The 57,671-nt window shown below is 45.8% G+C and carries 49 protein-coding genes, 4 tRNA genes, 3 pseudogenes and 1 other annotated feature (2 of these 57 only partly in view); of the genes and pseudogenes, 39 read left to right on the top strand and 17 right to left on the bottom strand.

All coding sequences use genetic code 11. The features are described 5' to 3' along the window. From A3844_RS04510 to A3844_RS04495, 4 genes are all read left to right on the top strand, one after another. Positions 1 to 177: the end of a YlmH family RNA-binding protein gene (locus A3844_RS04510; RefSeq protein ID WP_074085639.1), read on the top strand. Its footprint begins 606 nt before the window's first position; only the last 177 of its 783 coding nucleotides appear in the window; its start codon lies beyond the left edge, outside the window; its stop codon occupies positions 175 to 177. A 365-nt stretch (positions 178 to 542) separates the two neighbouring features. Beyond that, complete coding sequence (locus tag A3844_RS04505) at positions 543 to 1,028, top strand: DivIVA domain-containing protein (protein ID WP_074085638.1); 486 nt, start codon at positions 543 to 545, stop codon at positions 1,026 to 1,028. Positions 1,029 to 1,105: 77 nt separating this feature from the next. Continuing rightward, positions 1,106 to 1,383 (top strand) — a binding site (T-box leader). Positions 1,384 to 2,085: 702 nt separating this feature from the next. Then, positions 2,086 to 5,178, top strand: a complete 3,093-nt coding sequence (ileS, locus tag A3844_RS04500; protein ID WP_074106737.1) for an isoleucine--tRNA ligase — start codon at positions 2,086 to 2,088, stop codon at positions 5,176 to 5,178. 163 nt (positions 5,179 to 5,341) lie between these two features. Continuing rightward, entirely contained in the window at positions 5,342 to 5,755 is a 414-nt protein-coding gene (locus A3844_RS04495; protein WP_244169679.1) for a DUF5665 domain-containing protein, read from the top strand. Between the two features lie 40 nt (positions 5,756 to 5,795). On the opposite strand, the gene A3844_RS04490 is transcribed toward A3844_RS04495, so the two are convergent. Then, the gene (locus A3844_RS04490; RefSeq protein ID WP_074085636.1) at positions 5,796 to 6,524 is read right to left on the bottom strand and encodes a TraR/DksA C4-type zinc finger protein; all 729 of its coding nucleotides are present in this window, start codon (positions 6,522 to 6,524) and stop codon (positions 5,796 to 5,798) included. Between the two features lie 243 nt (positions 6,525 to 6,767). Between A3844_RS04490 and lspA the strand changes: the two genes are divergently transcribed. From lspA to A3844_RS04410, 15 genes are all read left to right on the top strand, one after another. Beyond that, positions 6,768 to 7,271 carry a signal peptidase II gene (gene lspA / locus A3844_RS04485; protein WP_074085635.1) on the top strand — a complete coding sequence of 168 codons (504 nt, stop codon included), beginning with the start codon at positions 6,768 to 6,770 and terminating at the stop codon, positions 7,269 to 7,271. After that, entirely contained in the window at positions 7,264 to 8,238 is a 975-nt protein-coding gene (locus A3844_RS04480) for an RluA family pseudouridine synthase (protein ID WP_074106736.1), read from the top strand. Before lspA ends, A3844_RS04480 begins: the two co-directional genes overlap by 8 nt. A gap of 147 nt (positions 8,239 to 8,385) precedes the next feature. Next, the gene (locus tag A3844_RS04475; RefSeq protein ID WP_074106735.1) at positions 8,386 to 9,639 is read left to right on the top strand and encodes an LL-diaminopimelate aminotransferase; all 1,254 of its coding nucleotides are present in this window, start codon (positions 8,386 to 8,388) and stop codon (positions 9,637 to 9,639) included. Between the two features lie 563 nt (positions 9,640 to 10,202). Continuing rightward, positions 10,203 to 10,613, top strand: coding sequence for a hypothetical protein (locus tag A3844_RS04465; RefSeq protein ID WP_074106733.1), 411 nt, complete (start codon positions 10,203 to 10,205; stop codon positions 10,611 to 10,613). An 840-nt stretch (positions 10,614 to 11,453) separates the two neighbouring features. Further along, complete coding sequence (pyrR, locus tag A3844_RS04455; protein ID WP_074085749.1) at positions 11,454 to 12,014, top strand: bifunctional pyr operon transcriptional regulator/uracil phosphoribosyltransferase PyrR; 561 nt, start codon at positions 11,454 to 11,456, stop codon at positions 12,012 to 12,014. 2 nt (positions 12,015 to 12,016) lie between these two features. Then, positions 12,017 to 12,925 (top strand): aspartate carbamoyltransferase catalytic subunit, encoded by a 909-nt coding sequence (locus tag A3844_RS04450; protein ID WP_074103270.1) that lies wholly within the window; start codon positions 12,017 to 12,019, stop codon positions 12,923 to 12,925. A gap of 103 nt (positions 12,926 to 13,028) precedes the next feature. Further along, complete coding sequence (locus tag A3844_RS04445) at positions 13,029 to 14,309, top strand: dihydroorotase (protein WP_074106731.1); 1,281 nt, start codon at positions 13,029 to 13,031, stop codon at positions 14,307 to 14,309. Between the two features lie 136 nt (positions 14,310 to 14,445). Beyond that, a complete protein-coding gene (gene carA, locus A3844_RS04440) occupies positions 14,446 to 15,624 on the top strand; it encodes a glutamine-hydrolyzing carbamoyl-phosphate synthase small subunit (RefSeq protein ID WP_074106730.1) in 1,179 nt (392 codons plus the stop codon). 1 nt (position 15,625) lies between these two features. Continuing rightward, entirely contained in the window at positions 15,626 to 18,847 is a 3,222-nt protein-coding gene (gene carB / locus A3844_RS04435; RefSeq protein WP_074106729.1) for a carbamoyl-phosphate synthase large subunit, read from the top strand. Positions 18,848 to 19,082: 235 nt separating this feature from the next. Further along, the gene (gene pyrF / locus A3844_RS04430) at positions 19,083 to 19,799 is read left to right on the top strand and encodes an orotidine-5'-phosphate decarboxylase (protein WP_074103317.1); all 717 of its coding nucleotides are present in this window, start codon (positions 19,083 to 19,085) and stop codon (positions 19,797 to 19,799) included. Continuing rightward, positions 19,796 to 20,437, top strand: a complete 642-nt coding sequence (gene pyrE, locus A3844_RS04425) for an orotate phosphoribosyltransferase (protein ID WP_074085628.1) — start codon at positions 19,796 to 19,798, stop codon at positions 20,435 to 20,437. The genes pyrF and pyrE overlap by 4 nt, the downstream gene beginning before the upstream one ends. A 296-nt stretch (positions 20,438 to 20,733) precedes the next feature. After that, a complete protein-coding gene (locus tag A3844_RS04420; RefSeq protein ID WP_074106728.1) occupies positions 20,734 to 22,230 on the top strand; it encodes an ABC transporter substrate-binding protein in 1,497 nt (498 codons plus the stop codon). Positions 22,231 to 22,350: 120 nt separating this feature from the next. Beyond that, complete coding sequence (locus tag A3844_RS32670) at positions 22,351 to 22,515, top strand: hypothetical protein (RefSeq protein ID WP_019909365.1); 165 nt, start codon at positions 22,351 to 22,353, stop codon at positions 22,513 to 22,515. An 83-nt stretch (positions 22,516 to 22,598) separates the two neighbouring features. Beyond that, positions 22,599 to 22,675, top strand: a tRNA-Met gene (locus A3844_RS04415). A gap of 46 nt (positions 22,676 to 22,721) precedes the next feature. Further along, positions 22,722 to 22,795, top strand: a tRNA-Ile gene (locus A3844_RS04410). Positions 22,796 to 22,799: 4 nt separating this feature from the next. Here A3844_RS04410 and A3844_RS04405 read toward each other — a convergent pair. Both A3844_RS04405 and A3844_RS33360 read right to left on the bottom strand, forming a co-directional pair. Then, positions 22,800 to 23,480, bottom strand: a complete 681-nt coding sequence (locus A3844_RS04405; RefSeq protein WP_482811632.1) for a site-specific integrase — start codon at positions 23,478 to 23,480, stop codon at positions 22,800 to 22,802. Positions 23,481 to 23,554: 74 nt separating this feature from the next. Next, positions 23,555 to 23,866, bottom strand: a complete 312-nt coding sequence (locus A3844_RS33360) for an Arm DNA-binding domain-containing protein (protein ID WP_244169691.1) — start codon at positions 23,864 to 23,866, stop codon at positions 23,555 to 23,557. Positions 23,867 to 25,019: 1,153 nt separating this feature from the next. Between A3844_RS33360 and A3844_RS04400 the strand changes: the two genes are divergently transcribed. Further along, positions 25,020 to 26,213 carry a RelA/SpoT domain-containing protein gene (locus tag A3844_RS04400; protein WP_074106727.1) on the top strand — a complete coding sequence of 398 codons (1,194 nt, stop codon included), beginning with the start codon at positions 25,020 to 25,022 and terminating at the stop codon, positions 26,211 to 26,213. 1,379 nt (positions 26,214 to 27,592) lie between these two features. Here A3844_RS04400 and A3844_RS04395 read toward each other — a convergent pair. The 8 genes from A3844_RS04395 to A3844_RS04360 all read right to left on the bottom strand — a co-directional run bounded on the left by A3844_RS04395 (position 27,593) and on the right by A3844_RS04360 (position 36,569). Beyond that, positions 27,593 to 28,915: a UDP-glucose dehydrogenase family protein gene (locus tag A3844_RS04395; RefSeq protein ID WP_074106726.1), complete on the bottom strand. Its 1,323-nt coding sequence runs from the start codon at positions 28,913 to 28,915 to the stop codon at positions 27,593 to 27,595. Between the two features lie 221 nt (positions 28,916 to 29,136). Further along, positions 29,137 to 29,607 (bottom strand): nucleoside 2-deoxyribosyltransferase, encoded by a 471-nt coding sequence (locus A3844_RS04390; RefSeq protein ID WP_074106725.1) that lies wholly within the window; start codon positions 29,605 to 29,607, stop codon positions 29,137 to 29,139. Between the two features lie 49 nt (positions 29,608 to 29,656). Then, positions 29,657 to 30,844, bottom strand: coding sequence for a DegT/DnrJ/EryC1/StrS family aminotransferase (locus A3844_RS04385; RefSeq protein ID WP_074106724.1), 1,188 nt, complete (start codon positions 30,842 to 30,844; stop codon positions 29,657 to 29,659). Between the two features lie 24 nt (positions 30,845 to 30,868). Beyond that, on the bottom strand, positions 30,869 to 31,933 hold the full coding sequence (locus tag A3844_RS04380; RefSeq protein ID WP_074106723.1) for a GNAT family N-acetyltransferase: 1,065 nt from the start codon (positions 31,931 to 31,933) through the stop codon (positions 30,869 to 30,871). Positions 31,934 to 31,951: 18 nt separating this feature from the next. Further along, the gene (locus A3844_RS04375) at positions 31,952 to 32,914 is read right to left on the bottom strand and encodes a radical SAM protein (RefSeq protein WP_074106722.1); all 963 of its coding nucleotides are present in this window, start codon (positions 32,912 to 32,914) and stop codon (positions 31,952 to 31,954) included. 34 nt (positions 32,915 to 32,948) lie between these two features. Continuing rightward, entirely contained in the window at positions 32,949 to 34,196 is a 1,248-nt protein-coding gene (locus A3844_RS04370; RefSeq protein ID WP_074106721.1) for an ATP-grasp domain-containing protein, read from the bottom strand. Positions 34,197 to 34,221: 25 nt separating this feature from the next. After that, complete coding sequence (locus A3844_RS04365; RefSeq protein ID WP_074106720.1) at positions 34,222 to 35,358, bottom strand: hypothetical protein; 1,137 nt, start codon at positions 35,356 to 35,358, stop codon at positions 34,222 to 34,224. After that, positions 35,355 to 36,569: an MFS transporter gene (locus A3844_RS04360; protein ID WP_074106719.1), complete on the bottom strand. Its 1,215-nt coding sequence runs from the start codon at positions 36,567 to 36,569 to the stop codon at positions 35,355 to 35,357. Before A3844_RS04360 ends, A3844_RS04365 begins: the two co-directional genes overlap by 4 nt. 1,573 nt (positions 36,570 to 38,142) lie before the next feature. Between A3844_RS04360 and A3844_RS32200 the strand changes: the two are divergent. The 4 genes and pseudogenes from A3844_RS32200 to A3844_RS04340 all read left to right on the top strand — a co-directional run. Next, positions 38,143 to 38,318 (top strand): annotated as a pseudogene (locus tag A3844_RS32200) (IS1595 family transposase); the annotation flags it as partial. 1,206 nt (positions 38,319 to 39,524) lie between these two features. Beyond that, positions 39,525 to 39,590: transfer RNA gene (locus tag A3844_RS04350), tRNA-Met, on the top strand. Positions 39,591 to 39,743: 153 nt separating this feature from the next. Then, positions 39,744 to 40,022, top strand: coding sequence for a hypothetical protein (locus tag A3844_RS04345; RefSeq protein WP_083606679.1), 279 nt, complete (start codon positions 39,744 to 39,746; stop codon positions 40,020 to 40,022). Positions 40,023 to 40,061: 39 nt separating this feature from the next. Beyond that, the gene (locus A3844_RS04340; RefSeq protein WP_244169678.1) at positions 40,062 to 40,826 is read left to right on the top strand and encodes a 2-phosphosulfolactate phosphatase; all 765 of its coding nucleotides are present in this window, start codon (positions 40,062 to 40,064) and stop codon (positions 40,824 to 40,826) included. A 99-nt stretch (positions 40,827 to 40,925) separates the two neighbouring features. On the opposite strand, the gene A3844_RS32665 is transcribed toward A3844_RS04340, so the two are convergent. The 3 genes from A3844_RS32665 to A3844_RS04330 all read right to left on the bottom strand — a co-directional run bounded on the left by A3844_RS32665 (position 40,926) and on the right by A3844_RS04330 (position 42,005). Beyond that, the gene (locus tag A3844_RS32665) at positions 40,926 to 41,087 is read right to left on the bottom strand and encodes a hypothetical protein (protein ID WP_167374626.1); all 162 of its coding nucleotides are present in this window, start codon (positions 41,085 to 41,087) and stop codon (positions 40,926 to 40,928) included. Positions 41,088 to 41,173: 86 nt separating this feature from the next. Continuing rightward, positions 41,174 to 41,716: an ImmA/IrrE family metallo-endopeptidase gene (locus A3844_RS04335; protein ID WP_074085625.1), complete on the bottom strand. Its 543-nt coding sequence runs from the start codon at positions 41,714 to 41,716 to the stop codon at positions 41,174 to 41,176. Positions 41,717 to 41,828: 112 nt separating this feature from the next. After that, entirely contained in the window at positions 41,829 to 42,005 is a 177-nt protein-coding gene (locus A3844_RS04330) for a YjfB family protein (RefSeq protein WP_074085624.1), read from the bottom strand. A gap of 561 nt (positions 42,006 to 42,566) precedes the next feature. On the opposite strand from A3844_RS04330, the gene A3844_RS04325 reads away from it, so the two are divergent. Beyond that, positions 42,567 to 42,779, top strand: a complete 213-nt coding sequence (locus A3844_RS04325; RefSeq protein WP_143186142.1) for a hypothetical protein — start codon at positions 42,567 to 42,569, stop codon at positions 42,777 to 42,779. 51 nt (positions 42,780 to 42,830) lie between these two features. Here A3844_RS04325 and A3844_RS04320 read toward each other — a convergent pair whose 3' ends face one another. Then, on the bottom strand, positions 42,831 to 43,271 hold the full coding sequence (locus tag A3844_RS04320; protein WP_074106717.1) for a NucA/NucB deoxyribonuclease domain-containing protein: 441 nt from the start codon (positions 43,269 to 43,271) through the stop codon (positions 42,831 to 42,833). A 167-nt stretch (positions 43,272 to 43,438) separates the two neighbouring features. Here A3844_RS04320 and A3844_RS04315 point away from each other — a divergent pair, with 167 nt between their 5' ends. Further along, the gene (locus tag A3844_RS04315; protein ID WP_074085622.1) at positions 43,439 to 43,822 is read left to right on the top strand and encodes a cytidine deaminase; all 384 of its coding nucleotides are present in this window, start codon (positions 43,439 to 43,441) and stop codon (positions 43,820 to 43,822) included. Positions 43,823 to 43,962: 140 nt separating this feature from the next. After that, positions 43,963 to 45,438, top strand: a complete 1,476-nt coding sequence (locus A3844_RS04310) for a glycosyl hydrolase (RefSeq protein ID WP_074100415.1) — start codon at positions 43,963 to 43,965, stop codon at positions 45,436 to 45,438. A 15-nt stretch (positions 45,439 to 45,453) separates the two neighbouring features. On the opposite strand, the gene A3844_RS04305 is transcribed toward A3844_RS04310, so the two are convergent. Then, positions 45,454 to 45,954, bottom strand: a complete 501-nt coding sequence (locus A3844_RS04305; protein ID WP_074106716.1) for a PH domain-containing protein — start codon at positions 45,952 to 45,954, stop codon at positions 45,454 to 45,456. 293 nt (positions 45,955 to 46,247) lie between these two features. Here A3844_RS04305 and A3844_RS04300 point away from each other — a divergent pair, with 293 nt between their 5' ends. Continuing rightward, a complete protein-coding gene (locus tag A3844_RS04300) occupies positions 46,248 to 46,883 on the top strand; it encodes a hypothetical protein (protein WP_074100413.1) in 636 nt (211 codons plus the stop codon). Between the two features lie 275 nt (positions 46,884 to 47,158). Beyond that, positions 47,159 to 47,494, top strand: coding sequence for a YolD-like family protein (locus tag A3844_RS04295; protein WP_074085618.1), 336 nt, complete (start codon positions 47,159 to 47,161; stop codon positions 47,492 to 47,494). Between the two features lie 29 nt (positions 47,495 to 47,523). On the opposite strand, the gene A3844_RS32660 is transcribed toward A3844_RS04295, so the two are convergent. Next, on the bottom strand, positions 47,524 to 47,691 hold the full coding sequence (locus tag A3844_RS32660) for a hypothetical protein (protein ID WP_167374625.1): 168 nt from the start codon (positions 47,689 to 47,691) through the stop codon (positions 47,524 to 47,526). A gap of 205 nt (positions 47,692 to 47,896) precedes the next feature. Between A3844_RS32660 and A3844_RS04290 the strand changes: the two genes are divergently transcribed. The 10 genes and pseudogenes from A3844_RS04290 to A3844_RS04245 all read left to right on the top strand — a co-directional run. Beyond that, complete coding sequence (locus A3844_RS04290) at positions 47,897 to 48,583, top strand: M15 family metallopeptidase (RefSeq protein ID WP_074106715.1); 687 nt, start codon at positions 47,897 to 47,899, stop codon at positions 48,581 to 48,583. Positions 48,584 to 48,655: 72 nt separating this feature from the next. Then, complete coding sequence (locus A3844_RS33355) at positions 48,656 to 49,051, top strand: WGxxGxxG family protein (protein WP_074085616.1); 396 nt, start codon at positions 48,656 to 48,658, stop codon at positions 49,049 to 49,051. Positions 49,052 to 49,190: 139 nt separating this feature from the next. Next, positions 49,191 to 49,276: transfer RNA gene (locus tag A3844_RS04280), tRNA-Leu, on the top strand. 268 nt (positions 49,277 to 49,544) lie between these two features. Beyond that, positions 49,545 to 49,898: pseudogene (locus A3844_RS04275) on the top strand (glycoside hydrolase family 130 protein); the annotation flags it as partial. 19 nt (positions 49,899 to 49,917) lie between these two features. Further along, a pseudogene (locus A3844_RS04270) lies at positions 49,918 to 52,107 on the top strand (alpha-mannosidase); the annotation flags it as partial. A 497-nt stretch (positions 52,108 to 52,604) separates the two neighbouring features. Further along, the gene (locus A3844_RS04265; protein ID WP_244169690.1) at positions 52,605 to 53,543 is read left to right on the top strand and encodes an ABC transporter permease; all 939 of its coding nucleotides are present in this window, start codon (positions 52,605 to 52,607) and stop codon (positions 53,541 to 53,543) included. A gap of 19 nt (positions 53,544 to 53,562) precedes the next feature. Further along, positions 53,563 to 54,471 (top strand): carbohydrate ABC transporter permease, encoded by a 909-nt coding sequence (locus A3844_RS04260; protein WP_074085614.1) that lies wholly within the window; start codon positions 53,563 to 53,565, stop codon positions 54,469 to 54,471. Between the two features lie 39 nt (positions 54,472 to 54,510). Continuing rightward, positions 54,511 to 56,133, top strand: coding sequence for an extracellular solute-binding protein (locus tag A3844_RS04255; protein WP_074085613.1), 1,623 nt, complete (start codon positions 54,511 to 54,513; stop codon positions 56,131 to 56,133). A gap of 122 nt (positions 56,134 to 56,255) precedes the next feature. Continuing rightward, positions 56,256 to 57,653 carry an alpha-L-fucosidase gene (locus A3844_RS04250; protein ID WP_074106714.1) on the top strand — a complete coding sequence of 466 codons (1,398 nt, stop codon included), beginning with the start codon at positions 56,256 to 56,258 and terminating at the stop codon, positions 57,651 to 57,653. 3 nt (positions 57,654 to 57,656) lie between these two features. After that, on the top strand, positions 57,657 to 57,671 hold the 5' portion of the coding sequence (locus A3844_RS04245) for an alpha-L-fucosidase (protein WP_074103160.1). The gene runs 1,272 nt beyond the window's last position; the window shows 15 of its 1,287 coding nt (coding positions 1–15); the start codon lies at positions 57,657 to 57,659; its stop codon lies beyond the right edge, outside the window.

The following is a 57,671-nucleotide window of genomic DNA, read 5'->3' as shown; positions in this document are numbered from 1 at the left end:
GCTCCCATCAAAGCAGGCCGCGTCCGTGTCAACTGGAAGGTAGAGGAAGATCCTTCCTGCGGGCTTAAGGACGGTGATATGGTCTCGATTCAGGGTTTTGGACGCTTCAAGGTTCTGGAAATCGGGAGTCTGACCAAAAAAGGCCGTTACCGGGTGCAGGTTGGCAAATTTGTCTGAATTTCATGCAGGAATCCGGCACGGCTTGTCGAAATTGAATATCTCTATAGGGAGACAAACATTTTGCAAGCTGGACGCCGATACTTGTAGAAGAGGCGGACTGTAACCGCGGGTACCGGATGAAATTCGGCGATCCGCGAATACTTGAACTATATAAGGACATATAGTAATATCCTATGCCCGAACATATAGTTCTCGCAGATACGGATACCTGAAAGCGATACATCGTATCGCTGCTTCGGGAGCATAAGCTTTTTAAAGGCCAGCGAAACCGTTCCCACTTGAATACAGTCTTTCCTCTTTGTCTTCGGACAAATTAAGGTTCAGGGGCACAAGAGGTCCGAAATTTCTAGGAGGTGCACAGCATGCCATTAACACCGCTCGATATACATAACAAGGAATTCTCCCGGAGAATCCGCGGTTATGATGAGGACGAGGTCAACGAATTTCTGGATCAGGTGATCAAGGATTATGAGAGCGTCATCCGTGAGAACAAAGAGCTGCACAATCAGCTGTTGTCCATTCAGGAGCGGCTTGATCATTTTGTGAATATTGAAGAGAGTTTGTCCAAAACCATTCTCGTTGCTCAGGAAGCTGCAGATGATGTGAAGAACAACTCCAAGAAGGAATCACAGCTGATTATCAAGGAAGCAGAGAAAAACGCCGACCGGATTATCAACGAAGCACTGTCCAAATCCCGCAAGGTAGCGATCGAGACTGAAGAACTGCGCAAGCAGGCCTCGATCTACCGTACCCGGTTCCGGACACTGCTCGAAGCTCAGCTGGAGCTGCTGTCCACAGATGACTGGAATGCCCTGGAAAGTCGTGAAGTGAGTGAGAATACGCTCTGAATAACAGACGGTTCTCTTCAAGATTGACATTTTCACTTAAAACGTCTATAACTAGAACATATCTGTAATCTGTTCATATCTATTCGATGACGGGACAAGTACGATAAGGTAACGTTCTCCAGAGAGTCGGCGATTGCTGTAAGCCGATGTTCATGCCTTGCTCGGAAGATCTTCCCCTAGAAGCTAAGCTGAAGCGTTAACCACGTGTGTAAGCTTAAGCCGTCTGCCGGACGTTATCCCGGACCTGCGTGGCTATCTTTACGCAGAACTGAGATTGTGATGAATACACTCCCCTTAAGGATGTGCATGAGGCGCAGAATTAGGGTGGTATCGCGAGCGTCGTCTCGCCCCTTTGGGGCGAGTCGACGCTTTATTTATGTTTACATCCCCCTAAATCCCCCTTCCAAGGGGGACCCCAAGGGCTGGCCGCCCTCTGGACACCCGCAACAAGGGATTATCGAGTAAAGATGGACGTCCGCGGAAGGGAAAGGATTTGTTCGGCGGGGGAACGGCCCTTCTTAGGCTCCCCATGCGGGGACGCCTGCAGGGCCTTACATGCGACCAGGGCGAAGAGCCAAACAAGCGCGGCGGGCTTCGCCCCACGCCGCCAAGGCTCCCGGCCCAGAGCTGCCCTACGGGTTCGCAGGCCGGAACGCCAAGAACTCCCGGCCCAGAGCTGCCCTGCGGGTTCGCGGGCCGGAACGCCAAGAACTCCCGGCCCAGCGCTGCCCTACGGGTTCGCGGGCCGGAACGCCAAGAACTCCCGGCCCAGAGCTGCCCTGCGGGTTCGCAGGCCGGAACGCCAAGAACTCCCGGCCCAGAGCTGCCCTGCGGGTTCGCAGGCCGGAACGCCTCAGGTAGAGCGTGCCGCTTGCGGCGACAAGCGGGCACTACAGCCACATTAGATCAAAACCCGCCTCTCCCCTGGAAATAGACAATATTCCAGGTGTCCAGAGGGCGGAGCCCTTGGAGCCCTCCCTTGGCTAAGGGAGGGTTTGGGAGGGATCGAAAAGATTCGAAAAGGTTTAAGACCAAACCACGGAAGGATTGACCGATCATGCAAAAAGTAGATGTCAGAGAAAAAGCACGGGCCAGAGACGTCCGTATCTTGAAGAAATGGAGCGACGAAAATACGTTCCGCAGATCTATGGAGAACCGTGAAGGCCACCCGAATTATGTATTCTATGAAGGTCCGCCAACGGCAAACGGTGTGCCGCATATCGGGCACGTGCTGGGCCGGGTTATCAAAGACTTTGTCGGCCGCTACCAGACAATGAAAGGCTACCGGGTGGTGCGCAAGGCGGGCTGGGATACTCATGGCCTGCCGGTAGAACTCGGCGTACAGAAGAAGCTGGGTATCTCTGGTAAGCAGGATATTGAAGAATATGGTGTGGAGAAGTTTATCAAGGAGTGCAAGGAAAGTGTCTTCGGATACGAGAAGCAGTGGCGCGAATTCACGGAAGCCATCGGTTACTGGACCGATCTCGACAATCCTTATGTAACCTTGGACAATACGTACATTGAAAGTGTATGGAACATCCTCGCTACGGTTCATGAGAAAGGGCTGCTGTACCGCGGACACCGCGTAAGCCCGTATTGCCCAAGCTGTCAGACGACACTAAGCTCGCATGAAGTGGCACAGGGCTACAAGACAGTCAAAGATCTCAGTGCAACGGCTAAGTTCAAGCTGGAGGGCAGCGGAGACTATGTATTAGCATGGACGACTACACCTTGGACCCTTCCGGCACATATGGCGCTGGCGATGAATCCGGATATGGAATATGTACGTGCCCAGCAGGAAGACGGCGTATATATCCTGGCGAAGAATCTTGTGGATGAAGTACTGAAAGGTGATTACACGGTCCTGTCCACACACAAGGGAACAGATTTCATCGGACAGAGCTATACACCGCCATTCGGATACATCAAGGCGGAGAAACACAATGTAATCGTAGGCGCATCTTTCGTTACAGATTCCAGTGGTACCGGGATCGTACACATGGCTCCGGCGCATGGGGAAGATGACTATAAGAGCTGCCGCGATAATGGTATCAGCTTCGTGAATGTGGTGGATACATCCGGGAAATATACCGATGTGGTTTCTGATTTTGCCGGACGGTTTGTGAAGGATTGCGATCTGGATATCGTGAAGGTGCTCTCTGAGAGAGGGCTGCTGTACAGCAAAGAGAAATACGAGCACAGCTATCCGTTCTGCTGGCGTTGCGATACTCCGCTGCTGTACTATGCAACAGATAGCTGGTTTATCCAAACCACTGCAATCAAGGACCAGCTCATCGCGAACAATAACAGTGTGGATTGGTACCCGGAACATGTGCGTGATGGCCGCTTCGGCAAATTCCTGGAGGAACTGGTGGATTGGAACATCAGCCGTAACCGCTATTGGGGAACTCCGCTGAATATCTGGGTCTGCCAGGATACAGGCAAGGAATTTGCGCCGCACAGCATCGCTGAGCTGAGATCAATGGCGATAGGCGAGGTGCCTGAAGATATCGAGCTGCACAAGCCTTACGTAGACAACATCAAGCTGCGCAGTCCGTTCAGCGAAGGCGGAGAGATGGTGCGGACCCCCGAGGTCATCGACGTATGGTTTGACAGCGGCTCGATGCCGTTCGCCCAAAGCCACTATCCTTTTGAGAATGAAGATAGGTTCGAGGATCAGTATCCGGCAGACATGATCTGCGAAGGGATTGACCAGACACGCGGCTGGTTCTACAGCTTGCTCGCCGTGTCGACGTTGTTCAAGGGCAAAGCACCGTATAAGGCAGTTATTGCCCACGGCCACATCTTCGATGAGAATGGTCAAAAAATGTCCAAATCCAAAGGCAACGTTATTGACCCTTGGGAAATCATGAACGAATACGGCACGGATGCATTCCGCTGGGCGATCCTCTCTGACAGCGCGCCATGGAATAATAAACGCTTCTCGCGCGGCTTGGTGGGTGAGACCAAATCCAAAATTGTGGATACGCTGGTCAATACCCATGCATTCCTTACGCTGTATGCCGGCATTGACGGTTACGATCCGGCAGATCACCCGTTCAAAGTATCAGAGCATAAGCTGGACCGCTGGATTCTCTCCCGCTTGAACAGCCTGATTCTCGTGGTGGACAAAGGCCTGGCTATTAACGATTTTGTCAATACGTCCAGGGCTGTTGAGAATTTTGTGGATGAGCTGAGCAATTGGTATATCCGCCGTTCCCGTGACCGTTTCTGGGGCAGCGGCCTGGGTGAAGAGAAGCTTGATGCCTACCGCACATTGACGCATGTCCTACTGACTACAGCTACACTGATGGCACCTTTTACACCAATGCTGTCCGAGGATATCTTTACGAACCTGGGTGGCGGCGAAAGCGTGCATTTGGCTGACTATCCGGTGGCGGATGAGAGTCTGATTGATCTTGAACTGGAGCAGGATATGGAGAGTGCAAGACAAATCGTTGAACTGGCCCGCAATGTCCGTAATGAGTCGGGCATCAAGACACGTCAGCCGTTATCCGAGCTGATTGTATCCATCGACCGCAGTTTCCACGTAGCCGATTATGAAGACATCATCAAAGAAGAGATCAACGTGAAAGAGATTGTGGTCGAGAGCAGCGACAGCGGATTCGTTGATTTTACATTGAAGCTTAACCTCAAGGTAGCCGGTAAAAAATACGGTAAAAATGTCGGCTTCCTCCAGGGCTTCCTGAAGGCACTGGACAGTGAAGCTACCCGCAAAACGGTACAGGAGGGTGTAATTGCCATCGTCTCTCCGGAAGGGGAGGAACTACAGATCACCGCTGAGGAGCTGCTTGTAGAGAAACAGGCCAAATCTGGCTTTGCCTCGGCTTCCGGGTACGGTCTCACTGTAGCGTTGAATACAGAGATCACGCCTGAACTGGTGCAGGAAGGCTGGGTGCGTGAGATTGTGCGGGCGGTTCAGGATTACCGTAAACGTCTGGATCTGCCAATCGATAAACGGATCGCATTGACACTCAAGTTAGACGACGAGCTCAAAGCTGCGGCCTTGGCATTTGAACATGTGCTTCGTGAGAATGTACTTGTAACTACGGTTGATTTTGATGGAGAGCAACCCTTTGAGACTGTAGATGCCGGCGGCAAATCGATCGGAATGCACATCGAAGCCTAAAGCCCTGCATGACCTGTCCCCAACTGGCATATACTAGCGGCAAAGGAAAAGGTTCTAGGGGTTAGCAGCAAAATGACGAGCCCGGTACTTAAGGAGAGTCTGCTCTCTTTTGACCGGGCTCGTTTGTGTGGACCCTGGAGGACGCTAGGGAGGAGTCAATGCCATGGAGGGACGGGAAGGGGACAAGCACCGGTTCGGGAGATCCGGAAGAATCTCCATCAGAACATCAGGGGCTGGCAGAAGTTCGAACGGCATCAAGGAGAATCCATATGACATTCCGCAGGAAGAAAAGCTGAATGCCATCTACCGGCTGACATCGGGATTGGTCCAGCAAATGGAGAAAGCGAGGATTGCCGAGTACACGCAGCTCCTGAATTCACCCTGGCGTCTGATTTGGCTGAATGTATTGTCGGGAACAGCGCGGGGACTGGGGATCGCGCTGGGTTTTACCTTTTTTGCAGCGACCATTATTTACGTGCTTCAGGTTCTTGGAGCACTTAATCTGCCGATCATCGGTGATTACATTGCAGATATCGTGCGGATCGTCCAGCATCAGCTGGAGCTGAAGACTTTCTAAGGAAGATCATATCTGAAAATAGTAAAGAGTAGCCCGCGGGCTACTCCCTTTGCTTTTTGGCCTGAGGATCAAGCAGGTAGCTTCCTTCTTCACTGTCCATATAATGGCGGTAGCTTGATCCCTTAATAACCATCGTATGGTTTCCGGCAATGTCGGTGGCGATAAAGTTTTCCCAAGGCTCTACGAAGCCCTCAGTTTCGTCAGCTTCAATCTCCATATCATTATAAGAGGAAATATCATTGCCTTCGGCCATGGCGGGTGAATTGGAACTGCCCCAGCTCTCCACGATCTGCCAGGCATCTTCACCGTCGAATCCGTTCTGCTCATGTTCATCCAGACTGGTGCGCCCGAACGGCGGGAATAGAAATTCCTCTTCTGCAGGCCTAGTAAAGGGCGAGCTTTGGCGGGGATTATGTTCTTTACAGAAGCGGGTAAGCGGTACGGCATCTAAACGTTCAAGAGGAATCGCTTCGCCGCAGACTGCACAGATTCCATATGTTCCTTTATCCATGGCAGCCAGGGCGGCAGCGATGTCATCAAGTTCATGCTCATCACGCTCCAGCAGTGAAATATCCATGGACCGGTGATACAGCTCCGTAGCGGCATCGCCTGGGTGGTTGTCGATCTCGGTCAGGTCTCCCGTCATGTCACGCATGGAGTCCTGCAGCCCGTAATGCGCATTGTTTTTTAGTCTATGCTGGATATCTTCCCGCTGCTGAATGACCGCAGCCCGCAGCTTTGAGAGCTGCTCTGCTGACAGATGGCTCATGGGTGTTAGCTCCTTTCGTGTCGCTTCCTTAGCATCGTACATTTCCAAACGGTTTCGGATGCTTCTTGGATAGGTTGACCGGAGAGCCGGCTTTTTAGCGATGGCAAATCCTCCCCGGTTTGGAGAGAGTGGCTATGTCCTTGCAATAGACGGCTTCTTGAGGCCTGTGCTACAATATACAAGTCTTTATACAGTATTCGTACCGCTTTCAGCGGGGAAAATAAGAACGGAGTGACAACTTCTGTGGTGTACTATCTGATAGCGCTAATCGTATTTTTGGTGGACCAGGGTACCAAGTATTTAATTGCTACCCGGATGGAGCTCGCGGAGCAGATCCCGGTAATCAAGGATTTTTTCATCATTACCTCCCACCGCAATCAAGGAGCGGCTTTTGGTATTCTTCAGGGACAGCAATGGTTCTTTTTTCTAATTACCGTTATAGTGGTTGCCGGAATCGTCTGGTATTTGAACAAGGCCAGAGCGACCCGGAAGCTGCTGCCCACTGCACTGGCACTGGTGCTTGGCGGAGCCGTAGGCAATTTTTTGGACCGGCTGTTGAACGGAGAGGTTGTTGACTTCCTGATGTTTAATTTCGGCAGCTACACCTTTCCAATCTTTAACGTAGCCGACTCGTGCATTGTTGTCGGTGTGGCGCTGATTATTCTGGATACTCTGCGTGATATGAAGAGCGGAGATGAAATCACCGAAGTGAAGGAAACCAAGGAAGTTAAGGAAGGGAATGAATGATTTGAATAAGGACGTCAATGAGCAGGCGGCAACCGGCGCCTTCGAAGAAGATAAGGACGTCACCGAATGGATTGTTGCCGGAGCAAATGCCCGGGAACGGATTGATAAATATATTACGGAGTCCTGGGAAGAAGAGGTTTCCCGCTCACAGGTGCAGCTGTGGATCAGCGGCGGACATGTAACCGTTAACGGTGCCCCGGTCAAAGCGAATTACAAGCTGACCGAAGGGGATGTGGTTGGCGTTACTGTACCCGAAGCAGAGGTTACGGATCTGATTGCTGAAGATATTCCGCTTGAAGTAGCGTATGAAGACAGCGATGTTATCGTAGTGAACAAACCGCGCGGAATGGTGGTCCATCCGGCAGCGGGTCATCCTTCCGGGACCCTGGTCAATGCGCTGATGTACCACTGCAAGGATCTGTCGGGCATTAACGGCGAGATTCGTCCGGGTATTGTGCATCGTATCGACAAGGACACCTCAGGACTGATTATGGCTGCCAAAAATGATGCCAGTCACGCCTCGCTCGCAGCCCAGCTTAAGGAGCATAGTGTAACCCGCCGCTACATAGCTGTAGTGCACGGAAATCTGTCTCATGACAAGGGTACGGTTGATGCCCCCATTGGCCGTGATCCGCATGACCGCAAGCTCTATATTGTAACGGAGAAGAACAGCAAACGTTCCGTGACTCATTTTACCGTTCTGGAGCGTTTTGGTGATTATACTCTGCTGGAGCTGCAGCTGGAGACTGGCCGTACGCATCAGATTCGGGTGCATATGAAGTTTATCGGTCATCCTCTGGTCGGAGATCCAATCTATGGACGCAGCAAAGGAACAACCATGAACGGACAAGCCCTGCATGCCGCTGTTCTGGGATTTGTGCATCCTTCTACTGGTGAATATATGGAATACAGTGCGCCGATTCCGGCGGATATGGAAGAAGTGCTATTTACTCTGCGCAGCAGATAAGTACAAATCAAGTGATTATAAATCCATGGTTTTGAAGGCGGATTTACGTCATATTTAAGTCATGGGAACAAGCAGACACGGTTTTACTGTCCTTACAGAGAGCCAATGCTTTTATTTTAAAATTAGCCAGGAGATGAAACGTAAATTATGAGTATTGAACAATATCAGGAGACCTTCATTCAGACTAATTTTGCAGACCGTATCGGCGGCGCGAACTATGGCAAAGATACAGCCATCTACAAATTCGAGAAAATCAAACGCGCCAAAGCATCGGCGAAACAGGATTTTCCAAATATTGAGCTGATTGATATGGGTGTCGGTGAACCGGATGAAATGGCGGATGAAGGCATTGTTGCTAAACTCGCTGAAGAAGCAGCCAAAGAAGAAAACCGCGGGTATTCAGACAACGGGATTCCTGAGTTCAAGGCCGCAGCAGCAGCTTATCTTAAGGAAGTTTTCCGTGTGGACGGCATTGATCCTGTAACCGAGGTTGTCCATTCCATTGGTTCGAAGCCGGCGCTGGCGATGCTGCCGTCCTGCTTCATTAACCCGGGTGACATTACCATTATGACGGTTCCGGGCTATCCGGTCCTGGGTACCCATACCAAATATCTGGGTGGGCAAGTATTCACGGTGGAGCTCAAAAAGGAGAATCATTTCCTGCCGGACCTGAACTCCATTCCGGAGGATGTCGCCCGTAAGGCAAAGCTGTTATACCTGAACTATCCTAATAATCCAACGGGCGCTAGTGCGACTCCTGAATTCTTCAGCGAGGTTGTAGCCTGGGCGAAGAAATATGATGTAGTTGTAATCCACGATGCTCCGTATTCTGCTTTGACCTATGACGGGAAGAAGCCGCTCAGCTTCTTGTCTGTACCTGGCGCTAAGGATGTCGGTGTAGAACTTCACTCCCTGTCCAAGTCCTACAACATGACAGGCTGGAGAATCGGGTTCGTTGCCGGTAATCCGCTGGTAGTCAAAGCGTTCAGTGATGTGAAGGACAACAATGACTCCGGTCAATTCATCGCTATTCAAAAGGCAGCAGCCTATGGTCTGGCTCATCCAGAGATTACTGAAGCGATTGCCGCCAAGTATTCCCGCCGCCATAATATGCTGGTAGACGCGCTGAATAGCCTTGGCTTCTCCGCAGAGAAGCCCAAAGGATCTTTCTTCCTTTATGTGGCCGCTCCAAAAGGGATCAAAGGCGGACGCCGTTTTGAATCCGGCGAAGATTTCTCGCAGTTCCTGATCCGTGAGAAACTGATCTCCACTGTGCCTTGGGATGATGCCGGCCCATTTGTACGCTTTTCTGTAACCTTCGTCGCCAAAGGCGAAGAAGAAGAGAAACGTGTCATTTCCGAAATTCAAAGACGCCTTAGCGACGTTGAATTCGAATTTTAATAGATTTGGTTCCTGAAAAGCTGCCGCGGAGAGAAATCTGCGGCGGCTTTTTTTTATGGATAAACTAAACTAACAAGTGGAGAGTCATCCCACATAAAAAGGAGAACGTCACCACATCCGGATTAATGAGGCATATGATGAACATTTCTGGACGACGATCTTTAAATTTGGCTGGCTTTGACTATATGGGTATGGCCGTTTTTAGCTTCCTTAGAACAATAAAAAAAACAGTGTTTTAGTCGTTGGACCAAACACTGTTTTTTTATTTCATGTTGTATGTTTTCCAATTATGGGGAACTGAACTCGTAAATAGGTTGTGGAAAATATGTTAAAATGGATAATTATTGAATGATTAATCATACTGTTGTCCCGGGGAATGGTCCAACTTCAGGCCGGACAGACCTGCATTTGGTAGGCTTTCCAATAGAGGCCGATGGTTTGACGCGCGCGACTGAGCAGATCACCGATCTCTTCAAACGTATGTCCTTCAAAAGGAAACCAACTTTAAACTTCGACTCACGCTTTATTGATTCTAGGCTAACAAAAAAAGGGAGGGTTATTACATGAAAAAACTTTTTTTCGTTACGTTAATTAGCTTATTATTTCTGATCGCTTGTTCTTCTCAACAAAAGTATTCTTCCGCAAATGAAGCCATAAAGTCCCTAGAAAAGAACATTACACAAATTAAATCACCTGGAGACAAGAATCTTGATGGTATTCAACCTGTTAGCTATAAACTGAATAACGAGGAAATCATAAGGGTTTACGATTTTGGGTCGGAGGAAAAACGAGAAATTGGAAAAAAGTTCTTTGAAGAGAGCATTCAGCTTCTCAGTTCCCACGCACCAATTGTTTATCAATCTGGAAAGTATTTAGTTCTTTATTACAGCCATGTTGATTCAAAAACTCGAACACCCAAGCTAAACGAAACAAAGTACGGAGAGAAAATAGAAAAAGCGCTCAAAAGTATATAGCAATCTGTAGACCCTAATTGTTTCACCAGGATCGTGTCTTCCTTGATAAGGTGGTGATGGATAATGAGATTTCGCAACAACATTAAGATGTTTCGAATAATAATTACACTTCTTTATCCTTTTACAATATTTTGGTTACTATGCTTAAGAGACATACTAGATTCCTGGTTAATTCCTATGATTGTAACGATTCTTTTTTGTTTGCTCTGGGATAACTTGCGCCAATTAATTACATCAACAATTTTAATGTGGGTTATAGCAGTACCTCTGTGGTGGTTACTTATAGAGCGCACAAAAGAAGGACAGGCAGCTATAATGTTCAGTAATTCATTGCCGTTTATAATACTAGCATTTATATTTATTGTTCTGATACCCGAGATTTTATTAGTTAGTATTAAAAATTCCTTTTTAAATAAATTTCTGTAGGAGCGGAGCGTCCGCCTTTAGGTTTGGATTTTAACCGCAGACAGCGGAACAAAATCAAAAAATCCAAACCTAACAGCGGCCGGAAGTCCAAACATTCCCCGCAGTTGCGGCCGTCACCATAACAAACTGTCTTTTTTGTTCCTCCTCCTATTTGACACCCACCGCAACATCTGTCATAATTCCTGTAGTTGAATATGCGCCTTTAATTCAGTCCCGTGAGGCTGGCAAGGTAACGTGAATCGAGGTTCGCGACATGTAGAGAGGAATCCGTATGTGTACGGAGGGTCTTTATATACGCGCGGACACGCCATCTTTTTGAATCTGCGGATTTCACTCCTTGCCTGCTTCGGGCAAGGAGTTTTTTGTTATCCGCGGAACTTGAACAGGCGATCAAGCAGGAGGATGGCAGGGATGATGGTTACTGAGAAAAATGTGATTATGGACGAAACGGCAATCCGCCGGGCGTTGTCACGCATTGCTCATGAGATTTTGGAGAAGAACAAGGGTATTGAGAATTGCCTGCTGGTGGGAATCCGTACTCGCGGAGTGTATCTGGCGCAGCGGATTGCGGAGCGCATTAAGGAGATTGAAGGGATCGAGATTCCTTATGGCGAGCTGGACATCACGCATTACCGCGATGACCGGGAAGCCATGGACCGTACGGTGGTGAACAGCAATCTGACTTTCCCCGCCGGGTCCAACGGCATCCATGACAAGAAAGTGATATTGTTCGATGATGTTCTGTACACAGGCCGCACAATACGTGCTGCTATGGACGCACTGATGGATTGCGGACGGCCCCGGATGATCCAACTGGCGGTACTTGCAGACCGTGGACACCGTGAGCTTCCGATCCGGCCGGACTATATCGGCAAAAACGTACCTACCTCCAAACATGAGCAGATCGAAGTGGCGCTGACCGAGTTCGATGGCAAGGATGAGGTTTACATTATTTCCAACCGGGAGGAACGATAACAATGATGACCGCAACCAAGGTGAAGGAACGCAGTTTGCTGGGGATTAAGGAGCTGGACCGTACGGAGATTATGCAGCTTTTGAACAGAACAGCGTACTGGGACAATCAAGCCGAGAAGCTGACACCGGTGCTGAGGTCACATTTTGTAGCCAATATGTTTTTTGAGAACAGCACGCGAACCCGGTTTTCCTTCGAAATGGCTGAGAAGCGCCTGGGCGTTCAGGTGCTCAACTTCACGGCTGCGGCTTCCAGTGTTGAAAAAGGCGAATCCATCTATGACACCGTACGCACGCTGGAGTCGATGGGGATTGATGCGGGAGTTGTACGCTTGAAGCCCGCAGGGGTGCTGCAGCAGCTGGCAGAAAAAGTGTCGGTCCCGCTGATCAATGCGGGGGATGGCAATAACGAGCATCCGACACAGGCACTGCTGGATATGTACACCATGAGCAAGAATTTTGGAGAGTTAAAGGGCCTTAAAGTTTCAATTATCGGGGATATTATGCATAGCCGGGTGGCCCGCTCAAATCTATGGGGACTGACGAAGATGGGCGCCAAGGTGCAGTTCTGTGCACCGGATAACATGAAGGCTCCCGAGCTTGCGGAGTTCGCGCCTTATGTAACCATGGAAGAAGCACTGAAAGCAGATGTGGTCATGATGCTGCGTGTACAGCTGGAACGCCATGCTTCGGGTATCCTGCTATCGGCGGAGGAATACCGGAAACAGTTCGGACTTACGGAAGAGCGCGCTGCGAAGCTGGACAAGAGTAGCATCATCATGCACCCTGCACCGGTGAACCGGAACGTTGAAATTGACGATGCCGTCGTGGAGAGCGACAAGTCGCGTATTTTCCCTCAGATGGCAAATGGTGTGCCTGTACGCATGGCAGTGATGGAAAGAGCAATGCTCTAAAAAACCTAACATAATCTCATTAATAAATATACACAAAGATGAATTTTTATTATATAATAATCACAGAGCTCGAGGCCGATCGCCTGCGGGTAGAAGGAGAATCATAACCGTGATCATCAAGAACGCCAGTGTACTGAATGAGGAAGGCGTGCTAGAGCGCAAACATATCGTAGTGCAGGATGGAATCATCTCAGCGATCAAGAACGACAACGAAGCCGTGGACGAAGCCGGGGAAATCATAGAAGCGGAAGGCAAGCTGCTGATTCCAGGGCTGATCGATATGCATGTGCATCTGCGGGAGCCGGGTTTTGAGCATAAGGAAACTATTGAGTCGGGGGCACGTTCGGCTGCCAAGGGCGGTTTTACCACCATTGCTTGTATGCCGAATACCCGGCCTGTAACGGATAGTCCTGAAGTTGTGAAGTTCGTGAAGGATAAAGCGGATGAAGCCGGACTGGTGAAGGTGCTGCCTTATGCAGCGATTACGAAAAATGAGCTTGGGCGCGAACTGACTGATTTTGCCGCCTTGAAAGAGGCTGGGGCGATTGGGTTCACGGATGACGGTGTAGGCGTTCAGAACGCCCAGATGATGAAGGATGCGATGAAAATGGCGGCAGGGCTGGATATGCCGGTTATTGCCCACTGTGAGGATAATTCGCTGGTGGAAGGCTGTGCGGTAGCTGAAGGCACTTTTGCCGATAAGCACGGTTTGAAAGGAATTCCGAATGAATCGGAGGCCATTCACGTCGGACGTGATATCCTGCTCGCTGAAGCAACAGGAGTACACTACCATGTCTGCCATGTCAGTACAGAACAATCTGTCCGGCTCATCCGCCAGGCCAAAGAAATTGGCATTAAGGTAACTGCAGAGGTATGTCCGCATCATCTGCTGCTCTCAGAAGAAGATATTCCGGGCATGGATGCCAATTGGAAAATGAACCCGCCGCTGCGCTCCCGCCGTGATGTGGAAGCCTGCATCGCCGGTCTGCTGGACGGTACGCTGGATATCATCGTCACCGACCATGCGCCACACAGCGAAGAAGAAAAGGCTAAAGGCATGCAGCTTGCGCCTTTCGGCATCGTCGGGTTTGAGACAGCGTTCCCGCTGCTCTATACGGCTTTTGTAGCCACCGGCAAATGGGACCTGTCGCTTCTGGTACGGCGTATGACGGCTGATCCGGCCCGGGTATTCCGGCTGAATACAGGCAGCCTGACGGTGGGTTTACCGGCAGATTTGACACTGATTGATCTTACGGAAGAAAAAGAAGTGAATCCCGCTTCGTTTGCCAGCAAAGGGCGCAATACTCCTTTTGCCGGATGGAAGCTTAAAGGCTGGCCGGTTAAGACATGGGTAAACGGCACAGCCGTATGGACTGAAGAATAACGGACGGACTGGTAGAGCGAAGCTGCCGGCTGTATGGGGGCGGATTTAACATACGGCGGCATTTTCGCGCGCTTGCTCCGGAAATCCAGGCAAGATACAAGAACCAGACTACAGAAACAAGAAGGAGTGGAAGGAAATGCAGGCGAGATTGCTGCTTCAGGACGGAACGCTGTTCACAGGTACCGCATTTGGTGCGGAAGGTGAAAAGACGGGCGAGGTTGTTTTTAACACAGGGATTACAGGTTATCAGGAGGTTCTGTCAGACCCTTCCTACTGCGGCCAGATCGTGACTATGACTTATCCGCTGATCGGAAACTACGGCATTACCCGCGATGATTTTGAATCTGTGCGTCCATTCGTACACGGCTTTGTTGTGTGCCGCCATGAGACAGTTCCCAGCAACTGGCGCGCTGAGTATAGTGTAGACGACTTGCTGAAGGAATATGACATTCCGGGAATCAGCGAAATCGATACACGGATGCTCACCCGCATTATCCGCCACTACGGCACCATGAAAGCGATTCTCACCACCTCTAATAAGCGCGTGGAAGAGCTGATGGAAATGATGGGCGACACCACTATTGAAGAACTGCGTAACCAGGTGGCACGCACTTCTACCACTAAGACCTACAGCAGCCCTGGCAACAAGGAGCGGATCGTGCTTGTTGACTACGGTGCGAAGACCGGTATTCTGCGCGAACTGAACAGCCGCGGCTGTGATGTGGTTGTAGTACCGCATGATGTGACTGCCGATGAGATCCGCAGATTGAATCCGGACGGGATTCAGCTGTCCAACGGACCTGGGGACCCCAAAGATGTGCCTTACGCAGTCCAGACGATCTCCGAACTGCTCGGTGAATATCCAATCTTCGGGATCTGCCTGGGGCATCAATTGTTCGCACTGGCTTGCGGCGCGGATACAGAGAAGCTTAAATTCGGCCACCGCGGCGGTAACCATCCGGTCAAAGAGCTCGAAAGCGGACGCTGTTTCATCACCTCCCAGAACCATGGCTACACGGTAAATGAGGAATCCGTGCTGAAAACCGAGCTTGAAGTGACTCATATTAACAATAATGATAAGACCGTCGAGGGAGTCAAACATACCCGCTACCCCGCTTTTTCGGTGCAGTATCATCCGGAAGCGGCGCCGGGACCGCATGACAGCAGCTATTTGTTCGACCGTTTCCTGCAGATGATTGCCGATCACAAGGCACAGAGACCGGTAGGCTCGCGCCAGGCGCAGCTTGCAGCCAATGCCAGAATCACGGCACCGAACATTACACCGCAGCTTGAAGCCGTGAAAGGAGCTCTATAACATGCCAAAGAACGATAAGCTTAAAAAAATCCTCGTGATTGGCTCCGGCCCAATCGTCATCGGCCAGGCCGCTGAGTTCGACTATGCCGGAACCCAGGCCTGTCAGGCCCTTAAAGAAGAAGGCGTAGAGGTTGTACTGATCAACAGCAACCCGGCCACGATCATGACAGACACCAATATGGCTGACAAAGTATATATCGAGCCGATTACCCTTGAATTCGTTACCGCAATTATCCGGCAGGAGCGTCCGGATGGACTGCTGCCTACGCTTGGCGGACAGACCGGCCTGAATATGGCTGTAGAACTGGCACGCGCTGGCGTGCTGGAAACGGAGAACGTGAAGCTGCTGGGCACACAGCTCGAATCCATCGAGAAGGCGGAAGACCGCGACTTGTTCCGTGAACTGATGCGCGAGCTGGAGCAGCCGGTACCGGAAAGCTCTATTATTACCACTGTGGAAGAAGCCATGGACTTCGCAGCCGGCATCGGCTATCCGTTGATTGTTCGTCCAGCTTATACGCTGGGAGGAACTGGCGGCGGGATTTGTGACAACGAAGAAGAACTGCGCGAGACCGTAAAGGCAGGGATCCGCTATAGCCCGATCGGCCAATGCCTGGTGGAGAAGAGCATCGCCGGTATGAAGGAAGTAGAGTATGAAGTGATGCGTGACGCGAACGACAACTGTATCGTGGTGTGCAACATGGAGAACTTTGATCCGGTTGGCGTGCATACAGGCGACAGTATCGTCGTAGCGCCAAGCCAGACCTTGTCCGACCGTGAGTACCAGATGCTGCGCAGCGCTTCTCTGAAGATCATCCGTGCGCTGAACATCGAAGGCGGCTGCAACGTGCAGTTCGCACTCGATCCGCAGAGCTACCAGTATTACGTGATTGAAGTGAACCCGCGTGTCAGCCGTTCCTCGGCACTGGCGTCCAAAGCGACCGGTTACCCGATTGCCAAAATGGCAGCCAAAATCGCCCTAGGCTACACGCTCGATGAAATTGTCAATCCGGTTACCGGCCAGACCTATGCCTGCTTCGAGCCTACACTCGACTATATCGTGAGCAAAATTCCGCGCTGGCCGTTTGACAAGTTCATCTATGCCAACCGCAAACTGGGTACACAGATGAAGGCAACCGGCGAGGTGATGGCAATCGGCCGCACCTTTGAAGAGTCGATTCACAAGGCAATCCGTTCCCTGGAAATCGGTGTGCACCGTTTCCGCCTGCCGGGTGCTGAGCTGCTGGAGGATAGCGTGCTTCGCACAAGGCTCGCCAAACCGGATGATGAGCGTCTGTTCCTGATTGCTGAGGCCTTCCGCCGCGGTTATGGTTTGCAGGAGATTCAGGACATCACAAGTGTGGACTGGTGGTTCCTCTCCAAGATCGAGGGTCTCGTGAACTTTGAAGATGAGATCCGCAGCGAAGAAACACTGTCGCCGGAAATACTGTATCAGGCCAAGCGTAAAGGCTTCACGGACCGGGCCATTGCTGAGATCCGGGCGGAAGGACGTTCCGGTCTTGAACAGACCAAAGAGTCCGAAGTCCGTGTGATGCGTATTCAGCAAGGACTGGTTCCGGTATTCAAAATGGTCGATACCTGCGCTGCCGAATTTGAAGCCTCAACGCCATATTACTACTCGACTTACGAAACAGAAAATGAGGTTATTCATTCCGATAAGCAGAAGGTCATTGTGCTTGGTTCCGGTCCTATCCGGATCGGCCAGGGTATCGAATTCGATTACTCAACGGTACATGCGGTATGGGCGATTCAAAAAGCCGGCTACGAAGCTGTAATTATTAATAACAATCCAGAAACGGTATCTACGGATTTCAATACCTCGGACCGGCTGTATTTTGAGCCGCTGTTCTTTGAGGATGTTATGAACGTGATTGCACAGGAAAATCCAATCGGCGTTATTGTCCAGTTCGGAGGACAGACAGCGATCAACCTGGCAGCACCGCTGGCTGCGGCGGGTGTAAATATTCTGGGCACCAGCCTTGCGAGCATCGATGAAGCCGAGAACCGCAAAAAATTCGAAGCACTGCTGGCGCGTCTGGATATTGCACAACCGAAGGGCAAGACCGTTATCAACATTGATGAGGCTGTCGAAACTGCTCAATCGCTCGGTTATCCGGTCCTGGTTCGTCCTTCCTATGTACTGGGCGGCCGTGCAATGGAGATTGTCTACAACGATACAGAGCTGCTGAGCTATATGGTTGAAGCGGTGAAGGTCAACCCGGAGCATCCGGTGCTGATCGACCGTTACATGCTCGGCAAAGAGGTTGAGGTAGATGCCATCTGCGACGGTGAGACAGTAGTCATACCGGGCATTATGGAGCATGTAGAGCGCGCAGGTATTCACTCCGGCGACTCCATCGCCGTCTATCCGCCGCAGTATCTGGATGAAGGCCTGAAGCAGAAGATTGCAGAAATTACCATCAAGATCGCCAAAGAGCTGAAGACCATCGGGCTGGTAAACATCCAGTTCGTGATCTATCAAAATGAAGTGTATGTCATCGAGGTTAACCCGCGCTCCTCGCGTACGGTTCCTTTCCTCAGCAAGGTGACCGGCATTCCGATGGCCCATCTGGCTACCAAAATCATCCTCGGCTTCAAGCTGAAAGAGGACGGTTATACAGAAGGCCTGTGGCCGGAGAGCGATTATGTTTCGGTAAAAGTACCAGTGTTCTCTTTTGCCAAACTGCGCAGAGTAGAGCCTACGCTCGGACCTGAAATGAAATCGACCGGAGAGGTTATGGGCCGCGACAAGTTATATGCCAAAGCTCTTTATAAAGGGCTGATCGGAGCGGGCATGAAGATTCCGGCAACCGGAGCCATCATCGTTACCGTAGCGGACAAAGACAAGGCAGAAGCGGTGGAATTGATGAAGGGCTTCCACGCCATGGGCTACAAAATCATTGCCACCGGCGGCACTGCGCTTGCGCTTGAACAAGCGGGCCTGAACGTGATGAATGTCAACAAGCTGGATGAAGGTGAACCGACTATCCTCGATCTGATCCGCGGCGGTCAAGCCAACTTCGTCTTCAATACCCTGACCAAGGGCAAAACGCCGGAGCGCGACGGCTTCCGCATCCGCCGTGAAGCAGTAGAGAACGGTGTTGTATGTATGACATCGCTCGATACGGTAACGGCGCTCCTGAGAATGCTCCAGACAATCAACTTCTCATCGCAGTCGATGCCTGCTTTTGTCGGACAATAATCTATGAATGAACAAGGCAGCCTTTCGGGGCGGGCTACAGGGACGGTTTGCGTTAGCGCAGACCGTTCCGCTGCGCCCGGGGATAAATCCTAGTAAAGTGGAGGCTGCTGCTGAGATTAATTAGCTCAAGGGCAAGGAGCGATAGACGATGACCAAAGGAGAGGATCGACAAGTGGATCAGACGGTTACACAGCACGGGCATGAGAATATCGGACAAGTGGAGAAGCGGGAGGAAATGGCGGGCCGCCTCATGGTTGCCCTCGATTATCCGGATGTCGCGCAAGCGAAGCTTTTGATCGAGAAGCTGGAAGGCATTCCGTGTTATATGAAGGTGGGCATGCAGCTGTTTTATGCGGCGGGGCCGGACTTCATCAGAGAGCTGAAGGCACACGGCTATTCCGTATTCCTGGATGTCAAAATGCATGATATCCCGAATACAGTCCGTGGTGGAGCAGAGAGCCTGACCATGCTGGGGGTAGATATGTTCAACGTGCATGCAGCCGGGGGGACGGCAATGATGGCTGCTGCGCTCGAAGGCGCGGCGAAGGCGGCCAGCCTGCATCCATCGCTGCATATTCCACTTATTATCGCAGTAACACAGCTTACGAGTACCAGCCAGGAGATCATGAACACTGAGATCGGCATCTCAGGTACGGTAACCGATACCGTTGTACGATATGCCAAGCTTGCAGCAGAAGCGGGCTTGCACGGCGTGGTGGCCTCACCGCAGGAAGCAGCGGTAATCTCCGCTGCCTGCGGACCGGAGTTCCGCACAGTAACGCCGGGAATTCGTCCTGCAGGGTCATCTATGGATGACCAGTCCCGTGTGATGACACCTGGGCAAGCCATCCTTCAGGGAAGCCATTTCCTGGTAGTCGGACGCCCGATTACGGCTTCGGCAGACCCGCGTCAGGCCGCACTTAACATTATTGAGGAGATGAGCCAAGCATGAGCCCATTATTGAATAAAAGTGAACAAGTTGCCCGTTACCTGCTGAAGATCGGCGCGGTGGCGCTGCGTCCGCAGGACCCTTTTACCTGGACCTCCGGGATTAAATCACCGATCTATTGTGACAATCGTCTGACGCTGTCTTTCCCTGAAGTCCGGGGCTACATCGCCGATGCCTTTGTAGAGACGATTGCCAGCACTTACCCGGATGCCGAAGTGATTGCAGGTACGGCTACCGCTGGGATTCCACATGCTGCCTGGGTAGCAGACAAGCTTAACTTGCCGATGGCTTATATCCGTGACAAGGCCAAAGGGCACGGCAAGCAGAACCAGATCGAAGGGCTGATCACCCCGGGTCAAAAAGTCATCGTGATCGAGGACCTGATCTCCACTGGCGGCAGCTCCATCAAGGCTGCTCAAGCCGTTCAGGAAGCGGGAGGCATTCCGCTGGTTGTACTGGCTATTTTTAGCTATGAGCTGGATCGTGCTACCGAAGCGTTTGCTGCAGCGGGTGTGCCACTACAGACCCTGTCCAACTACACCACCCTGATTGATGTGGCCCTGGCACAGGGAACCATTGCTGATACGGATGTGGAGCTGCTGCAATCGTGGCGCAAGGATCCGGCGTCTTTTGGCGTGTAAGATCTGAAATCATAAAGAGCTCTCTTCAAGTCCTCACCTGACGGTGGGGATTTTTTTGGAAATATAAGAATTTATATGTTTCACGCTATAAATTATCCTTATATTTTTGGAGAAACGAATGCCGCCTCTTTCAGAGGACGGCGAAGCCGTTTCTTTTTACATTCTATGAAGAAATCGTAGTGCATCTTTAAACTGCCTGTAACTTCCCCGCACGCATAACTCTATATAATGCTATATAGGAAAGGTTCATTTCCGTTAAGGGAGAGAACGAATTTCGCCCAGGAGGGGATTTGCACATGAATAGTAAGGGAATCAGTACGGCAGCCAAACGCGGGCTGTTACTTGGCATCTGTACGGCACTCGCGCTGCCGCTGACATCAGCAGGAGGGATTGCCGCCGCCGAGGGTTCTAAGGTCTCTGAAGGGCAGCGGGTGCTGCGTATCGGAAACTTATGGAGCGGGGAGGACGACAATTATTTCCGCCAGCAGTTTACCGATCTCTATGAGCTGACGCATCCTGAGGTTAAGCTGGAAATTGTCCCGGCCATTGATACAGAGAAGCTCCGCTTCAGTACCTCAAATCCTCTGACAAGTCCGGATAATCTGGACGATATGCGGGCTATCATGGGCGGTGCTAAGCCGGTGGATGTGGTTATCGGCGATAATACGCTGCTTAAGAGACTGGCCGACTACAATTTGGTGGACCCGCTGCAGCCGCTGATTGATCGTGACCATTACGACCTCAGCAATATGGCCCCCACTGTTCTGGACGGCATACGGGAGCTCGGCAAAGGGGAACTGTATGCATTGACGCCTACCTTTTCTTCAAGTGCACTTTATTACAACAAAAAGATATTCGATGCTGCCGGAGTGGCCTACCCTGAGAACGGGATGACCTGGGAAAAACTGATCTCGGTCGCGGCAAAAGTTACCAAAGTATCCAAACAGGACAAAGGTCGTGTCTACGGGTTGGCCTTTAACCGTTATTTAAGTGATCCTTTCTGGGATATGCAGAATTACCTTTCTCCGCTTCAGCTCGCGATGTACGATAATAAAGGCGGGAAAATGACCGTGAACACTCCTGCCTGGAGCAAGGCTTGGACCGACTACAGCAGTCTGATAAAGAAACAGATTATTCCGGGAGCGAATGTGATTAATTACTTGGAAGAGGATGTTCCTTTAGCTGGTGACCTGTTTCTGACAGGCAAAACTGCGATGGCAGTTGGGGAATACAATTATATCAACGAGCTTATGGTAGCCAACAGGAATGCATCCCTCATTAAAAATTTCAAGCCTGTAGACTGGGGTATCGTTTCAGTACCTACTTTTGCAGAAAAGCCAGGAGTAGCGATGGGAACCACACTTGGCAGCTTGATGGCGATCAATACCCTCGCACAGAATAAAGAGGATGCCTGGGATCTGATCCAATTCGTCAACAGCAATGAGGTTGCCAAAATTAAAGCCCATAACCGTTACGAGCTGACCGCACGCAAAGATTATAATGGATTCCCGGAAAAGGCGCTGGATCTTACCCCATTCTTCATCCAGAAGCCTCTACCGGCGAGTGACCCGGTCATGGACAGTCTGAAGGCGCGTCTTCCTGGAATAACCCAGATTAATGATGCCGGGCAGATACTATTCACCGAGGTGTATCAAGGCAAACGAACGGTTGCCAGTGCGCTTCTAGCTTGGGAGAAACAGGGTAATTTCATGTTGAAGGCACTGCAGAAAGACCCTGATCAATATTTTGATCTTCAGAATGGCTGGCCTGATAAAAGTGTAACGAAAAAATAAACGTATCCAAAAATTACGCAACCGCCGCCGGAAACCGGCGGCTTATTTTTTGGGAAATGGGCATGATATCTTTAGAAACAAGAGAGACCTTAATTTTGCGGAGAAGGAGAAGAAGGCATCATGAATTGGATATACTTCGCGAAGCTGTTCAGGACAAGATTTCAAGCCGGATGTCTGGCCAAAAGGCTGGAACAGGACGGATGGATTTACGGCTATCATGACCCGCGTTTTGTGGAAATATACCGTTCACGCAAGGGCCGTTATGGGGTTCGTTTTCTTCCTTGAGCTTATTAACCAAAATCATCCTTGACTTTTGACCCGGATATGATGTATATTATCTATTGTCGCTGTTTGAATATGTTTACTGACGCGGGGTGGAGCAGCCCGGTAGCTCGTCGGGCTCATAACCCGAAGGCCGCAGGTTCAAATCCTGCCCCCGCAACCAATTTTATTTTCTCAGACAGCCATTGTATATACGGAATCCTAGATCCGGGCCCTTAGCTCAGTTGGTTAGAGCGGTCGGCTCATAACCGATTGGTCACAGGTTCGAGTCCTGTAGGGCCCACTTCTCAAACCCCCTTGCCTAGCAAGGGGGTTTTGCTATATGTAGGCTCGTTGGAGCGAATATGCGGGAGTGGGGAATTCGCTAGTAAAAATGAAGCATGGGTATGACGCTGATCATGGAACCGAATCTTCTTGACCCCGGCTTTGCGGACTAGAACATCCATCCCCTCTGTGATTTGTTTCGGCTTAATATAACCTCCCCCAGGATAACAGCACACCAGGTCATTTTCCTCGTAGGCTTCACTATATTCCTTCCTGTAAGCTTCGATTTGTAAATAGCGCTCCTGGAGATCATCAATAATATTCTGAAAGAGCTTGACCCGCCGGATCGAATCATTTGTCTTGGGCCGCTGGATCACCAATCCATCCCGCGTCCAGTTCGCTGTTTGAATAACCTTTAACTCTTTCTTCTCGAAGTCGATATCTTTCCACCGCAGCCCCAGAATTTCACCACGCCGCATTCCCGTGTATACTGCTAATGAAAAGGCAATGTAATGAACATGATGCTTCGACGATTGTAGAAATTGAGTGAATTCTTCAATGGTCCAGAACTGCATTTCTTTCTGTTCGTTTGCATTTACCTTGCTCCGCATGGACACCTTACTCATGATATCTTCAGCCAGTAACCCCGATTCGGTATATGCAAGCCTAAGTGCGCGTTTCAGCACTCCGTGAATGTTCTTCACGTAATCCTTTGAATACTTCTTCCTGAGTTCAGCATAAAAGCCTTTGATGGCACGGGGGGGAAGTGCCTGCAATTTCACTTTACCGAGTACCGGTATAATTCGGGCTTCAATAATGGTTTTTTCGGTGTCGTAGATGTTGGCTTGAAGTTAGGCTTTGCGTGAGTCTCCAGATATTCGTAAAGATACTTTTCCAGGGTGATGTTTGTAGTCTTAACATCTAATCCTTTCTCGGCATCTGTCATTGCCTTTCTGCAGGCTGACCAAGCTAAAGCTTCAGTTTTGAATCCTCCCTTTGTTTTTTGTTTCTGTTCACCGGTTAATGCATCCGGGGGGAGGTCGAAAACATATGTGTACGATTTCCCTCTTGGATAAACATGGCCTTTCATAATTTCCAATTAATTTCTGGATTATAATAATCTGAAATATCAAATATTCTTAAGTTTAACTTGGGTATTGCCTTCGACTGCATCAGTGCTTGAAAATCAGAGTACAATCAACATTTGACAATTCGATGTAACGTTCTATTGAACTTAGATTTTAAGAAACCTGTATCCTTAGAAAAAGATAAAGTACCCTTTGATTCTATGGGCATTGTGGAGGGGGGCACGCCGGAATCAATACGATAGCCGGTGTCCGATCTGCCGGGAACATTCAGAGCATACATAAAATAAACCCGTCAAGAGTTACTGGATAATGATAGATTGAGAGCAATACAAAATTTTAAAAGGAAAAACTGGTTCGAAAGTAAATCATGAAAAATATAGTATCGGTACAATTCATAGTGTAATGAATGATGCATCATTAAAAGTGAAATTCGAAGACGGAAGATCACGCATAATAAAATATCCTACACTGAATTGCATTCCTTCAATAATCCAATACACTAGTTTTAGTAGCCTCTTTAAATTCTTATGTGAGGGATTTTTTCCATTGCTTAAAGCTCTATCTCGGTTATAACACTAACAAGGGTTCCTATTTTGAAGGCGATCACATGAAAATGAGCATTGGCCAAACGATAGAAATGATATACATGGACAGCGGAAGATTGAAATACGTGGGATTCGCGACGGCCGTATCCGGGTGAGCTGTTTGACTATTGGAGCAGCCTGAGTGTTCCGGATCAATAACATTCTGACCCGGCAGTTGCGCAGGTGAAACGATATGCTTAGGGACACAGCACGCAAGTTGCTGACGATAATTAAACACTCGGTTGTAAATCATCGGCATATGGCCAACGATACATGAGCTGGAGATGAAGAGTGGACTGACAACAGTTAGTGTTGGGCTGCAGGAACTCGTTAAGCATAATTATATTGAGTGGAAACTAGGACCAACGGGGAGCGCTTTAATCTTAAAATGCTGGGAAAGAGATTATCCCGCCAGCAATGTGCCATAGGGAGGTACTCAGAAGTCCCGAAATAAACTTACGCTTGGTAATACTGATAACCTGTAATATTACTAGAAAAAGATTTCGAGGTTGCATTTATTTTACAGCGGAAGTACTCTTTAAGAAAATGATACTTAACGGGAGACTTTAGAATGCATATTAATAAAGAAGATTTTTTAAAAAAGTATGGCATTGATCCTAAAGAATATGATGAATCGTTGCCTTGGGAACACTTAACTCTTATTTATGAAGATTATTTGAAAAAGATTAACTCACTTGAAAGACAAGCGGAGTTTGTTGCAAATACATTAAGAATGAATAAAACAATACATACGGTTAGATCTAGAGTTAAGGATCCTGAACATTTAATTGAAAAATTGATTAGAAAACTACCAGAAAGAAAAGACAAGTATGGGCCAGAATTCGTTTTTTCAATAGACAATTATTTAACTGAAATAACTGATTTAGTTGGCGTGAGAGCCATCCATATATTTAAAGAAGACTGGAAAGGAATTCATGACTTTATCCATGAGAATTGGACAGTTACAGAAACCACTGCAAATGTTAGAGTTGGTGATGACTCTAAACTATTTAAGGAAAGTCAAATTGAAACTTATGAACGCCCTACAGGATATAGATCTGTGCATTATCGAATAGAATTGCTGGCCACCAAGGTAAGAACCTTTGTTGAAATTCAAGTCAGAACTATTTTTGAAGAAGGCTATGGAGAAATTGATCATCTATTAAGATATCCGCATAATAATGTCCCTGATGTCCTAACTGCAAACTTACTTCTGCTTAATCGAATGGCAGGAAGTGCTGATGAAATGGCTTCCTTCATAAATATGTTAAGAACCAATTGGAGTCTATTAGAAAAAGATATTGAAATAAAGAACGAAGAAATATCATTGTTAAAAGAGAAAATTAATAAACTTGAAATAAAGCCTGAAGAGAAGAGTTCTATTGTAAAGGATTTGGATAGAATCACGAGCAATACGGTTAATCATAAAATAAATCTAGACTCATCGCCCCTATTGAGTGCAGTGAGCAATGCATCGAAAATTGATACAACCTCCCTATTGAGTGCAGTGAGCAATGCATCGAAAATTGATACAACCTCCCTATTGAGTGCAGTGAGCAATGCATCGAAAATTGATACAACCTCCCTATTGAGTGCGGTGAGCAATGCATCAAAAATTGATACAACCTCCCTATTGAGTGCGGTGAGCAATGCATCGAAAATTGATACAACCTCCCTATTGAGTGCAGTGAGTAGTGCAGCGAAAGTAGATACAACTTCTCTGTTGAGCAATGCTGGGAAGATTGTTAAAAAGAAAAATGAATAGTTTAAAATATAGCAGATGCTTGTTTCGTTCGAGAACGTTTTGAATTCATCATAAAATAACCCATTAAGCAATTGGCCTGCCGGGTTAATGTTTATGTAAAGACTATAAAAGCAGTTTTATGTAAAAAAGCGCAGGTCACAGATTTAATATATCTGACTGACCTGCGCTTTTTTGTTATTTACATAAATTGTTGTGATATTATTATGTCTATAATAAACATGTAAACCCAAGGACACCCATGTACAAGGAGATTTAGGAAGACGTGATATGCTGGCCAAATACTCAGTATTACTCAACGGGAAGGCGGTGCTAAGGGTAGCATTTCGTTCTGACAAAACTTCTAACCAATCTTCTAACAACAACCAAATATCAACAAAACTTTAGGAGTAACTATACGTTTAAAACACACGATTTATTGCCCAACAGACCCCAGGAAAACCTTATAAATCTATGCTGGGTCGCACTCGTAATGCGTGGACCTGAGCTTTTTTCATATTAATATTCCTAAATAAAACAGGGCACCCTCTGTTAGGTGCCCTGAGTTTTTTGCTTTAGTGAGATTTAGTTCTCCTTCAGTAATTATTTGACCATATTCTGACCATATTTAGAACAGAACCTATCCCAAGTGATCGGAACTAAAATAGTAACTTCCTTTATATAGCGTGAAAATCGGGACTAATCCGAACAAAACATTTAGGAACTAAATAAATACAAGCAACTTGAGTTTGGATTCAAAGGGGTATTACTGGAGAAAAGAAAAAATCATATGGTTTAATTATTCTGCGAAACAAAGAAAATAATGAAACGGATATTCATGATATTAGTGAGTTTCTAATTAAAACATATAGAAACAATAACTTTGGCACTGTTAAAGAAGAGGGATATCACCTTGTAGATTTTTTGGATTATTTAATTCATGAAAAAAATATATAACAACCGGCACTCAATACTTGAATTATCTTGGTGATGTTAAGAATGTATCGTAACAGACTGTAAAAAGCGCGGAAAGAGTTCATATTGATCTTTACAAATTTCGAATCAACAATGATTGTTTATCCAAAGTTGGCTTAGATAATTTCGAACAATATAGGATGAAGATTAAGAACCCGTTTTATGTCACATATCCGCGTAAGAAGCATAAAGATATACCACACCATTATATACCGGTAATAATAGCTATAGCTGAAGAAGTTGCCGAACCAATAGCTTTTGGCGTATTTCTTCAGATTCAAGGTGGTATAAGGAGTTCTGAAGTTTCGTTAACGTTGACAGATAATCAGTTAGTAGGCATTGGAGGGCGCTCGGCGAAGAGAGTAATTCGTCCGAACACCATTGATAGTCAAAAAATCTAGGCAAAGTGATTTACATACTCTAAAAAGTCAACTTAGAACTGGATCCTGTATGACACTCTTCCTTCCAATCGAGTGATATTCAATATTTGCTGCATCTGCTTGTTCTAATGAAAAACAGTTACGACCATCAAATAGTATACCCTCATTCATATGTTCATTTAAAATCCTCAGGTCAAGGGATTTGAACTCATCCCACTCAGTGAGAATTAACGCAGCATCTGCACCAGTTAATGCTTCTATAACTGAATCGGAGTAATTCACAAGTCTAGAAATAACGCCCTCTGCATTTTCTTTAGCTACGGGATCATAAGCTGTTACGACAGCTCCTTCGGCTACTAGTATTTCAGCTATCATAATGGATGGAGCTTCTCGCATATCATCCGTGTTAGGTTTAAAAGCCAACCCTAGCAAAGCGATTTTTTTTTTGTTCAAATTCCCAATGCGCCTCTTGACTTTATTAAGTAAAATCTGTTGCCGTGAACAATTCACATTCATGACCGATTCTAGTAATTCAAACTGGTAGTTCAAGCTATTTGTCATATGTACAAGAGCCTTAATGTCTTTAGGAAAGCAAGAGCCTCCATAGCCAATGCCAGCCTTAAGAAACTGCGAGTTAATCCGTTGATCCAAACCCATCCCTACAGATACATCTTCCACATTTGCGCCTATCAGTTCACATATATTAGAGATTTCATTGATATAACTAATCTTGGTTGCCAAGAATGCATTGCTTGCGTATTTAATAAGCTCAGAACTGAGTAAATCTGTTTTGAAAATAGTAGTCTTAAATGGCTTGTTGATATTCTCCACTATTTCTGCAGCAGCCTCACTCTCAGCACCTATTATTATCCGGTCCGCGTGGAATGCATCGTATAAGGCAGAGCCTTCACGTAAAAACTCAGGATTGGAGACGACTTCAATTGTGCATCGGTTAACTAAATGCTCATTGATTAGGGCTTTGATACGTGCATTAGTACCAATCGGCACAGTGCTTTTAGTTACAATGATTGTATCTCGAGAAATATTAGCGCCTATATCTCGCGCTGCTTGCTCTACGTACTGTAAATTAGCTGAACCGTCATTGTTCTCAGGCGTACCGACTGCAATGTAAACAATCTCATTATCTGCAAGACCTTCCCGAATGTCACAAGTGAAATACAGCCGTCCTTGATTCATATTTTTTATGAGCAGTTCAGGCACACCTGGTTCATAGATTGTTGAAATGCCTCTATTAAGTTGATTGATTTTTTCTAAGTCACAGTCGATACATGTCACTGTATGCCCAACCTCGGATAGAGCAACACCAGTAACAAGGCCAACATAGCCAATTCCAAGAATTGAAATTTTCACATGATCCCCTACTTTCTAACCCAATGATGATGCAATCTGCTTTACTGAGAAGATGTAGTATTTTGAAGAACAATAAAAATTTCAGCTTAAGGGTTATTGAAAAATCCCCGCCGTTTTACAGTAAAAGATCATTACATCATGAATTCTTTTACTACAAAAAAGAGGGGATAGTGCTATCAGCATAGGAAAAAACTTCCAATATTTATCTGATTAGCACTTATCTACAATTTTTCTAATATCTTGTTATGCACACTAATCTCGTCAACAACTTTTTGGGTCAATTCTTCTTGAGTTTCACTACCAAAACGAACATATTTCACGTTTGTCAGAGTATGTAATCCTTCTACCATCGGGGAATAACTTTCATCTTTATGTAAAAAGATAATGAACTGCTTACCCAATGCAGATCCCCAGCCCAATTCTACATGTACTCCACCTGAAATTGGGAACTGACCAGGAAATGCAACCACTAAGTCTGTACCTTCCATTTCTTTAAAGTCTTCATAAGTAGCTGGTGCGGCCTCCATAAGTTTTGCTCCAAAGTGCTCACGGAATTGGGCGGAAAACACAGTATGGCCCATTTCTTTAATTTGGTCTATCATTCCCAATAACAAGTTAGTGTTCTTTTCATCAATCAAACCAGTTTCTTGATTCAATAATTGGGTAAATGGATAGGCTAGAAAAATGCGCATATTTAAACGCTCCTTTTATTGTATGTTTTTATTTTTGTTAAAAAGAAGATTAATAGCATTTTTTAAACGTTTCAGAAATGTGTGTAATATTTTCTTCACCAAATAGTGGAGATATTGCAATCCAAACTGTTTGCCTGGAAAGTCTTTCTGCATTTGAACAGAGTCCGTTCTTGTATGAAATTTCATTGTTCGGGAAACTTAATTTTTCGAACAAACGGTTTTCATAGACTGCAGAGTTATAATAACCATACGCATTAATACCAAATAAACGCAAATCTTCAATTAATTTGTTACGTCGTTTAGTGTCGTTAATAAAAATACACTCGGCAATACCACAATCTCCTTCGTCATCCCATGACATCCGGTAGTTCAACTCCAATTCTCTCAAGTTCTCTCGCAGTAGTTTCTTGAGAGTTTTCACCTTATAAAGCATATCTGGTATCTTTTTCAACTGAGCAATGCCGATTGCAGCTGTTAATTCACTCATGCGAAAGTTTTCACCTAAAATCGCATCTTCATGGTCCCAATGGGGGAAACTAGCACCAACTCTTACACCTCCTTGGTCATGGTAAACTTTAGCTCGCGCATAAAGCTTTTCATCATGAGTTACAATTGCTCCGCCTTCACCAGTTGATAGGATCTTATTTGCCTGAAAACTGAAACAACCGATATCACCAATCGTTCCTAATTTCTCACCTAGATAACTGCCTCCAAATGACTGGGCCGAGTCTTCCACAATTGGGATACTATACTTTTTCCCTATCTGCATGATCATTTTCATGTTAGCAGCTATCCCCATTATGTGTACGGGAATAATCGCTTTAGTTCGGCTGGTGATACATTTTTCCAGTTCGGCTGGATTCATGTTCATTGACTCATCAACGTCACAGAACACAGGTACTGCATTACAGGATATAACTGCTCCCGCAGTCGCAATGAATCCATAAGCAGGTATGATTACTTCGTCACCAGCTTCAATCCCAAGAGCTTTCAGTGCACATTTCAATGCAGCTGTTCCTGATGAAACGCCGAGTGAGAATGGTATATCATGAAAATTATTCAAATCCTTCTCAAATTGATCTGCTTTACCTAGCACATTAGGCCCATAATAACGAAAAATTGATTGAGATTGTAATACTTGTACAACCTGTTCGATCTCATCTTCTCCTATCAAATAACTACCAAAAAAATTACCAGGTATCTCTTTTCTTCCTGTGTCTTTTGACAACTCACTCATTAGCAATACCTCCTGTTACATGAGTTAGACGTGTGATAAGAGAATCAGCTCGTCCTCAACGGTGATTGAAGTTTTATTTATATGTACTGTATATCGCTCAACCACTTGGTTACACCAGATCATCTTAAAACGATCTTTATTTGACCACGTATCAAATGTACGGAATCCATTATTTCGCATGTATTTAAATATTTCATCTCTCAGAATTACTCCTGGCGAATATTTGCTATATACATCTTTATAACTATGTTTAGCACCAAGTAATTTGTCTTTGTAAGCAATTAGGTATTCAAACGCTATTGGTTCATTAGTTTTATCCAATTCCAATACTGTAAGTATAATATTGCCCCGTTTTGCTAACTCGTGTGCCATTGTTTCGTAAAAAACGAGTTGCCCTGAACGAGATCCCATGTCGGATTGCTCACTAAATTTCCAACTTAAACAGTCTATTTCAAAGATTCGGTCCAGTCCCAACTGAATCTCAGCAGGGTCCGTATAAACTCGCATACGATAATTACTGATTTCTCGAAGTAGATTAGCTTTATTGCCCAAGGCTTTCTTAACCCTCCTGCTACATTCTAAGAAGTATTCCTCAGATGCATTGTTTATCTGAATGATTGGGGTGTTAAACGTTTTTTCTACTATTACCTCTAATCCTGCTCTCTTACCACTTTCTATTAACATTTGCGTTTCTGGGAATGAACAGTCGAATTCTTCAAACTCTATAACATTCCAGTTAGGTAATTTGTTATCAAGGTAATATAAGAGACAATCGATAATTTTATCATGATCACTTTCAGCATAAAATGGAGTAAGTGATGTAGGTATAGTAATAAGTAGCTCCGGTTTGTTCTGATAATCGGTTTCAAAAACCATATGCATAACTGAGATTAAGCGTCCTGCTCTGCGAATAGCAATAGCACGCACATTCTTAAAACCGGTCTTACTCTTCCACAATGAATAAAACCATTCATATGTGTGCGTCAGATTATAAATGCTGGGGTTAACAAGTTGCTCCCATTCTGGTTTGATTTTTCGAAAATCTACAATATTTAATAATTCCTCAATAGTATAATCCCTGAATTCCATGCCTGTTAGCCCTCCAGTCTAATAATTCCACACTTCTTCATTTGGGATAAATCCGGCTGCAGTTGACGAACAACCTGTACAGATATTTGGCCCCTTTTTACTGAAAAATGAAGAACTCTCCATCATAGTATCACTTATCATTGAAAAATTATTTTCGTCCATCTTCACGCTAGTAATATGTCTGTCTATTCGATGCGGTAACAGACTACAAGGAAAAAGATAACCATTTTTCGGATCATAAAATCGCATATGATGTACTAGTGTGCAACAGTTATCAGGTGTTGGAGTAATGCCCGATTCAAAGAAACGCTCTCTCTCATCATTACCTTCTCCACACCATTGCTTACCCAGAGGCTTCAATTGACCCTGTTCAGGACCATGTTTGTAGAGAATATTTAGATCGGATATGATACGTTCAATGACTTCTGCTGAATATTTAAGTGGATGGTCAAGTTTAAGGGCGGACAACTCCCATTGTTCCACCCCAAGATCGGATAAAAGTTTTTGTACTGAAATCAATTCTCCAAAGTTGTGAACTCCCGCTACTGTATTCACACGTGTATGTATTCCGAATTCTTGGCACAATTTCAACCCTTTAACAGCGGAATCAAAAAGCCCTGGTGTATTACGAAAGCGGTTGTGACTTTCGGATGAAGATCCATCAATCGATACAATAATCTGAGATAATCCAGCATTTCCCAACAGTTCTGCCTTTTCTGCTAAATAGTAGCCATTGGTAATGATTGATGATTGAATGCCTGCATCTTTAGCTATCTTAATGAAGTCGATTATATTCTCATGGAGCAGCGGTTCTCCTCCAGTGAATCGAATATATTCTAATCCCTCTTTTTTTGCTTTGTGCAAAATTTTTATATATTGTTGCACACCTAGTCGGTATTCGTCTTGTGATGATCGGAAATTACACATAAAACATCCTGCATTGCAGGCCTCCAAAATGCGGATAAATAAGTATTTCGGCATATAATTAAAGCCTCCTGATTATGATTAAAATAATTTATTTCGAATCAGTTTCTAATATGAATTTAAAGTTCAAGAGGATATTCAACATTCGCTGGTGAACCTGATCAACTGACTGGCCTTCAACTAGCAGGTAGCCAGAACCGGACATTGATGCTCTCTCAGGCTGCACCGTTTGGCCTTCTGTTACTATTAATACACCATCGATGACACCTTCCATTTGTATCAATTCGTTCAGTGTTGAAATCTCTTTCACTTTCCCTTGTTTAACTGGTAGCAGAAGTTCCCCGACAAAACGATTTTCAATGTAATCTAGTACTGGATATTCGCCGATATGGATTTTTATTAGTGTATCAAATAAGTTAATACCATACGAAAGCCCATGAATTACCGGAATTTGACTACCAGACAGACGCAGACCAACTTCGCCAAGTACGATTTGTTTGTGTGCTGGATCAGCAAAATACTCAATATGAACGTATCCATGGGTGATGTTCATGCCTTGAATATATTTATTAATGATATATTCGGCTTTATCTTTAATTGCTGTTGAGTAATGTCGCATCGTAATACTCGCGTTGATCTCACCATCTAATGTTTTAATGAGTTGAGCAGGATACATTAAAGGATAGTAGGCAATCGCTTTACTGTCGAAAATAAGTACATCCAATGCAAATTCCATCATATTGATGTATTCCTCTGCCAACCATTGATACTTAGAATGCATATAAATCTTCTTTGCTTCTTCAGGTGACTTCAAGACAAATGTATCACGGCAGGAACTGTCGTCTACCGGTTTTAGCACAATTGGCCATCCCATTTCATGACCTGCTTCAATTAATTCTTCAACGTTACATATTTCTCGATAATTAGCAGTTTTAAAACCAATCTCTCTCAGTTTGTCTTTCATCCTTGCCTTGTTCCGACTACATATAGTCTGTTCTTCTGTCAGGCAGGGTAACTCTAAATAACGCGCAAAGCTTTGAGAGAAATATTGAGCTACTTCAGAGGGGTTAAGAAAGTATTCCACTCTAACACCTTTGCTAATCTGCCACCTTTGGAATCGTTGTGCCTCACTCTCAATTGGATTCATAATATTAACCCAGAATACAAGGTTCTCATGTTCTGTTTTTTTTAGATATTCCTCACTGAATGCATCGCGGCAATGTTGGAAGCGCAAAAGAACAGGAACTATATATTCCGAATTGAGCAGCCATTGAGTCAATAGCATTGGCCGATCTTCTACGTAGAGAATGTGCTTCATTTCTGTATTACGAATCCCCATTTGTTTATTCACTCCTAAATAGTTATTACGCATTATAGGAAAAAACATCTTGTATGATTTCCACAACTTCCGCCGTACCGTCAGTTAATTCTTCTCCAAGTACAGTACGTTGTCTCTCTGAGGATGGTGGCTCTACATTGAGTATTTCAGATAAGCGGACTTTGGCAAACATTTGTGCACCTTGATCTACAGAAAAACACTCTATTGTGCGTCCTACTAGTGCTACCCCCTCTGCTTCAGGTAGATTTGCGGGTATAATGTATTCGGTATATATATCGGACCAATTCAATGACATATCAGTAAACCCTTCTTGTTCGTACCTGTTCAACATTAATGCTTGGCTATAATTCTGTGGGGGCAGATAACGTATTGGAGTTTTATATACGAGTGCTTCATATGTAGTAGTTAGCCCAGGAGAAGCAATTAGCATTTTACATATCGCCAATGATTGCAAAAACTTGTCATGTGAGAGATGTATGAACTCTCCTCGAAACTGTTTACCATATTTTTGCTTAAAGAATTCAATGACTGAAGAGTTACCAGTTATCATTATTTTTTCATAGGATGAATTATTTAACGGCTCAATTAAGTTTGACAAAACCGCTTCCGGGTAAAAGAGTCCTTTCCCAAATTTATTAAAGGGGCTTTCTAATCCAGCAAAACTTACCAATAAAAAGTTTTCCCGTTCACCTACGTTTATAAATGAGGTATCAACTATAGGACCACAGAAACGGAAATTAGCCGAATTTGCATTAAACTCACTAATCTTTGTATAAACACCCGGAAATTTTTGAATAATATATTCTACATCTTGTAGATCATCAGGCAATTTGTCCCACATCCAGAAAAGGCTGTCCACGTATACAGTCTTAACCCCAAAATGATTAGCGAATTTGACTGCATCCGGTTCGAGTACGTTTAGCATGAGATCAGCTTCTTTAAAAGCATTTGTCAACTTGTTATGTTCGATCAATACACTATTTATAAAGTCAAACTCTATAATATCTGTAAAATAGTCAGTTAAATTTGCCAATTGCAGAACCAATCCATCAGCGACCAATTTCAATTCAAAACCTTGAGATTTGAGACTCTTACAGATTGACAGTAACTTTCCTGAAGGGCCGTACCCAAAGGATGCAGCAGTACATAAAATTGTTTTCATTTTGTAACCTCCCTAGGAACTATTGCTCGAACTCCGACATTATACTTCTTGTAAAATCTAAATAAGTAGGCGAACATTGGGAAAGTCATGACTGCTGTAATTAAAATTATGCCTTGATAGCCAGAAGAGTTACCTACCAGGCCGTAAAAAGGATACATAATAAGTGTAACTAAACTATAAGAAGCACCAAATGAAGAAAGAATGGTTGCACGTACATCATCGTTAACTTCTTGATTAATAAAATAGAAGACAGATGGTTCCATAAGATCGAGCTTGATGTAGATTAAAAAGAATCCCAAGATAACAAGAGGAATATTATGCGTGAAGAGTAGAACTATACCGGAAAAATACATAATAGTTGATAGTATTAGTATCGTTTTTAACGACAACTTAATCAGGTGATGCGAATTAATTGCTGCCACCGTACTAAACAATGTGCAAACTCCATATATGATACCGACCATTCCACTGCTTATTTTCAACTCAGCAAAATATCCTTGCATGAACATTGTAATTGCATTAGTACTACAAGAAATAATAGTTATAAATAGAATTAGAAACTGCACCAGCGGAATAGTTTTGATGACTGAAAAACCCTCCGCTGCTATCTTAAATGGTGATGTATGCTTAGCTTTAGAATTTTTTGAGCCCATCGCATTCTCAGGAAAAAACAGAATAACCACACCCGCTGCTACTGATAAGATACCTTGAAATAAGAAGGGTAAAGCTAATGATGAGTCTGCCATAAAGCCACCAATCATTGTAGCAATACTAAGGACTAGTGCTGCTATACCGCTTCTCCAGCCAAGAATCTTAGCATAACGACTCTCTTGTTTTTTCTTCAATAAATAGTCATACAATAAAGCTTCATCTGATCCACTCTGGAACGAACTAGCTATACCATCGAGACAAAATAGTAACAAAAAGAAAATAAATGTATCTTTTGGATGTATTATGCTAGTGCTAAACATTGTCATGGCAACTAAAGATGCCAAGAAATTCCCAAAGGCTAAAGAATACTTTCGTTTAATATAATCAGCGATTACACCACTGGGGAACTCAAACAAAAAGCGAGAAGCGAAATATCCCATCTGAATCACACTAAATTGTAGAAATGAAATCTGAGAACCCATTGTAAATATCATTAATATTGACCTAGAAAATCTAGAATTTGCTAATACAATAAACAAGTAGTAAATAAAAAAGTTCATGTCAAAACCCCAATTTTCGTAAAATTATAAAAAATGTGCACAAACAGTAAAACAATTATTATAAATATCCATTTTATAAAAAATGATCAATCAATATCCTTTCGGTCCTTATTTTTCTTTTTATATTCGACCTGATGATAATAACATAATTATTTAGTGAATTATTGTCGGAATATGTTGTCGAAAAAAATCTTTTTAGTGTCGTTTATTTGTATATATAATATAAATTATCGCATTATATATAACTAAATAAATGCGAGATTGCCCCTCATTAAGCTTTTTTATATTCTTAAGTAGGGTGATCCATCCTTATTTTTATTGTCGAATGTAGTCGTTATCATCCACAAAAAGTTCACTAGTGAATAATTCAAAAATATGTATATCGACTATTAATGAATAGTCTAAATTTATCTTTACGGACTTATTCACTCAAATCGAAGGTATATTCATAATATTCCACCTATATTAGACAACCAAAAGGCGCACAAGAAGAGGATTTATGTACCTCTTCAATATTATTAACTGGTACTGCCACAAATTGATTGACTATGAGCTACCCAGTACGCTGGAGTAGTCCATTGCCCACTGGATAAATATTTAATTATGGAGATTTCGACTCACAGATTGCTGTATTCAGGATTTTGTTGATTTTTTCGAACGTTCCAGAGGAATATATTGTTGTCATCGATAGAGAGCTAACAGGACATAACATGTTGCGGAGTGTAGCGACTATCGGCTTTCAATTTATCATTTGAAATAAAACAGAATCATTTGATCCATTGTAAGTTTAATGCTTAACAAGGAGGGCATAAGTGGGGTGTAAAAGCAAACTCGAGCGGGCAAAAAGTGAAGCGGAAACAGTAATCCAGATAAAGTCCGAAATGAATGAACAGCCTTTTGGCAGAGAATATTTTGCAGAGATACAGGCTGTTTGCGTTTTCATATCAGAATAGAAGTAAAAGCGATGGGCGATCTATAGGATTTCTTATTGTTTGGCATTTTGGTATATAGCAGAAAATTATATCTAATGTATGGGATTTTTGTACTGAATCGCATTTTTGTTAGAAGGATGTTCATAATATATATAATTATAAAAAAAGAATATTTGTTTTAAAGGTGAGGAGAGAAGAAATGTCGAAAGTTGAAGAAAGCTTGTTTTAAAGGGAGAGATATGGGGGGACAAACAACACACAGCAGCGGGTCAGATGGCAGGATACTTATTTCAACCGGAAAGAGCTCTATATTTGGTTAGCGAAAAGTCCAGATGGAGCTCAGATTGGTATTGAGACAGAGGACGATATTGTAATAAAAGCTATTAACAATGAAATTACCGGTCTGGAGCAGGACAAGCATTCAACCTCGGATAAGATTCCGTTTGGTGACAGTAGTAAAGCTCTTTGGAACACTCTTGGAATATGGTGTAAGGCTATAAAATCAGATGAAGTTAACGTGGGAATATGTAAATTTTATCTTGTATCGAATAAAGTGCTATCCGAAGGATAACAAAGAGATTGGGTAGAGCTTCAGTGCTCTGCATGAGGAACAGTCTTGTTTGAAAGTAAAGTAGGGCTTTCGGTTCATTGGCGTGGTGACGAAATACCTCAACCATTATTTGAGCTGGTTTCAGTTTCTAGACCAAATTAAGCATCGTAATGATGATACAACTGTCAGCAGATGATTGTTGAAAGCTGTGTGTTCTCAACGGAAATGACCTATGATAAACTCGTGTTATCAGAATTTTCCAAATGAGGAGCGATAGGGGATACCAAGTAAAACCCACAAACCTTGCTATTAAAGGATTTTGATTCGGCATACTTTGCATAATATTCCGAAATGTTTAGTAGGAGAAAAAAACTCTCAGTACATATTTTGGGGGTATTATCATGGAATTCTTACCATTTCAAGAGTTAACCATTCAACTCGAGAAAGAACTGCACCGGCTGCTTTACAAGGAACAGTCGATTAAGTAATACAAGTCCAATGTGGCGACGAATTGATTCCTTTTTGCAATCGGAGGTTTACGACCACTTTACCGAAGATGCCGGCCTTCGCTTTCTTGAACAAGAATACGATTATTTCGAACTGGAGAAGACCGGGAACTTTCACAGTCCATTTTTAACGGCTCTCGGGTGGTTAGATTGCTTGGAGATTACCGTTACATGGCTGTATTCTGCGCAGATATTACAAGCAGAAGAAATTACTACAAAACACTATTTTCGAAATAATGCTCGAGTAATACTCGAAGCATGGTGAAATGAATGACTACTGGATACAGTTACAAGATGATCGAACAGTAACTTTGTGCGCTTCTTTCCTTTTCTTCACAACAACCAACCTCATCCGCATGATCTGACGGAAACCATCCCATCCATAAAGGCTAGAAAGCAGAGTCGGATCCCCTCCGTCTGGTCAACAGAGCATGTGACTAAACTGCTTGAAGCAATTGAAAGAGGCAATCCGACCAACACTACCACGCAATCCAAATATGTGGAATACTATATTATGACATTCTAAGAAGTAGCAGTACTCGCTTGAAAAAAGGGGCACCCCTCTGTAAGGTGCCCTAAGTTTTTACCCGATAAAACTCCAATCATTGCACAGGTACAACCAAATCCAAATATGAAAGACATAGAAAGACTTAGTGAGGTTCATATATATTCACCTTCAGTGGAATTATATGACCATATTTACAACAGAACCTATCCCAATTAATCGGAATCAAAATAGAAACTTCCTTTATATAGCGCAGAAATCGGAACTAATCCGAACCATACATTTAGGAACGTAAGAAATACGACAGGTTCTACCATGGAGCAATTTGAGAAAACAACTTGTGCTTATCTTGCTAACGTATTTGTAAACGAACTATTAAAAATAGAGTTGAATGTATATCGACAAAACACTAAGTTAATGATGCTTTATGAATAAAGTTTAACCTATAATAACCTTTCCCCAAACTCAGTTGGTTAGAGCGGTCGGCTCATAACCGATTGGTCACAGGTTCGAGTCCTGTAGGGCCCACTTCTCAAAACCCCTTGCCTAGCAAAGGATTTTTACTATGTTGGGGTTGCTAAGAATCAGAAAAGGTCTTCTTAGAAAACCGGAGGAATTTCGATCACGCAGAACTTGCATACCTAAGAGAAATTTCAAATACATATTTCCAGGAGGTATGACTTGAAGAATTTAGGGGTTATTTTTCCATTTCTGTTGTTCATGCTTACGGGTTTGTTTACGGTCTACAGTTTTGTATTTCCCTTTGAGGCCGGAGAGAAGCTGCAAGGCGTTTGGGTTGTGATGATCATCTTTTTGAGCCCGCTAGGGCTGGTAATGGCAATTACCAACAAGGGCAATACGCAGCCTAAGCTCAAAAAAGTCGCAATTGGCGGGAATGTGGCATTGATACTGTTTCTTTTTTTGTATATGTCCCTAGGCGTTATCGTTCTTGGGGTTTAACGTTTGGTGTGGACTATCTGTCATTAAGGAGGAGATTTCTTGTTTTATGACCAAATGGATTATGAAATTAAGCTGGAGTGGGGGGCCAGAGGGACTCGTGCAGCTTCGCAGCGTGGGGATATAGTGATTATCGTGGATGTGCTCAGTTTTTCTTCCACGGTGGTGACTGCGGTGCAGCATCAGGCAATCATATACCCGTACCCGCCACCCCTAAATGAGCAAGCCAAGGCTTACGCCCAAACTAAGAATGCAGAAATGGTGTGGGGAAGAGCAGAAGCCCTTAGAGAGGGCGGGCATTCGCTGTCTCCGTTGTCTTTCGGAGCGGGAGATCGGGCACGTAATTATGTCATGTGCTCATTGAACGGGGCTTTGTGCACATCTGCAGCCTCACAGATTCCCACTTTGCTCATTGGCTGTCTGCTGAACGCCTCGGCTGTGGCAAAATCCGCCCAACGGTTTGTTCAAAAGCTGAATAGAAATATCACTGTCATTGCCTGCGGGGAGAAGTGGTCCGATGCGGCCAATCAGGAAAATAACCTGCGTCCCGGCATTGAAGACTACTTGGCTGCAGGAGCGATCATTTCGCAGCTTCAAGGAAGCAAGTCGCCGGAAGCGGAGGTCTGTGCAGGAGCTTATGAATACTCGAAGCATAAGATAGAGAGGCTGATCAGGGAGTCAGCAAGTGCACGTGAACTGCGTGAGCGGGGGGATGATGCAGATGTGATCTACTGCTGCCAACTCGACAAGTATGCTGTGGTGCCGATGCTGTATGAGGAGTATTGTACAGAAGCAGATAACAGATGATTTCGGAAAAGAAGGCGGGGCCCTCCTATTCAGATATTTGGACCCTGCCGGATGACGGCGGGGCCGCTTTTTAACCGGGCAACGCTATGGCATAAGTTACTAATCTTCTTGCGGTTCTTGCAGGAGAATGGAAAAAGTCTGGGTCTCGTGGTTCACTTCAATGGTTTCGATGCCCACAAAATCCGGAATTTCGGGGTGTACTGCGTCCACGCTGTAATCCGGATGGGTCAACAACAAGTGGATAACTTCGATGGCTTCCATACCGCTCCCCCCTAAGGGTAATTTCTTGATACCTATAGGCTCTGATCTCAGATAAATGCATGTCTGCATTATTATCTCCTCTGCATTTACCGAATATGTCTGTGGCTTAATTTTCTGTCCTCGTTTCGCTCCATCACAGCAATCAACTGGCCCTGGAACACACGCCGCTGAATTTGATCGATCCGCTGCAGAGCCAACTCGCAGGGAACCTGAAAAGCAGCAGCAAGCTCCTGAATCGCATCTTCACGGAGTTCAGGCAGAGTCATCTTCGAAATCATGGAGTAAGGCATTGCCGCATACAGAATGAAGCGTTCCGATTCATCCCTCTCCGCTTGACTAAATTGCTCAGGCATCAGTGTGTGGCTGCCGGCATGACGGAGCAGATGGCAGAGCTCATGCAGAAATTCCAGGCGCTGAAGTTCATCCGGAAGCCGGTTGTCGATAAACATGCTATACATACCGGCAGAGGCCTCAATCCCTTTGCTCCTCACATCCAAATAATGGACCCAAATATTCAGGCGCTCGGCAATATATGCAATCGAAATTTGTGCCGGCTTACGGATATCCAACCGTTCATATAAATCTTCCGTCCACTTCTCCAGAGCCGTCATTTGATAGTAAGAATGCATTTGATTCACCTCAGATACAAGATCGTATGTTCGTATTTATGGCCAAAAGAAAAGCCCGAAGGGCTTAAGGTTGACGCGAACCTGTGTTCTTATGTATCTAAGCATAAAGCAATCAAACTCTAATATCAAGTGTTTTTCCCAAGTTAGGGTGTACGCTCTGTTCAAGCATTTGAGCCATATTCTGTCCCTGAACCTCTGCCTGATCCTTGGCAATGCTGAGCACTTGCAGACTTGCAGCCTGTTGAAGACTAGCCTGACCCAATGATACGGATAAAGCGGCGATATCCATTTCACACCTCCTAAAAGTTTTGTGAGCATGGCTTCCTGTCCTACTTCGTACAAAACTCACTTCGGAAGCATAGTCTTAAGTTTTGTGAGCATGGCTTGAAGAGGAGCATTCCTATTGTATATCGACTTTCTTCACACAATTGATTAGGTGAATGGGATTTCTTTGCCAATTGGCCCATGCAGCACATTAGCCTGCAACATATTCTGTGCTGTAGTCAATATTTAAGAGGAGGAATTAACTATGGGAGCAGATTATGGTTGCGGTTGTGGTAATAATGTCGGTGGAGTAAATCAAGGTCCTCCAGTAGTGCCGGTTTGTAGCCCTTTTACTTCGACAGGTGCGATTCTGGTACTGTTCATTCTGCTGGTTATTATCACTAGAGCCTGTATATTCTAGAATGCATTATAGTATTTCAATCTGCAAATGTGGTCCTGTCTGGCGAATGCCGGATAGGACTATTTCTTTAATAATGCGTCTTTTTTCGCAGATCATCGAATACAGAACATCTGTTTGCATATAATACATACAAACGTTCTGTTTCTTCGAAGGGAGGGTCTTCACTTGCGCCCGAAGGATATAGAAAAGCTGATCGGTGAGGTGGTTGAAATTATATACGAAGATAAGGCAGGCAAAATTACACAGCGGAGAATAAAAGTTCACGGACACAAAGCCGGGCTTCTCAGAACAACTTGTTTTACAACCGGCGGACCCCGGGTTTTTCGGGTGGAGCGAATTCTGGCCTGGCGGCGGGATAAGGTAAGCCATGCCGGGTGATACAGCGTGCAAGCTGATACGAATCATATATCACCAACGGCCGGTGCCGGGCTATTTGAACATGAACTCCACCCGCGTGCCGTCAGGCAGCTCCTCCAGTTGATTGCCCACCCAGCTGCCGGCACCGCGGTTGTCCTTAGGCGTTATGTATTCGATGTCAGCACCGCTGCCACCCTCCTCACACATGGCCATCGGCCATTCGTCGCGGTCATATCCTTTTTTGGTCGGGATCCCCTTCAAGGATTCTTTGCGGTTCTCTTCGGCTTCCTGCCGGTCGATGGTGCAAATGGACGACTCTCCACTTCGGATGGCATCCTGAATGTGCCTGGCTGTCTCCGGGTAACGGTCACTGGGGAACACCAGTTGGATAACATCAGTGTCTCCTGTAGTAGACTGACTGCCAGGCAGTGGCCCTTTCTCCTCAAACCAGTAAGCGGCGGCCAAGAGCAGCAGGACGATGATGAAACTTGGGATGAATTTCTTGGACTTCACTTTGCTGCCCCCTAAAAGTTTTGTTAGCCTATGCTTCTAAATACAGCTTCGTACAAAACTGCTTCGCAAGCATAAGCCTAAGTTTTGTGAGCCTATGCTTTCGCCAAACGTAGACTTAACCAGTATATCTTAAATCCCGCCCCATTTAGTATACTGAAAATCAGACGTTGATTGCCTGCGCACAGGAAATCATCAAGAAGCGCTATGAATGGGAGAGACATCATGTGGGAGCGGCTCTCCGGACCAAGACGGGGGAGATCTTCACCGCAGTTCATGTGGAGGCCAGTCTATCCAGAGTTACCGTATGTGCGGAAGCGATGGTGATCGGAAAGGCAATATCCGAGGGATACAAGGAGTTTGATACGATAGTTGCGGTAAGACATCCCGATCCCGATAATGCTGAAGGGGAGATCCAAGTTGTCTCCCCATGCGGCATGTGCAGAGAGCTGATTGCCGATTACGGCAAGGATTGCAAGGTGATTGTTCCTGTAGAGGGAACTCTAGCCAAGGTGAGTGCAGTCGGGTTGCTGCCAATGAGGTATTCCAGATAGCTGAAAAGGAATATACATAGCTTGAATATGGTTTTTGGATTCCGTGCGGGTTAGGTATGCCGATTTCATGTCGATTCGCCGTGCATTTGTCCTACACATCCCCATATGATGTAGAAAAAAGGGATAGGATGGTGGAAAAGATGGAATCACGTATACTTCGGGATTTACTGGATTCCGCCTCACGGCTGGTAGGTGATGTGCAGTGGCAGGCAGCCTTTCGAAATGTGCTGATGGCTCCGGCAGATGCTGCGCTCGCTCCCACGGCAGTGAAGCTGTTGAAAACGTTATACCGGCTGCAAGGGCAAGGAATTCTCAGCGGGCAACATGATTATCTGGAGAGCCCCGATGAGTTCAGCAGCAAGCTGAAGATGCTTAGCGGTCAATATGCGGCAATCCACGGCTATGAGCTGGGAGCTATTGAGAACCAGACGGTACAGCAAATCGACAGCCAGCGGCAGGCGGTGGTCGATAGTGCGATTAAGTGGAATAAAGCGGGCGGAATAGTGACGCTGACGTATCATGCCCATCTGCCGGGGACAGCTCCGGTGTGGCAGAATGTCCAGATGAGTCTCAGTGACGCAGATTTTGCCAAGTATATTTCGCCGGGTACTGTCCAGTACAATGCACTGATTACGGATCTGGACAAGACAGCCGAGTCGTTAAAAAAACTGAATGATGCAGGTGTCCCGGTGCTCTGGCGGCCGTATCATGAGATGAATGGCGATTGGTTCTGGTGGGGGAGGAAAAGCTCGTTCAGCCAGTTGTGGGACATCATGTTCGAACGGTATACGGCATATCATAAACTTCATAATCTGTTGTGGGTGTGGAGCCCCAATGCCGAAAACCAATGGTCAGATGAACCGGCCAGCTATTATCCGGGCAGCAGCAGAGTGGACGTACTGGCAATGGATATCTATGATGCGGATTTCAAGGCTAGCCATCAAGATTCTCTATGGGAGCTGGGGCGCGGCAAACTAATTGCCATTGGTGAAAATGGGGAGCTTCCGCCTCCGGCTGTGCTGGCCAAGTCCCAGAATAAATGGTCTTACCAGATGAACTGGGGCAAGCTGCTGTTTGAGAAGAACAGTGATGTGGCGATCAAGTCTTTTATGAAGGATTCCTTTGTGTTCACCCTGGATGAATATACGGCAAAGGCGGCAATATATGCCTCTATGCCTGAAGCAGCCCCTATGCCGGGGTTATATGGGCAATATTACAGTAATGCAACGCTTAGCGGAACACCCGCGGTTACGCGGACCGATGCAGATATTAATTTTGTCTGGCGGCTGTCAGCTCCCGATCCGGCACTTCCAGCCGATGTATTCTCTGTTCGCTGGAGCGGCAGGCTGAGTGCGGCCTACACAGAGAGCTATACGATATATTCGTCCTCAGATGATGGTATCCGGGTGTGGATAGACGGGGTGCTGGTCATTGATAGCTGGGTGAAGCAGAGCGGGCAGGAACGGAAGGGTATGGTGAATCTGATTGCCGGGAAGCTGCATGAATTGAAGGTGGAGTATTATGAAAACCAAGGTGATGCGCGGGCAGTTCTGATGTGGGAAAGCCCCAGACAGGTCAAAGGCGTCATTCCAGCCGGGGCATTCTATCTTCCCTAAAAGGCAGGGCGGTGTCTAGATTTGTTCGCGGTAGCTGATATTATTGGCGATTTTTTCATCGCGCACAGCTTTGCGGAGCGCATCCTTTACGGTTTGGGGATGGCGGATTCTGCGCAATATCAACTGTGGCGATGAAGCATCATCCGAAAATACCGTAAGGATTCCAATGCCGAGAATACGCTGCATGATGGACTGGTCGACAGAGAAGTCATTCACCCGCAGCAATTCGATTTCTTCAACGTCTTTGCCAATCAGTCCGGTTTTGACCATAATACGCTGGCTGGTGATCGTATATGTAGTTGTGTTCAGGCGTATAATGCCTTTGAGGCGGTCGGAAATACCGGCCGGTTTGCCCTGCCACAGTTCGATTTCAGGTCCTGAACCCGATCCGGGTGCAGCTCCAGCCGAGGAACGGCGTATGGGTGCGGCTGAATCCCCCTCAGTACTTGCTCCACATTCTCCGCAATATTTGGCGCCTTGCTTGTATTCTGCGCCACAGCTAGTGCAATAAGGCATCGCAATCTTCCTCTCTATTAATCATGTTGCAATCATTATAGTATAAACAGAGATTTCCAGACACTGCTGGCGGTCTTTTTTTTGGAATTTATATGCTCAACGCTATACATTATCCTTCTATTTCTCGCTGAAACGGTAGTTCCCTTAAAAGGACGAATCACCGTTTCTACTTGTTTTCACTGAATGGATACGCTTCAATTCCGCCAAATATACCATTCCTGCTATTTTTACATTATTTTCAGTTGCACTTTACAATACTCGATATTATTCTGTTAATTGGAGGGATTTTAAATATGAGACAAGCCTTACTGGCAGTATTACTAATGGTAGTTATGGTTCTAAGCGCCTGCAGCAATAATTCGGCACCAGCTTCCCACGAAGAAGTGCAGGAGAAGGTACAAAGCTTTTATAATGAAATGACAAAATTTGATCAAATGGGAAAATCCTCGTTGGACGCATTCAACACAACCTTAACCTCATTTTCATCAGGAAAAGCAACGGACAAGGAATTGGAAAAGGCAATAGATCAATTTCAGGACACGGCTTCGGATATCGCTGATGAAGTCAAAGATGTGAAAATTTCCAAAAGCCTGCCAGAGAATATTCAAAAGCTGCTAAAAGACTCAATGATTGCGTTTCAGAGCGCGTACTCCATCAAGGAGCAGGCCTCGAAAAGTGCGGCTTCCCCAGACGTTACAGCCGATGAGTTCAAGGATATGAACCAGCAAGCGGATGTGGCGATGTTGTACGGCATCTCCAAGCTGAATGAAGCCAGAGTAGCCGCAGGACTGATCGAGAAGGGGAGTGCGGCGGAAGAAACATTGTCTGGTACAGATACTAGCACCGCTGCAGACACACAAGCAAATACAGACACTAAGGACAAGAATACAAAGTCTGGTTCAGGTACTTCGGTCACTGACGTTAAGTAAAAAAGGAATGCCGCATAAGCGACTTCCTTACATTAAGGCACAAACAAAGGCGCTTCACAGAATAACTGTGAGCGTCTTTTTGTTAGCTATTGGGAACGTACCAGACAGAGATTAAAACGTCTGGACTTCACTCTTGTCATTCTATTGCGGCTGCATACATTATTTTGTGATTGATTAAAAAGCGGAGATGGGCGTATAATACAAACATACGTTCGTGTATGGTGGGAATGCAACCTGTAAAACGATTTAAGAACACCATGGAAGGAGGAACGGCAATGGGAGAAAAGCTGGAAGGGAACCGCCTATGGGAGAGCAGCCGGATGATGCTGCCGGAGCACAAGAGCCGGATTTGGAATGATAAGCGGGAAATGCTTCGCCGCATGAAGCCGGTTCTGAACGAGCAGAAGCTGGAGGAGATTGAGTTCACGCTGGCGCTATCGCTGCGGAGTCATGTCCGGGTAACGGTGGTGTTGTTTGATGCTTTTGAGAATAAGCAGCTGAACGGCTTTGTGACCTCCATTCACACCCACTCGCGCGAGATCAAGCTGCAGTGGGCGGAGGAATGGAAGTGGATTGATGTGGATGATATTGTGGAGGCATACATCGTCTGAGGGCCAGCCTTGACCCATTAGATGAAGCCCTATTCTCTATTTGTGGAATGGGCTTCTGTTCTCTCATAAGCAATCAGGGTCACGGGCTTATTGCCGTTCATTTGAGCAATTGCCGCTTCGGCCTGGCGGATGATCTCCACCGCATCCTCCTGTTCACTCAATGCCGCGACTTTGTAGCTGTCACTGTGGATGTCCATGCTGTTATCCCACCTTTCACTTTTATCTTAGCCTGTTTGGGTAGAAATCATCCCGGAAAGCGGCGGGCAGATGGTGGTAAACGCACACTCATATAGGCAAGATGCTCAGGCCCCGCATCGTTCGGGGTTTTTTCTTTTACAATGAAGTAAGAAGGTACAAGCAACGGCGGATTCTAGGGCATTTACTATATCAGGAGGGGATTCGATGCTGACTATAGATGAGTTGAAAAGTAAATCGGCAGACCGGATCGGCGGTCTTCATTCCGTCCTGCTGGCGGCTGCAAATGTCCTGATACAGCGATGTTATGCCAGAGGGATCTCCATTGTCATTACTCAGGGCATGCGTACCATAGCCGAACAGAATGCGCTGTACGCACAAGGGAGAACCAAGAAGGGCAGCATTGTAACCAATGCCAAGGGAGGCAGCAGCTATCATAATTATGGCCTGGCGATGGACTTCGCGCTGCTGCTGCCGGATGGGCAGAACGTCTCTTGGGACATGAACAGAGATGGGAATGGAGATAAGCTGGCAGACTGGCAGGAGGTCGTGCAGGAAGCGAAAAAGCTAGGACTCGAATGGGGTGGGGACTGGACTTCTTTTAAGGATTATTCGCATTTGCAGATGGCCTTTGGCCTGACTATTGCACAGCTTAAGGAAGGTCAGCGTCCGACCGCCCAGCAGGTTAAGGAAACCTTAAGCCGGATCACCGGAGGTGAGCCTGAAGTGAACAAGGATGTTGAAGTTACTATTAATCTGAATGGGATTAAGCTTACGGTTGGGGTATTGGATAATGGAACCACCTATGTTCCCGTGCGGGCATTGGCTGAAGCGCTCGGGGCCAAGGTTTCTTATGATCCTGTCAGCAAGACAGTGAATGTGGTGACTGTGTAAAAATTACTTGCATAGTTTAGGCGCCTAAGGGGGAAATTATCAGCGACAAACCACACAAGGGGGTATCACATCTTGAACAAGCTGATAACAAGTCTTGCCTGCGGCACTGTATTGTCCATGAGTCTGCTGGGTGTAGGATATGCATCCAGTGCTTCCGGTACTACCGGTATGGGTGGAACGGCACCGGTATATAACGGTTCTTCCACCAATGACCATATGATGAATAACACCACCGGCACCCTGCGTAACAATGATACGATCATGAGAGACAAGATCCGCACTGGTGATAACACCACTGTCTCTCCACTGTCCAACACCACGACAACTGGCAGATACCGGGCCACAAGCACGACGACCAACGCAACAGACAACGACAACAACCGCTCCAATTGGGGCTGGCTCGGATTGGTCGGCCTGCTCGGTCTGGCTGGCATGAGAAGCAAAAGCGGCGAACGCGAACGCCGCTAGTCCTGCAATACAAGCGGCCCGCAGCAGCTCCGGCTGAGCGGGTCTTTTTGTTAAGCACAACTTAACGAAAATTTTGATTGCGTATTCACAAGTTACGTGATATCATATTTCTTGTCGCGTTAAACAACGCACCAAACATGCCGGGGTGGCGGAACAGGCAGACGCACAGGACTTAAAATCCTGCGGTACGTGAGTACCGTACGGGTTCGACCCCCGTCCTCGGCACTAGAAGAACAAGGGTTTCAGCTCATTAGAGCTGGAACCCTTGTTTGTTTTTAAGATGGATTGCTAACATTTTGCTAACGGTGCCTCTAACGGTGCCTCTTTTTCGTGTAGATTCGAGGTTTCCGATACGCTTGGAATGATGCTTGTACCGACTTCACGACGAACGGTTCTTGTTCACTCTCTGCGTTCGATAATTCTGTCACGCTCCATTCTCAGTCGCAGGATTTCTGCTCTAATGACTTCTTTACGACAAGGTAAAGTATTCATGATCGGACCGGGTCCTACGCCAATCGAAACGGACAAGGGCTGGCTGCTGATTTATCATGGCGTAATTAATACCTGTAACGGGTATGTGTACCGCATGGGCTGCGCCTTGCTTGACATTGCTGAACCCTGGAAGGTTAAGGCGCGCTCGCGCAACTATATTCTCGGTCCTGAAACCCTGTACGAATGTGTGGGAGATGTCCCTAATGTGACTTTCCCTTGTGCGGCTTTGACGGATTCGGCAACAGGACGAATTGCTATCTACTATGGCTGCGCCGATACGGTGACCGGACTGGCCTTTACTACAGTGGAAGAGCTCCTCAATTATATGAAGTTGTATCCGTTAGAAGAAGCTTAAGAAAAGAGGAGGATAGACTATGACTAGCAAAAGAACGGCTCACATCGTTTCTCATTCACACTGGGACCGGGAATGGTATTTACCCTTTGAGAAGCATCACGTCCGCCTGGTACAGCTGATGGATTCGCTGCTGGATAAGCTGGAAGGAGATTCAGCGTTTAAAAGCTTCTATCTGGATGGACAGACGATTATTCTGGAGGATTATTTTCAGGTTCGTCCGGAGAACAAGGAAAGACTGGGAGAGATGTATCACGGAAGGCCGTCTGCTGATCGGGCCCTGGTATATTTTACAGGATGCGTTTCTGACAAGCGGAGAAGCGAATGTACGTAACATGCAAATCGGACATCAGGATGCCAAACGGTACGGGGAACCGGCAAAAATAGGCTATTTTCCCGATACGTTCGGCCTGGTGGGCCAGACTCCGCAGCTTATGCTGCAATCCGGCATCACCAACGTTTTCTTCGGGCGCGGAGTGAAGCCTACAGGATTCAATAATACGGTTTCTGAGGAGATTATGAGTCCTCCTTCTCTGAACTGATCTGGGAAGGCCCGGATGGCTCCAAAGTACTCGGGATTTTGTTTGCCAACTGGTATTCTAACGGAAATGAAGTGCCAACGGATGAAGCAGAGGCCAGGGCTTTCTGGGACAGGAAGCTGGCAGATGCAGAAAAATATGCTTCAACAGATCAGCTATTGTTCATGAATGGCTGTGACCATCAGCCGCTGCAGCTTGATTTGCCAGAGGCTATCCGTACAGCCCAGGCCTTATACCCGAACGTGGATTTCGTTCATTCGAACTTCCCTGATTATTTAAGTGCCTTGATTGCGGAGCTTAACCATCAGCAGTCGTCTGTAGATCCCGGATTATCTACAGTCATGGGTGAACTTCGCAGTCGACGTACGGATGGATGGGGCACACTTGTGAACACAGCTTCAGCGCGCATTTATTTGAAACAGATGAACCAGGTAGGACAGTCCCTTTTGGAAAAGGTAGCGGAGCCGCTAGCTTCCATCGCGAATCTTGCTGGTAAAGTTTATCCCCACCATCTATTCACCTATGCTTGGAAGACCTTAATGCAGAATCATCCGCATGATAGTATTTGCGGGTGCAGTGTAGATGAAGTGCACCGTGAGATGATCACCAGGTTTGATAAAAGCCGCCACGTTGCTGAAAGCATCGTTGAAGATTGTGCAAAGTATATCGCTGATGCTGTAGATACATCGATTTTTACGGAATATGGAGACGATGCGTTGCCCTTTGTAGTGATGAATACGTCGGGCTGGAGACGTACAGGAACAGTAACTGTTGACTTGGATGCAGCCCGTCTTTATCTCCGTGAAGGCTTTACGTTGCAGGAGACCTGCCGAAGAATGCAGGAGATCGATCTCAGTGGACGAATGCTGGTGGATCAACATGGAGAAGCGGTACCCTGTACCTTAGAAGATCTGGGGCTGCAGTTTGGCTATGATCTGCCAGATGATAAATTCCGGCAGTCCTATATGTGCCGCAGGGTAAGAGTGACGTTCGAAGCTATGCAAGTGCCTGCGCTGGGACTTCGCAGCTATGCTTGGGTACAGTCGTCGCGGCCCACTCTTGAACATTTAAGCCTGCTATCCGGTAACCGAGTAATGGAGAATGACAGCCTCCGGGTAGAAATCGGAGAGGATGGTTCGTTTACTCTGATGGATAAGCTGAGAGGGATTTCATACCGTGATCTTGGGATTTATGAAAATACCGGAGACATTGGCAATGAATACATGTATAAACAGCCTGAAGGTGAGAGCACCTTGACCACACAAGGCCAGGCTGCAGAAATCCGTGTACTTGAAGATACAGCTTTCCGTGCTGCTATAGAGATCAAACATCATTGGGAAATCCCTTCTTCAGCTGATGAGAGATTAGATGCGGAGCAGCGTGCTTTGGTTTATTATCCGGAACGCAAGGCTCAGCGGAGCCGAGATACTGTGATCCTTAAGCTCCGGACTGTGATTACTCTGGAGCGCGAAGGCAAGGGGCTGCAAATTGCTTCGACCATAGACAATCAGGCTAAGGATCACCGAGTTCGGATATTGTTCCCGACCGACGTGCAAACGGCTGTACATCAAGTGGATTCGATGTTCGAAATAGTCAAACGAGATATTGAACCTGCACCGGAGTGGATAAATCCAAGTAATACGCAGCATCAGCAAACGTTCGTCGATATCAGCAATGATTATTAAATTGTGAAAAAATAAAGATGCCTAGGTACTTTTACTGGGTATTTTTATTTTTTACTGCTGGGTCTGTATAAAAGGTTAGGTACTTAATAAGTCTAGCTGAAAATCACAAGCGAGTTTTATATTCCAGCTTAGGAGTAGTACATGTAATTCTTGTTTTAAATAGAAAGGTTCAAGAAAAAAAACCGACAATCGAATATAAAAGGTTAAAATAATAGGTCGAAATTGCGCCATGTCATGAATATCAAGGATTTTAACAAAAACTACACATTGAAATGAGATGTATTTAATCTAATTAGTGACTGAATTACAGTTGGCATGTATTTTTGTTGACTATCCAAAATGACATATTTACGAACAAGCGCCTGAGAACTAGTGTTTATGTAAGCGCTAGCAAAATTTAAATCCTGATACAGATCAAGTAGCTAGACGAAAAAGAACTTAGTTCTGAAGGGGGAGATACTATGCAGGGTACAAAAAGGTTGCTCATGAGCAGCCAGCTTCAGAAAAGGCGGAAAGAAAGTAATAAAACATGGAAGAGAATTATTCAAAACTGGGAACTTTATATATTTATCGCCCCGGCGTTCTTCTACTTCCTTATTTTTAGCTATGGTCCGATGTACGGTATCCAAATCGCATTTAAAAACTTTATCCCGACAAAAGGGATATTAGGAAGTGATTGGGTCGGTTTCGACCATTTTATCCGCTTCTTCGATTCTTATTACTTCTGGGATTTGCTGTGGAACACATTTAGCATCAGTCTATACGATTTGGCCATAGGGTTTCCGATTCCCATCATTCTTGCACTTGCGTTTAACGAAGTGAAAGATGGATTTTTCAAACGGTTGACACAGACCATTACGTATGCACCGCATTTTATTTCGGTAGTTGTTATGGCAGGTATGATTATTACGTTCCTCTCTTCTTCAACGGGTATTGTTGTTCATATCATCCAATGGCTTGGATTTGATGCTCCGCAATTCCTAACTGATCCCAAATGGTTCAAGACGGTATATGTATTCTCTGGCGTCTGGCAAAGTGCGGGATGGGGCACGATCATTTACCTGGCCGCATTATCAGGTGTTGATCCACAGCTCCACGAAGCGGCAATTATTGACGGTGCTACAAGGTTTCAACGTGTTCGTCATATCAACATTCCGACCCTAGTTCCAACGATGACAATTCTTTTGATTCTAAATATGGGTAGCCTACTTGGGGTAGGATTCGAGAAAATATTGCTGCTTCAAAACTCATTGAATATGGGAGCTTCCGACGTTATTTCGACCTTTGTATACCGCTCGGGTCTCGTCGATGCGCAGTACAGTTTCTCCACGGCAGTTGGCTTATTCAACTCCGTGATTAATGCAGTTCTGCTAATAGTTGTTAATCAGATTGTTCGTCGCACAAGCGAGAACAGTTTATGGTAGAAGAAGGAGGCTTCGACAGATGATATCTGGAGTAAGGGAGACTGGAAGGGATAAGGTTTTTTTAATAATAAATTATATTTACGTTTTATTAGCATTGGTTATTGTGGCTTATCCTGTGATTTATATGATAAGCGCATCCTTCAGCGATCCCAAATATGTTGGGTCGGGTGAAATGTGGCTGTGGCCAAGAGGATTTACATTGAAAGGATATCAAATCGTATTTGAGAATTCAAAAATATGGACAGGGTATGCCAATACGATATGTTATACCTTACTTGGAACAGCTATAAACTTGGTCGTAACGATGCCCGCTGCCTACGCCCTTAGTCGCAAAGATTTCGTTGGCCGCAATTTTTTTATGGGGATGTTTATGATTACAATGTTTTTCGGCGGAGGTCTGGTACCAACTTATATTCTTGTCAAAAACTTGGGGATGGTGAATACGGTTTGGTCCATTGTTATCCCTTCGGCAGCTTCGATCTGGAATATCATTGTGGCCCGGACGTTCTTTCAGTCATCCATTCCGAAGGAACTGCAGGATGCTGCCCAAATTGACGGATGCACCAACATGCGGCTATTCGTCAAAATCATTCTGCCTTTATCGATGCCGATCATTGCCGTCATGGCTTTGTTCTACGGTGTGGGCAACTGGAATAGCTACTTCTCGGCACTTATTTATTTGAATGACGAATCCAAATATCCGTTGCAACTGATCTTGCGTCAAATTCTTGTCCTGCAGGAAATGTCAGCACAGGCAGGAGGAGCGATGGATTCAGCGTCGGCGGCGGCTCTCAACAACAAGGCTGAAGTTGCATCACTCGTCAAATATGCTGTTATTATCGTTTCAACAGTGCCAATCATTGCTGTTTATCCGTTTCTACAGCGTTATTTTGTCCAAGGTGTCATGATTGGTTCCGTTAAGGGCTGATCTTGAACATATATAAAAATTAAAGGGAGGTTGTTAAAAATGAAAAAGCCTCGTAAATCATGGGCTCTGTTGCTGTGTCTCACAATGTTCGGCTCCATGCTGTCTGCTTGCGGTTCAACTAATGATGATAAAAATGCAGCGGGCAACACCAATGCCAATGCTTCAAAAACGGGCTCGGAGGTGAAAAAAGAGGGATTTCCGATCGTCGACAAGCCGCTTACCCTGAGCTTGATGGCACCGGATGTTGGAGTTCAGGATTGGGAAAAGATGGTTGTCTTGCAAGAGATGGAGAAGTTGACAGGGATCAAGTTTAACTATCAGAATGCACCCCAAGACAGCTTTGAAACCAAAAAGAACCTGGTATTCGCGAGTGGCGATGTCCCGGATATATTCTACGCTGCCGATCTTAAACCTGCGGATCAAGTAACATACGGCAGTCAAGGTGTACTTATTCCTCTTGAGGATCTCATTGATAACTACGCGCCGAACCTGAAGAAGATCCTGGACGATCACCCGGATATACGTAAGTCCATGACTACTCCGGATGGACATATCTATGCGCTTCGGACAATCGACTTGTCTGCGGTATGGTATCGGGGTCCAATGTGGTATAACGGCAAGTTCCTCCAAAAATTCGGAATGGAAAATAAACTGCCTGCTTCGACGGAAGAACTGTACACTTATCTGAAGCGCGTAAAATCTGAAGATGCGAATGGCAATGGCAAGGATGACGAGATTCCACTTACCTCTGTGAAACTGGATGATCTGCGCATGTTCTTCTTCGGCTTCTGGAATATGTACGATGAGCAAATCTATGCCGACAAAGATGGAAAAGTACATTTTTCACCTCAAGAAGAAGGTTACAAAGGGTATTTAACATTCTTGAACCGTCTATGGGCTGAGAACCTGCTGGATCATGAGACATTCTCACAAACCGATGAACAGAAAAAAGCCAAGGGTAAAAATAATCAAGTGGCCGTATTCAGCGACTACTACCCTTACTTCACATTAGGCGGTGAGCCAAGTGGAGACAATCCGTTGATGACGCCAGTGAAGAGTGATATTGCAGGATCACCGGTTTACGGCAAACACCCAGGTCTTTCTTCGAATGGTACATTTGCAATCACAAAAAGTAACCCGAACCCTGAAGCCTCGATGCGTTGGGTAGATTATCTCTACAGTTATGAAGGTGCTACATTGTTCTCTCAAGGTCCAGAGAATTTGCTGTGGAAATATACGGATAAAGAGAAGCATGTTAAAGAATGGCTTCCAGTTCCTGGCGGTAAAGACCGTGAAGAATTTAAAGGAACAATGACGCCGAACTACGGTATTTTGAATCCTGGTGTGAACGATAGTTCGTTCAGCTTGGGACTCAAGAGTGATTTTGACAACTGGATTGACAAGGAAAATGCAGAGAAGCTTACACCGATTGCCAAAGTACCTTTCCCAAGTGTATATCTGTCGGTGGATGAACAGTCTGAGGTGTCTGCTCTAATGTCCGATCTGAACACTTATGTGAAACAAATGGAGGCTAAATTTGTAACGGGCGCAGAATCTCTTGATAATTGGAGTAAATATACTGATCAGCTCAAAAAAATGGAAAGCGACAAAATCGTAAAAATCTACCAAGATGCTTATGACCGTTGGAATTCCACCAAATAACCAGGCTCTGTAGCTCATAAAAAAACAACTTCCCGATGATGTTAGATCATGGTCGGGAAGTTGCTATTATTTTGTGAGGTCATCCAAAACAGGAAAATGTGTCTTCTATCTGGAGGTATACCATGAGTGAGTTGAATGTGACGGAACAAGAGCAAGTTGTAGAGCAAGGGGTTCACAATTACAGCAGTGAAGAGCAGTGGGTAAAGCCGGAGAGTCCGCTTCTGCTTGAGCGTCTGGGATGGTTCAAGGATCAGAAGCTGGGACTCATGATGCACTGGGGACCTTACTCGCAGCTTGGTGTGGTAGAATCGTGGGCCCTTAGCGATAAGGATGAGGAATGGTCACGCGACGGGATCGATTGGAATGTCGATACGAATGAGCTGAAGCGTCAATACGTCGGTTTAAACAAAACGTTCAATCCAGTGCGCTTCCAGCCGGAGCTGTGGGCAGAATTGGCTGCCGAGAATGGATTCAAGTACTTGAATTTCACGACCAAGCATCATGACGGCTTCTGCATGTGGGACACTCACACCACGGACTACCGCGTTACAGGTCCGGCTTGTCCCTTCCATGCGCACAAATATGCCGACATTTGCAAGCAGTTATTCGATGCGTTCCGTGCAAAAGGTTTAGGCATCTCTGCTTATTTCTCGAAAGCAGACTGGAACACGCCTACATACTGGGCACCTGGAATGGAGCGCGGTACTTTTACGTCGCGGGGGCCTTCCTATAATCCGAAGGAATATCCTTGGCTTTGGGAGCAATTTGTGAAATTCACTCATGAGCAGATTATGGAGCTGATGACCCGATATGGCCGCATTGAAATGTTATGGCTGGATGCGGGATGGGTCTGTGAAGAGAGCGGCCAGGATATCCGGCTTGGAGAAGTCGTCGAAAAGGCACGCGAAGTACAGCCTTGGCTGCTGTCCGCTGACCGGACTGTCGGCGGAGCCTATGAGAATGTCATTACACCGGAGCAGACCTTGCCTGAACAGCCGTTAAATGTCCCTTGGGAGAGCTGTATAACGATGGGAACCTCGTTCTCCTACCGTTATGAGGACAATTACAAGTCTGTACGCCAGTTGATTCATTTATTGGTTGAAATCGTGGCAAAGGGCGGCAATTTGGCGCTAAATGTCGGACCGCAACCTGATGGGAGACTTTCTCAGACAGCCATTGACCGGATCAAAGGCATGGGCACATGGTTGAACGTTCACGGCGAGGCGATTTATGGGACACGCGTTTGTGAGCCGTATTCGGTGGGGAACTATCATTTTACTCAAACCAAGGATACAACGTATGCCTTCTACTTATATAAAGATGAACATGAGACGGTGAAGGAGGAATTGCATTTACCTGTGCTCCAAGAATTCAGCCGGATTGATCTCGCCGGAGGAGAAGATAACCTGCAGTTTCATCGAACGGAGAATGGGATCATTGTTCGCCTACCGGAGAATGCGGTATCAGAGCCAGCGCCGATTACGCATGTATTTAGGTTGCACAAGCGAAGGGGGAAATGAGAGATGCAAAAGTGGTTC

It is taken from the genome of Paenibacillus helianthi, from assembly GCF_001909055.1.
In the GTDB taxonomy this organism is placed as follows: domain Bacteria; phylum Bacillota; class Bacilli; order Paenibacillales; family Paenibacillaceae; genus Paenibacillus_AQ; species Paenibacillus_AQ helianthi.
Note: the sequence above shows the minus strand (reverse complement) of the source record. Positions and strands in the feature narration are given on the sequence as shown.

Bases quoted from the DNA above. Each gene is read 5' to 3' on its own strand.
- A3844_RS04385 (WP_074106724.1), bottom strand. From the start codon at position 30,844: ATGAGTGAGTTGTCAAAAGACACAGGAAGAAAAGAGATACCTGGTAAT.
- carA (WP_074106730.1), top strand. From the start codon at position 14,446: ATGCAGGCGAGATTGCTGCTTCAGGACGGAACGCTGTTCACAGGTACC.
- A3844_RS04495 (WP_244169679.1), top strand. From the start codon at position 5,342: ATGGAGGGACGGGAAGGGGACAAGCACCGGTTCGGGAGATCCGGAAGA.
- ileS (WP_074106737.1), top strand. From the start codon at position 2,086: ATGCAAAAAGTAGATGTCAGAGAAAAAGCACGGGCCAGAGACGTCCGT.
- A3844_RS04310 (WP_074100415.1), top strand. From the start codon at position 43,963: ATGGAATCACGTATACTTCGGGATTTACTGGATTCCGCCTCACGGCTG.
- A3844_RS04380 (WP_074106723.1), bottom strand. From the start codon at position 31,933: ATGGAATTCAGGGATTATACTATTGAGGAATTATTAAATATTGTAGAT.
- A3844_RS04465 (WP_074106733.1), top strand. From the start codon at position 10,203: ATGAAAAAACTTTTTTTCGTTACGTTAATTAGCTTATTATTTCTGATC.
- A3844_RS04365 (WP_074106720.1), bottom strand. From the start codon at position 35,358: ATGAAAACAATTTTATGTACTGCTGCATCCTTTGGGTACGGCCCTTCA.
- A3844_RS04295 (WP_074085618.1), top strand. From the start codon at position 47,159: ATGGGAGAAAAGCTGGAAGGGAACCGCCTATGGGAGAGCAGCCGGATG.
- pyrF (WP_074103317.1), top strand. From the start codon at position 19,083: ATGGCGGGCCGCCTCATGGTTGCCCTCGATTATCCGGATGTCGCGCAA.
- A3844_RS04505 (WP_074085638.1), top strand. From the start codon at position 543: ATGCCATTAACACCGCTCGATATACATAACAAGGAATTCTCCCGGAGA.
- A3844_RS04300 (WP_074100413.1), top strand. From the start codon at position 46,248: ATGAGACAAGCCTTACTGGCAGTATTACTAATGGTAGTTATGGTTCTA.
- A3844_RS04330 (WP_074085624.1), bottom strand. From the start codon at position 42,005: ATGGATATCGCCGCTTTATCCGTATCATTGGGTCAGGCTAGTCTTCAA.
- A3844_RS04475 (WP_074106735.1), top strand. From the start codon at position 8,386: ATGAGTATTGAACAATATCAGGAGACCTTCATTCAGACTAATTTTGCA.
- pyrR (WP_074085749.1), top strand. From the start codon at position 11,454: ATGGTTACTGAGAAAAATGTGATTATGGACGAAACGGCAATCCGCCGG.
- A3844_RS04400 (WP_074106727.1), top strand. From the start codon at position 25,020: ATGCATATTAATAAAGAAGATTTTTTAAAAAAGTATGGCATTGATCCT.
- A3844_RS04390 (WP_074106725.1), bottom strand. From the start codon at position 29,607: ATGCGCATTTTTCTAGCCTATCCATTTACCCAATTATTGAATCAAGAA.
- A3844_RS04335 (WP_074085625.1), bottom strand. From the start codon at position 41,716: ATGCATTCTTACTATCAAATGACGGCTCTGGAGAAGTGGACGGAAGAT.
- A3844_RS33360 (WP_244169691.1), bottom strand. From the start codon at position 23,866: ATGAAAGGCCATGTTTATCCAAGAGGGAAATCGTACACATATGTTTTC.
- A3844_RS04250 (WP_074106714.1), top strand. From the start codon at position 56,256: ATGAGTGAGTTGAATGTGACGGAACAAGAGCAAGTTGTAGAGCAAGGG.
- A3844_RS04260 (WP_074085614.1), top strand. From the start codon at position 53,563: ATGATATCTGGAGTAAGGGAGACTGGAAGGGATAAGGTTTTTTTAATA.
- carB (WP_074106729.1), top strand. From the start codon at position 15,626: ATGCCAAAGAACGATAAGCTTAAAAAAATCCTCGTGATTGGCTCCGGC.
- A3844_RS04375 (WP_074106722.1), bottom strand. From the start codon at position 32,914: ATGCCGAAATACTTATTTATCCGCATTTTGGAGGCCTGCAATGCAGGA.
- A3844_RS04360 (WP_074106719.1), bottom strand. From the start codon at position 36,569: ATGAACTTTTTTATTTACTACTTGTTTATTGTATTAGCAAATTCTAGA.
- A3844_RS04290 (WP_074106715.1), top strand. From the start codon at position 47,897: ATGCTGACTATAGATGAGTTGAAAAGTAAATCGGCAGACCGGATCGGC.
- A3844_RS32665 (WP_167374626.1), bottom strand. From the start codon at position 41,087: ATGGAAGCCATCGAAGTTATCCACTTGTTGTTGACCCATCCGGATTAC.
- A3844_RS04450 (WP_074103270.1), top strand. From the start codon at position 12,017: ATGATGACCGCAACCAAGGTGAAGGAACGCAGTTTGCTGGGGATTAAG.
- A3844_RS32670 (WP_019909365.1), top strand. From the start codon at position 22,351: ATGAATTGGATATACTTCGCGAAGCTGTTCAGGACAAGATTTCAAGCC.
- A3844_RS04265 (WP_244169690.1), top strand. From the start codon at position 52,605: ATGAGCAGCCAGCTTCAGAAAAGGCGGAAAGAAAGTAATAAAACATGG.
- A3844_RS32660 (WP_167374625.1), bottom strand. From the start codon at position 47,691: ATGGACATCCACAGTGACAGCTACAAAGTCGCGGCATTGAGTGAACAG.
- pyrE (WP_074085628.1), top strand. From the start codon at position 19,796: ATGAGCCCATTATTGAATAAAAGTGAACAAGTTGCCCGTTACCTGCTG.
- A3844_RS04480 (WP_074106736.1), top strand. From the start codon at position 7,264: ATGAATGATTTGAATAAGGACGTCAATGAGCAGGCGGCAACCGGCGCC.
- A3844_RS04305 (WP_074106716.1), bottom strand. From the start codon at position 45,954: ATGCCTTATTGCACTAGCTGTGGCGCAGAATACAAGCAAGGCGCCAAA.
- A3844_RS04370 (WP_074106721.1), bottom strand. From the start codon at position 34,196: ATGGGGATTCGTAATACAGAAATGAAGCACATTCTCTACGTAGAAGAT.
- A3844_RS04490 (WP_074085636.1), bottom strand. From the start codon at position 6,524: ATGAGCCATCTGTCAGCAGAGCAGCTCTCAAAGCTGCGGGCTGCGGTC.
- A3844_RS04255 (WP_074085613.1), top strand. From the start codon at position 54,511: ATGAAAAAGCCTCGTAAATCATGGGCTCTGTTGCTGTGTCTCACAATG.
- A3844_RS04420 (WP_074106728.1), top strand. From the start codon at position 20,734: ATGAATAGTAAGGGAATCAGTACGGCAGCCAAACGCGGGCTGTTACTT.